The sequence below is a fragment of the Dietzia sp. UCD-THP genome, assembly GCF_000349585.1.
In the GTDB taxonomy this organism is placed as follows: Bacteria; Actinomycetota; Actinomycetes; order Mycobacteriales; family Mycobacteriaceae; genus Dietzia; species Dietzia natronolimnaea_A.
On record NZ_AOSR01000053.1, the window covers coordinates 1 to 56,824 of the forward strand.

Here is a 56,824-nt window from a genome sequence, read left to right on the forward strand (position 1 = left end):
GTACTGACCACGGAGGTTGTGTCTCCGGTCGGCATGGCGAGATGAAATGAGGAAGACCTCCGTGTGAGGTGTGAAAGCGACCAAGCAACCACACCCACAACGGAGGTCTTCGTGTCCCACGCTAACGCGACCTTGACGCCGACCGGAAGACTGCGCCTGGCTCGGTGTGTCGTCGAGGGCGGCTGGACGCCCGCCCGAGCCGCCGAACGGTTCGGCGTTTCGGTCACCACGGCCCGCCGCTGGGCCGGTCGGTACCGCGAAAACGGCAGGGCGGGCATGATTGACCGCTCCAGCCGGCCCCACTCCTGCCCCCATCGCACGCCCCGACGCCGCGAACGGCGGGTGGTGGGCCTGCGGGTCTCACGCCGGTGGGGGCCGGCCCGGATCGCCTACCACCTGGGCATGCACCCCTCGACGGTCCACAAGATCCTGTCCCGCTACGGGTGCGTGCGCCTGGCGTTCACCGACCCGGCCACCGGAGCCCCGATCCGCGCCACAAGACGCCGCCCGACCCGGTACGAACATCCTGCTCCGGGCGACCTGGTGCACGTGGACATCAAGAAGCTCGGCCGCATCCCCGACGGCGGCGGGCACAAGGTCCTCGGCCGAGCGAAGGGTAGGCGCAACAGCAAACGCGGGACCGGCTACTGGTACGTCCACAATGCCGTCGACGACCATTCCCGCCTGGCCTACAGCGAGCTGCTCAGCGATGAGCGCAAGGAGACCGCCGCGGCGTTCTGGCGCCGGGCCTACGCCTTCTTCGCCGATGCTGGGATCACCGTGCGTCGGGTGCTGACCGACAACGGTTCCTGCTACCGCTCCCGCGCCTTCGCCGACGCCCTCGGCCCCGACATCAAGCACAAACGCACGCGGCCGTACCGGCCGCAGACCAACGGCAAAGTCGAACGCTACAACCGGATCCTGCTCGAGGAATGGGCCTACGCCCGCCCCTATACCAGCGAGCGGGAGCGCCAGGCCCTGCTACCGCAGTTCCTGCACTACTACAATCACCACCGCGGCCACACCGCACTCGAAGGTGCCTCACCCGCCGACCGCGTACCTAACCTGCGTGGACAGAACACCTAGACTGGCTCGCTGTGAACCCGGCCCCGTCCGAACTAGGTCGTTATCGACAAAGCGCCCGACAGTTCCTCATGTTCGGGATCGTGGGCGGATCCGGGATGGTCGTCAACATGATCGTCACGGTCCTGATGAACAGGGCCAACGGCGGGACCCAGAACGCACAGGACATCCTGTTCCCGTTCGCGGGGACGGACTACAATTTCCGCTTCACGACCCTGGTGTGGATCGTGGCGTTCCTCGTGGCCAACGTCTACAACTTCCTGCTCAACCGGCACTGGACGTTCGGTAAGGGGCACAAGGCCCCGGTCATGCAGGAGTTCTGGCCGTTCCTGTTGGTCGGTTCGGTCGCCGCGGCGGCGGGGATCTTCATCAAGCTGGCCTTCACCAACCCCACCTCGCCGCTCTACCTGCCGGAGCCGTGGTTCCACGAGGACGCGGGCATCCACTCCCGGGAGTACTGGGGTCAGCTGCTGACGATCCTCATCACGATGCCGATCAACTTCGTCGTCAACAAGCTCTGGACGTTCCGTTCCGTCCGGCGGCGGCACCACGCGCGCACCACCGCGGACGCGGTGGTCTAGGGGCCCGGTCGTGGAGTCCTCGACGCTGCTGCTGTGGTTCGACCTGATGGGCGTGTTCTTCTTCGCGTTGTCCGGCAACCTGTTGGCGGCGCGGAAGGACATCGACATCACCGGTGGTCTGGTGCTGGGGTTGCTCGCCGGCCTGGGCGGCGGCATCATCCGCGACGTCCTGCTGGGCGTCACGCCGCTCGCGCTGTCGCAGCCGGTCTACCTGGTCCCCCCGGTGGTCGCAGCGATCGTGGTGTACCTGCTCGGCTCGCTCATCCACCGGGTGCGGACGCTGATCGTGACGTTCGACGCCGCCGGTCTCGGGCTGTTCTGCACCTTCGGCACGGCCCGGGCGCTGGACCACGGGATGCCGATCGCGTCGGCGCTGCTGCTCGGCGTGGTCACCGCAGTGGGCGGCGGTCTCCTGCGCGACGTGGTGGCCAACGAGATCCCGGCGGTGTTCAGCGGCTCGAACCTGTACGTCATCCCGGCGGCGACGGGGGCCGCCCTGACGGCCGTCGCGGTGGGGACCGACACCTGGGGGCCGGTCGCCGCGACCGTCCTGTCGGCGCTGGTGTTCGCCTTCCGGATGGTGGCATGGCGCCGCGAGTGGCGCGTCCCGGCGCCGGTGCGAAGCTGGACCGTGCGGGACCTGGACGTGCGGCGGCGGCGGGAGCGGTCGGTGTTCGGCCGACCGGGGCGGGAGGAGGACGACGCCGAGGGCGACAACGACGACGGGCGCGACCCCGGCGACGACGGCGCTCCCCACGACAGCCGAGGTCCGCGTCCGGACAGGCGCCGGTAGGGTATCGGCGGTGCAGTACTACCTCAGCCTGCTGGGATTCGCGGCGATCGATTCGGTCAACCTTCTGGCTTTCGCTGTGATCGCGGGGCTGTGGCTGACCTCGGCCGGGCGTGGCGTGCCCTTCGCGCCCCGGGCCGCGCGGTTCACCGGCGGTGCGTTCTGCGGCATCGTGCTCCTCTCGCTGGTGTCGGTGTGGGTGATCGGAAACAACCAGGAGTTCGTCCGCAGTCTGTTCCACAACCTCTGGGCGATGGTGGCCCTGGGTCTCATCGGTCTGGTGATCACCGTCATGGGGTTGCGCAAGCCCGCGGAGGCCAAGGAGGAGAGCGTCGAGGCGCCGCTCACCCAGAACGTTCTGCAGAAGTTCGGGATCATGGTCACCGGCGTCGTGCTGGGCATCATCCAGTCGGCCACGTCGGCGCCGTTCGCGGCCGGGATGGTCCTCATCTCGTTCGCCGAGTCCCCGTGGTGGTCCAAACTGCTGCAGATCCTGTTCTTCGCGATCATCGCGATCCTGCCGAGCACGGCGTTGATCATCGCGCTGGCACGAGTTCGTTCGGGCGGGATCGGTGCGGCCACCCGCCGCATCGACCGGTTCCTGTCCTACGGCCGCGTGGCCGGGCGCGCGCTCACCCTGGTGGTGGGCCTGGCGCTGCTCATTCTGGCGGCGGTGCGGATCACCCAGCTCACCGGGGTGCTGTCGTAGCCGGATCCTATGGTGACGGTGATCACCACACGGGTGCTCGGATGAACTCGGGAGACCACATGCAGACCCAGGATTCCACCGCCGCTACGACCGGCACCGCCGCTACGACCGGCACCGCCGCAGTGACCACCGGTGCCGGGACCGTGCTGTGCGAGGACGGGCTGAGGCGCCCGCCCTGGGCTGCACGGGACCCGCTGCTGCGGGAGTACTACGACACCGAATGGGGGATGCCCGTCCGCGACGAGGCGGGGCTCTTCGAGCGGCTCGTCCTGGAGGGCTTCCAGTCCGGACTGAGCTGGGTGACGATCCTCCGCAAGCGTCCGGCGTTCCGGGAGGCGTTCGCCGGGTTCTCGCCCGATGCGGTCGCGGGCTTCGGGGACGCCGACGTCGCCCGGCTCATGGCCGACGAGCGGATCGTGCGCAATCGACGCAAGATCGACGCGGCGGTCACCAATGCCCGGGCCGTGATCGCGCTGAGGACCGAGGGCGGTCTCGGGGAACTGATCTGGTCGTACCGGCCGGAACAGACTCCGCAGCCCCGGACCATGGATGAGGTGCCCAGCCGATCCCCGGAGTCGGAGGCGCTGGCCAAGGATCTCAAGCGGCGGGGGTTCAGCTTCGTGGGGCCGGTGACGGTGTTCGCGTTGATGGAGGCCATCGGGGTGGTCGACACGCACCTGACGGACTCTCACCGGCGTGGCAGCTCCGGAGTCTGGACGCGCGAGACGGTGACCTGACCTTCCGGGCCCGGGGCGACCCCGGCGGACTGAGTGGGCCCTGCGATTCCGGCTATCCGGGCAGAACGGGTAGGCCGGGCGGAGCACCACGGTGCGGGAGGTCGGGGACGGGGGCGGCGAGCGACCCCGCCTGCGCCACCTGCCCGGTGGCCGGCCAGCTCAGGCAGCCGGGGATCCCGCGGAGGGCGGCCATCCGGGCCAGGGAGCGGTGGAGGTCGTTCCTGGTCAGTGCGCCCTCGGCGATGGCGCGTTCAACGGAGTCGAGAGCCTCGGGGATCCCGGCGGTGGTGATCCACAGCGGGGAGTCGGCCCCGGCGATGAGCGACTCGGTCACGGCTCGGGGAAGTGGGAAGTCGTTCGTGACGGCGCGCATCCCTGACAGGTCGTCCGTGAAGATCGCGCCGTCGAAGGGCGGGGCCCCGTATCCGTGGCCCTCGCGCAACAGCCGGTAGGCGGCCGGGGAGAGCGAGGCGGGCCGGTCGATCCCCGTGAGGCCGGGTACCTGCTGGTGCCCGAGCATCATCCCGGCGCCGGGGGTCCTGGCGAGTTCGGAGAACGGCCGGAGGTCGTGGGGGAGGAGCTGGTCCAGCGGTGGGACGGTCACCGATTCGTAGTGGCTGTCCCCCGACGAACGGCCGTGGCCGGGGAAGTGCTTGAACACCGGCGTCACCCCGGCATCCGCGAGGCCGGCGGCGAAGGCGCGCGCGTAGCTGACCACGCGGGCCGGGTCCGGAGAGAAGGACCGGTCGCCGATCACGGCCCCGTCCGGCTGGTCGGATACATCGACGGAGGGGGCGAAGTCGACGGTGACGCCCATCCCGCGGAGGAACTCTCCGCGGTCCCGAGCAGCCGCGCGGACCTCCTCCGGGCTCATCGTGGCGGCCATGACCCGGGCGGACGGCATCGGCCCGGCGTAGGGGGCGATGCGGGACACCCGCCCGCCCTCCTCGTCGATCGCCACCAACAGCGGGAGCTCCGTGTCCTGCTGCAGTCGGGCGAGGCCGTCGCCGGAGACCACCTCCCCGACGACGTCACCGCCGAGGAAGATTCCGCCGACGCCGTGGTGCTCCACCGCGTGGCGGGCGTCGGCCATCGAGCTCACGCCCACGGTGAACAGCTGCGCGATCCGCTGGCGTGGGGTCAGCGAGTCCAGCGGCGACTCACACCGGGGCGCGGGCGGCGGGGTCCGCTCGGCACGGGCGGGGGGTGCGGCGGAGAAGTCGGCGGCGGGGGCGGCGGCGGGTTCCGCGGACTCGTCGGCGCCGCACCCGGCCAGCATCAGCCCCACGACCGATGCGGCGACCGTCAGACGGAGCCGGCGGGAGAAGGACACGACCTCCAATGTATCCGGTACGCACCGGGCGGCAGCGCGCCGAATACCCAGGGCGGCAGCGCGCCGAATGCACAGCGCGGGCGGGCGCGAGTCCACCCGACGTCGCCCCACGTCTGCGATGGTGCTCCGGCAGTCGGTGGTCGGCGGTGTGGTCTACTCGGCCACCCGCAGCCGGGCGGTGAACCCGGGCGTAGCGTCGCAGGCATGACCGAGCACCAGACCCGGACCCCCCACCCACGGTCCCGCCGGGGCCTGCCCCGGTTGATGCCGTCCGACCTCCGTCGATCCGTGATCGGTGCGCCGATGGCCGGCGGGCCCACGACCCCCGAGCTCATCGCGGCGGTCGGTGAGGCGGGCGGACTCGGGATGATCGGCTCGGGCTATCTCGACGCCGTGGGCACCCGGGCGGCGATCGCGCGGGTGCGTGAGATCACCGACGCCCCGTTCGGGGTGAACGTCTTCCTGGTGGATCGTGCCGATTCCGATGCGGCCCTGGCCGAGGTCGGGGGGCCGGAGGCCGTCGACCGCTACGCGGCCGCGATCGGGCCGGTCGCCGACCGGCTGGGGATCACGCTGGTAGAGGGGCCGGGCTTCACCGACTTCGACCAGGCCGCCACCCTCGAGGCGCTCGTCGTCGATCCCGTCGCGGTGGTCTCGTTCACCTTCGGAATCCCCGGCCGTGACGTGGTCGAGGCGTTGCAAGAGGTGGGCACTGCGGTCGTCGTCACCGTCGCAGGGGTTCGGGACGCCCACCGCGCGGTCGAGGCGGGTGCCGACTGGCTCTCCGTGCAGTCCTCGGAGGCCGGTGGCCACCGGTCCACCACCACGATCGGCGAGGCGCCGGACGAGATCACCACCGTGGAGCTCGTGCGGGCGGTCCGTGACGCGCTGCCGGAAGCGCAGTTCGTGGCCGCCGGCGGGATCAGTACGCCGGAGGACGTCGCTGCGGCTCTCGAGGCCGGGGCGGACGGCGTCCAGCTGGGCACCGTGCTGCTCCGCACCCCGGAGGCGGGCACGGGCGCGCTGCACCGGGCGGCGCTCGCCGATCCGCGGTTCATCGAGTCGCGGCCGACCCGCTGCTACACCGGACGCTACGCTCGTGCGCTGGTCAACGGGTTCGTGGCCGGGTTCGATCAGGTCGCACCGCCGGCGTACCCGTACCTGCACGTGCTGACCGGGCCTTTGCGCAGTGCAGCGGCTGAGGCCGGGGACGACGACGTCCCACCGCTGTGGGCGGGATCACGCTGGCGGGCCGCCGATGCCTATGCCAACCGTTCGGCCGTGGAGGTGGTGGCCGAGCTGTGGGACCGGGCCGCGAAGCCGCTACCGCGCTGAAGCGTATTAGCGGCGGCCGGGATCACCCGACGCGGCGCTCGGCCTCGGCGGCGATATCGGCGAGGTCCTGTTCCATGGCTCGGCGGGTCGACCTCTCGGCGAACCGGCCCATCACCATCATCGCTACGCGGGAGGCCGCGGGGGCGTGGGCGGTGTGGGCACCGAAGCGCATGCGAAGGGTCGAACCGCCGTCGGCGTCCGGGGTGATGGTAAAGACGGTCTTGTACTCGGTGCCGCCGCTCTCGGCGACGATCGTGGTGGCGTTCGGCGGCTCGGCCGCGAGCACCATCATCTCCTCGGTGGACTTCATGCCGAACATCTTCCGCGTCTCACGCCATCGCAACCCGGGCTCGTACGGGCCGTCGGTGAGGATCTCGACCGCGAGCACCCCGCTGAGGGTGAGGTGGGCGGAGGGGATGTCGGTGAGCACGGCCCAGACGGTGGCGGGGTCGGCGGCGACGTGGCGGGACAGGTCCAGCTGCATGGGGACGAGGCTACCGGCACCGGCGGGCGACGCGGGCGCCGGAAATGCGGACACCGGCCCCCGCCGAAGCGGAAGCCGGTGTCGCGGGCGGCTCGGGTCGGCCGGAGCCGAGCCCGGGCGTCGCGCCGTCAGGCGCGCCAGCTCAGGAGCCGAGGTTGCCGAGGAGGTCGGTGAAGAAGCCGAGGACCTCGGCGAACAGGTCGGTGCCGCCGTCGACCACGTCGGAGCCAGTGTTGACAGCGGAGGAGCCGGTCGCGATGCCGTCGATGAACTCGGAAACGGAACCCATGTGATGGTCCTTTCGTCAGGGGGGCGGCGCCGGAACGCCGCTCGGTCTGTGAAGCTCTCGCGAACTCGATCGGTTCATCGAGAACTCACTTCCGGACCGTACGTAGTCCGTCGGCCGGATTCACGCGGTGGGGCGTCTTTCCGGGGCTTTACCGGACGGAGTTCTTTTACTCGTGCAGGAAGTCCGCCCGAATCGCTTTAATGTGATCTGTGTCTCAATAGCCGAATGTCGGCGAATGTGTTGAGGGGGCCGGGCGGGAAGAGGTGGGGAAATGCACGACGCCGGCATCCGTCCGAAGGCGGATGCCGGCGTCGAGGAGGTGAGGACGGGCTCGGGGCCCGACGTCAACCGTCGATCAGGAAGCGCTGTTGAAGATCCCGAACACGAAGTCCAGGAACGACTCCGGGAGGCCCAGGAACCCGTTGGCCGCGGACGAACCGGCGGCCAGGAGGCCGTTGGCGGCGGCGGAGCCGGTGCCGATGACCTCACCGGCGAGGCCGAGCGAACCGTAAGCGATGTTTTCGATGGAACCCATGAGGGACCCCTTTCGTCAGTGCGCGGCGCCGGGTGGGCCGCGCTCGTAGTGCAGTCCTTGGTTCGGACTCGCGATGTACATCCCGAATCGCCGGGGAAGCGTTACGGCCGTGACCGCAGGTCTTTCCGGGAAGGGGCCTATCGGCGGAATTGACGCGCAAGAAAGCGCTCATATTTGCTGCGTAACGATCCGTCGGCATTTCTCACGTAATTCAACTCACAATTCGGAGGTCGACCGTGGAGGGGCGCCGCGCGCGGACCCGTCGAGTGGCGGGATGGGGCGTCGCGAGGTGCCGGGCGATCCCGTGGGAGACAATGGGCGGCATGACACCGCACGCCGCTGACACGCCCGCATCGATCCCCCTGCCCGCCGGTTTCCGCGCCCACGCGGGGGCCGCGGGTCTGCGCGAGCACGGCGACGACGTCTTCGTCGTCGTCGCCGACGGTCCCGCCGTGACCTCCTCGGCGGTCTTCACCCGCTCGCTCTTCGCCGGGCCCTCCGTGGTGCTCAGCCGCGAGAACGCTGTCGGCGGCCGGGCGCGCGGCGTCGTGGTGGTGGCCAAGAACGCCAACGTCGCCACCGGCCGGCAGGGCATGGCGGACGCACGCGAGGTCCTCGAGCGGGCGGCCGGAGCCGTGGGGGTCGCGCCGGAAGAACTGCTCATCGCCTCGACCGGCGTGATCGGCCGGCGGTACCCCATGCCGATCCTGCGATCCCATCTCGACGGGTTGGCCGGTGCCGACTTCGACGCCGACGCTGTCGCCCTGGCCAGCGCGATGATGACGACGGACACCCACCCCAAGACAGCGCAGGTGGAGGTGACGACGACGACGGGCGCGACCGCCCGGGTGGTGGGCATCGCCAAGGGGGTCGGGATGATCGAACCCGACATGGCCACGATGATCGCCGTGATCTTCACCGACGCCGCCGTGGAGCCCGGTGTGCTAGACACCGTGTTCAGGGGTGCGGTGGACGACACGTTCAACTGCCTGTCCGTCGACACCGACACCTCCACCTCCGACACCGCGATCGCGCTGGCGAGCGGCGCGGCCGGGCCGGTGGACGAGGCGGAGCTGCGGCGGGCCCTCGAGGCCGTGTGTCTGGACCTGACCCGTCAGCTGGCCCGCGACGGAGAGGGCGCCACCACGTTGCTCACCGTCGAGGTCACCGGCGGCCGGGACCGCGACCAGGCCAAGCGTGTGGCCAAGGCCATCCTCAACTCGCCCTTGGTCAAGACCGCCGTCCACGGGGCGGACCCCAACTGGGGTCGGGTGGCCATGGCGATCGGCAAGTGCCACGAGGACACGGACATCGACCCGGAGCGGGTCCGCATCGTCTTCGGCGACCTCGAGACCTACCCCGCCTTCCCGGGCGAGGCCGAACTCGAGCGGCTCACCGAGATCATGCGGGCCGAGGAGGTCACGATCTCGGTCGACCTGGGTGTCGAGGGGGGCTCCGCCGACGGTGCCTGCACGGTCTACGGGTGCGACCTCTCGCGCGAGTACATCTCGATCAACGCCGATTACACTACGTGAGCGCACCAGATCCGGTCGCCGCCCCGACCGCCGCGAAGGACCTCGAGGCGATCCGCGCGGTCTTCGCCCGCCGGCTGTACGTCATGGACACCAAACAGTGGGACGCCTACGGGCCATGTCACACCGAGGACGTGGTCAGCGAGTCCTGGGCGGCCGGCGGCGGGGCGCCCGAGGTGCGCGGTCGCGAGGCCCTCACCGCCGCGATCCGCGCGACCCTCGACGGCCGCGTCACGGTGACGAGCGTGCACCACGGGCACACTCCGCTGCTGGAGCTGACGGGTCCGGACCCGGTGACCGGCGACCCCGCGGCCACCGGCATCTGGGCGATGGAGGACCGGTTGTGGTGGTCGGTCGACGGCCGCGAGCACTGGCTCCACGGTTGGGGGCACTACCACGAGCGGTACCGCAGGGTGGACGGTCGGTGGTTGATCGCCTACCGGCGGCTCGAGCGGATCCGGGTGGACACCGGCCACACCGACGCCTGACCCCACACGTGCGTCAGCCGGCGGGGCCCGGGGGCCGGCGAGCCATCGCGAGCATCGTGTCGCGGGTGTCGTGCCAGACCCGACCGGTGATGTCGCCCCACGGATCGTGCCCACCGGGGACCAGGGACACGCGGGCGGGGTCGCCCACCCGACGGGCTTCGCGCACGTAGGTCTCGGACTGCTCGGGCGACACCACCTCATCGTCGCGACCGTGGACGCACACCACCGGGACCCCGGTGGGCAGGTGGGACACAGGCGAGGCGTCCCGATAGCGCTGACGGCGGGTGTCGGAGGGCCCGCCGAGGAGTCCGGCGACGTACCTGTCCCCGGCCTGCTCCGCGCGGAGGAGATCCGCCACCCCGGCCAGGGACACGCACCCCGAGACCGGGACCACGGGACGGGATCCGGGCAGCGAGGACGGCAGGCGCGCCCGCCCGGCGACCCACAATGCGAGGTGGCCGCCGGCGGAGTGCCCGGCGACCACCACCCGGCGCAGGTCCAGCCGGCCGCCCACTTGTGCGGACACCTCCGCCAGGTGATCCACGGCCGTGCACACGTCCGCGACCGTGGTGGGCCACCCGCCGCCCGAGCCGACGCGGCGATACTCGATGTTCCACACCGCCACGTCGAAGGAGGCCAGGTCCCGAGCCTGGTTCTCCATGTACGCCAGGCCCATCGAGTCCCTCCACCCGCCGCCGTGGATCGACACCACCACCGGCAGCGCCGGATTGGCCGACTCGGGCAGGTAGAGATCACCGAAGGTCTGGCCGTCGGAATCGCCGGGTTCGCCGTAGAAGTAGCGGCGGGGTTCGGACACGCCGACCGCACCCTCGGGCGGGACGTAGGGGCGGGCGGCTACGGAGTCAACACCGGGGCCAGCCGTGGGGTCGGACGTGCGCCCGGCGTCGTCCCCGGCCCCGAGGGCCGAGGTCAGCGCCCATCCCGCCGCGCCGCCCGCCCCCACTGACAGGCCGATCAACAGGGCGCGCCGCGACAGGTCGGTCCCGCCGCGGCGCGAGCGTCGGACGACACGACCGCGGTCGGACACGCGGCGTTCAGGCATGCGGGGAGACGGCATGCGGCGGCGGGACCTCCTTCGGGGTGCCCCCGGCCTCAGGCCTTGCCGGCGACGACGTCGTTCTCCGCTCCATCGTAGAACGGGACGTACCCCTTGTCGGACGACAGCACGTAGAGCGGGTCGTCGAACCTTGAGGTGTCGAAGGCCTGCTCGCGCAGTTCGGTCTTGCGGCTCTTGTAGGTGGAGGTCACCTCGAGCTCCTTAGAGAGCCGGATGAACAGCGGGACGGCGTACGACGGCAACGAACTACGCAGGTGCTCGGCGAGCGCGGCGCCGTCGAAGTCGGACTTGTCGTGCAGGCGGACCGCGGCCATGCCCGCCTTGCCGTCCGCTCCCGGCACCGACACACCGTAGACCACGGCCTGATCGACCTCGGGCCGGGCGCTGACGGCAGCCTCCACCTCGGTGGTGGCGACGTTCTCACCCTTCCACCGGAAGGTGTCGCCCAGCCGGTCGACGAACGAGGCGTGCTTGAGTCCCTGGTCCATCATGAGGTCCCCCGAGACGAACCAGGCGTCACCGTCGCTGAAGGCGTCGCGGATGATCTTCTTCTCCGTGGCCTCCTTATCGGTGTAACCGTCGAAGGGCTGGGAGTCGGAGATGCCGCTGATCAGCAACCCGGTGCCGCCCTTGCCCACCTTGGTCAGTCGGCCGTCCGCGCCGCGGCGGGGCTCTCCGGTGTCCGGGTCGTAGTCCACGATCGCGAAGTCCATCGGGCAGTAGCCGGTGGTCTTGGCGACGTTGAAGGCGTTGACGAAGGCGATGTTGCACTCGCTGGCCGCGTAGAACTCACAGATCCGGTCCACGCCGAAGCGCTGCTGGAACTCATCCCAGATCTCGGGGCGCAATCCGTTGCCCGTCATCACCCGGATGGAGTGGTCGCGGTCGCCGGGGCCGGGATCCTGGTTGAGCAGGTAGCGGCAGATCTCACCGATATAGATGGCGGCTGTGGCCCCGGCCGCGCGGGCCTGGTCCCAGAACTTCGAGGCGGAGAAGTGCTCCTCGATGGCCAGACACGCGCCGGCGGCGAGCACGCAACCGAGGCCCACCGTGAGCGCGTTGTTGTGGTACATCGGCAGCGGGCACAGCAGGACGTCGTCCTTCTTGAGCCGGACGCCGGAGAGGCCGAAGCCGGCCAGGGCCCGGTTCCAGCGGTAGTGGGACATGGTCGAGGCCTTGGGCAGGCCCGTGGTGCCCGAGGTGAACACGTAGTACGCGGTCTCGTTGCCCAGCGTCTCGGCGGCCTCGGGCGGGTTGGTGGCGCCGGCGTCCGCGTCCAGCTTCTCCAGCTCGTCCTCGAGCCAGATCAGATCGGAGAGCTCGTCCGGGCGGTGGCCGGCGGTGAAGTCCCGGAAGGGGAGGTCGACCTCGGACCCTACGGCGATCAACTCGCCGAGCCACTTCTCCCGGGGGATGGACGCGGCGGCGTCGGCGCACTCCGCGCCCATCAGGATCACCTTCGAATCGATGATCTTCTGCGAGTGCTCCAGGACCTCACCTCGCTGGTGGTGGTTGAGCAGACCCACCGAGGCGCCCACCTTGACGGCACCGAGGATGGCGAGCATGACCTCGGGCCGGTTGACCATGCAGATCCCCACGGTGTCGCCACGCCGGACCCCACGGGCCTTGAGCACCTCGGCGACGCGGTTGGCGCGTCGGTTCGTCTCCCCGTAGGAGATCTCGGAGCCGAGGAACCGCATGAAGGGGGCGTCCGGCTGCGAGGCCGCCAGTTCCTGGAACCTGCGACCGATCGAGAGCTTGTCGGTCCCCCGGGAGGTGCGGACGATCCGGAGGCCACGCAGAACTGTCGGCAGATCCGAGATGAGAAAGGGCAGTCCACCCGCCAGGTCCAACGGGGTGAGGGTCTTGGCCCCCTGCGATGCGCTGCGGGTGGTCTCAGTGGACGTGGTGGTCACGGCTTCTCCTCTTTCGGGGTGGTGGGTGACGTGGTGGTGAGTGACCTGGCGGGATCCCCGGACAGGCCCCGCCACGCGAGCTCGACGACCACTCCTGCGGCCACCGACTTGGGTGTGGACCGGTGCGCGACGCGATCGGCGACCGCCTCGCCGGCCCCGACGAGCGCTGTGGCGACCACTTCGAGCACCTCGCGACTGCGCCCGTCCACCGAGTTCTGCGCCAGCAGGTCGGTGGTGAGATCCACCAGGACCGAACGGGTCTTCTCGACCTCCTCGCTGAACGCGGGTTCGGCGACGGCCTGGCGGTACACGACGTTCCACGAATCCGTGTGGTCATCGACGTAGTCGAGGAACGCCTCCACGACGTTCTCCAGACTGTGGCGTGCGCCGGTGCCGCTGGTCGCCGCGGAGGTGAGGTGCTCGATGAGCCGCCCGGACTCACGGGTGACGCACGCGGAGAACAGTTCCTCTTTGGAGCCGTAGTAGAGGTACAGCATCGGCTTGGAGATCTTGGCGTCCTTGGCGATGGTGTCCATCGACGCCGATCGGTAGCCGAGATCGGAGAACACGCGAATGGCCGAGTCCAGCATCTGCTGTTCGCGGATCGCGCGTGGGATCCGTTTCGTCCCCGTCGTCACGAGACTCCTTCCGGCGGGACGTGGTGTCGTGTCCCACACCAACTTACCGGCCAGTAAGTAGTTGTGGGCGACACTCCACACGATCCGTGGTGTGCCGGGTGATACCCTTTCGGCATCGGCATGCCTCGCGGCACCCGCCAGTGCACACCATTCTCGTGACCCGCAGGGAGAACTCGATGAGCTTCGGTACCGGAGCGCTCGCCAGCGCAGTCGGCGGAATCGTCCTCGGCGGCATCGTCGCCTTCGGCGCCAGCTCCGCGATGGCCGAGAACTCCATCCCGGAGGTCTCCCAGCCGCCTGCGGACCAGGCCCTGCTGGGCCAGGTCGAGTACGGCGCCCGCTAGCCCCTCCCCGCGCCGGCCGAGGTGACCCGCGGGATCCGTCTCGGTGCGGGCGCGCGCGACGCGGTCGTCGCCTTCCTCGCCTTTCTCCTCCTGGCCTGTCTGCAGGCCCCGGGTCTGGTCGTCCCCGACACCAAGTACGACCTCGTCGTCGACCCGGGTCGTTTCCTCGCGCAGGCCACCCACCTGTGGACCGGGCTGTCGTTCGGCGGCCAGGTCCAGAACCAGGCGTACGGGTACCTCTTTCCCCAGGGGCCGTTCTTCGTGCTGTTCGACCTGGTCGGGATGCCCGCCTGGCTGACCCAGCGTCTGTGGTGGGCTGTCCTGTTGACGGTCGCCTACGTCGGTGTGGTCCGGGTGGCGGCCGCACTGCGGATCGGCACGCGCCCGACCCGGGCGGTCGCGGGGATCCTCTACGCCCTCGCCCCGCGGATGCTCGGCGACCTCGGGTCGATCTCCTCCGAGATCTGGCCGGTCGCACTGGCCCCGTGGGTGCTGCTCCCGGTGGTGCGGGTACTGCAGGGACGCATGTCCCCGCGACGGGGCGGGGCCGGCGCCGCGTTGGCCCTGGCGATGATGGGGGCGGTCAACGCGGCCGCGACCGCCATCGCCTGCCTCCCGGCGATCCTCTGGTGGCTGATGTTCCGACCCGGACGGACATGGGCGCGGCTCGCGGCGTGGTGGCTGCCCCTGTCGCTCGCGGCGTGCGTGTGGTGGGCGGTCCCCCTGGTCCTCCTGGGCCGGGTCTCCCCCCCGTTCCTGGACTACATCGAGTCGGCTGAGGTCACCACGCGGTGGTCGTCGGCGGCCGAGGTGTTACGCGGGGCCGCGACATGGGTGCCGTTCGTGTCGACGGACCGGGTGGCCGGCGCAGCTCTCACCAGCGAACCGGTGTTCGTCCTGGCCACCGGGGTGATGGCGGCGGTCGGCGTGGTGGGTCTGGTCCACCGGGGGATGCCGGCCAGGGGCCGGCTCCTGACCATCGCCGCGGTCGGACTGGTGGCGATGGCGGCGCCGTGGGTCGGGCCTGCCGGCGGTGGACTCGCCGAGGCCCTCCGCGCGTTCCTCGACGGCGCCGGCGCGCCACTGCGCAACCTCCACAAGTTCGACCCCCTGCTCCGCCTGCCGTTGGTGCTGGGCATCGCCCATCTGCTGTCGGTCCTCCTCTCCGGCCTACGCGGGGAGCCCGGGCCCTCGCGGCGGGTGCAGCCGTCCGCCGGCGGCTGGGCCGCGCTGGCGCACCCCGAGCGGAACCGCCAGGTCGCCGTGGCCATGGTCGTCGTGCTCGCGGGCACTGTCACAGTGGCTCCGGCGTTGCTCGGCCGGCTTGCGCCGGTGGGCGCCCATGCCGCGGTCCCCGACCACTGGGCCGAGGCCGCCGGCTGGCTCTCGGAGAACGCGCCGGTGGCCCGGCCGGGGGCCACCGACGCCGACGATGTCGGTCACGGGTCGGACCCCGCCGCGACGACGCGGGCCCTGGTGGTCCCGGGGTCGTCCTTCGGCCGACAGGTCTGGGGCGTCACCCGGGACGAACCACTGCAACCGCTGGCCACCACGCCGTGGGCGGTCCGGGACTCGGTGCCGCTGCAGCCCGCGCCGGCGATCCGCGCTCTCGACGCCGTCCAGCGCCGCCTGGCGGACGGCAACCCCGCCCCGGGAATGGCGGCCACGCTCGCCTCCCTCGGCATCGGCTACCTGGTGGTGCGCAACGACCTCGCCGTCGACTCCGGTGCGCCCCGGCCGATCCTGGTGCACCAGGCGATCGACGGTTCCCCGGGACTGGTCAAGGTCGCGGAGTTCGGGGAACCGGTCGGGGGAGCGGACGTCGCTGACGAGGCGGGCGGGGTCGCCACGGTCGACGACGAGGCCGCGGTCGTGATGGTCGACGACGAGGTGACCGTGGTGCCCGACTCGGGCCTCCGCCCGGCCTATCCCGCGATCGAGATCTACCGGGTCGACTCCCGGCTGGGCTCGGACGCCGCGTCACCGGGGCCACCACGATCGGCCACCGCCCCGTACACCGTGGAGGTGCGCGACCTGCCCGTGGTGGCCGGCGGGCCGGAGTCCCTGTCGCGGCTCGACGACCTGCTGGCCGCGCGGGACACGGTCGGGTCCCCGGCCCGGGTGACGAGACTGCTCGAGGTCGACGCCCGGGAGGCGGGCGTGGAGCCCGCCGCCGATCCCTTCCCGAGGCCACGACCGGTCGCGGCCTCAGGCCCCGTGCTCACGGATTCACCGACGGACCGCGAGACCGACTTCGGACGCCTGGACCACCACTCGTCGGCGGTCCGGGCCGAGGGCGATCCGCGTCGCAGCCGTGGCGCGGTCCCGGACTACGCGGCCACGGTCTCCGACACCGAGCCGGCGCGGGCGCAGGCCCGCTGGTGGGACGCGCGGGTGCGGGTCTCCTCCTCGGCATCCGACTCCGCCCAGATCGGCCCGGTGCGGCCCTCCCGTTCGGTGGCGGCGGCGGTCGACGGAGACCCGGACACCGCCTGGCGTTCCGGCGGGTACGGCACGGCGTTCGGCCAGTGGATCGAGATCGCGCTGCCCGAACCCGTCGACCGGGGCCTGCTCCGGATCACCGTGCCGGTCCCCGAGGCCGGCCCCGAGGCCACCAGCCTGCAGATCCGGACGGATTCGGGAACCACCACCGCGTTCCCGGCAGGTGGCGGCGAGCTCGTCGTGGGGCTCCCTCCGGGCCCCACGGAGACCGTGAGGGTCACGGCGACGGGCTTCGCCGACGGGGGCCGGGGAACCTACTTCGAGGTCTCGGACATCGGCCTGACCTCGGCCGGCGAGGAGATCCCTCTACTGCGGGTGGTGGCGCTGCCGGACAGGCCCGCCGATTCCGCGGCGCCGTCCGGATGGCTGCTGCGCCAGGAACTGGGTGGCCGGTCGGACTGCGTCCACGGCGGCACCCCGGTCGAAGGGTTGGCCGGAGCGGAGGAGGAGACCGGCGCGGTGCGGTGTGCCCCGGAACTCGCCATCGAGCCCGAGGAACCGGGCCGCTTCGCCCGCCTGCTCGACGTTCCAGCAGGGACCTCGGTACGCCCCCAGCTCCTCGTACGACCGAGGGTCGGGGAGGCACTGGAGGACGTGCTGCGTGGCGACCCCACCACCCGCGCGCGTCAGGTCCGGGCGGCGGGGGAGTCCCTGGTGACCGACCCCGCCGGCGGGCCCTCCGCGGCCGTCGACGGGGACCGGTCGACCAGCTGGTACGCCCCCGACGTCCCCTCGCCGACGGTGGAGCTGGGGTTGCCCGGCCGCCACCTGGTCGGCTCACTCAGGCTGTGGTCACCGCGCTCTGACGCACCGGCGGCTCCCAGGGTCATCGCGGTGGACACCGGGCTCCAGACCACGCGCGTCGACCTCGACGAGCTCCCGACCGAGGAGGACGGCTCCGTCGTCGTCCCGCTCCCTGCCGACCACACCGATACCGTCACGGTCCGGATCGACGCCGCGGACGACGTACGGGCCCCGGATGGGACGCAGGTCCCGGCGGGGATCGCCGAGGTGTGGGTTCAGGACGCCGCCGGCGCCCGGATCGGAGCCCTCCCGGCGGCGGGTGGCGAACCGGTCACCCTGTCCTGTCAGGACGGACCCCGGGTGGTCATCGGCGACCGGACGGTCCCCACCCGCCTGTCGACCACACGGCGCGAACTGCTCGAGGGCCGCGCGATCGCCGTCCAACCGTGCGACGACGACCCCGTCGCGATACCCGCCGGCCCGGTGGAGGTCTCGGTGGATCCCGGGGAGGCGTTCTCGGTGGACACGGTGGGCCTCGTCGTCGTCGACCCGGAGGCCGCCCCGGGCGCGCCCGTCCTGGGCGGGGAGCTGCAGCCGACCCGGGCGGTCACGACCGCCCGGTGGGAGGCCTCCCGACGCGAGCTGCAGGTGCCCGCCGCCCCGCGGGAGCGCGTCCTGGTGGTGCCCGAGTCGGTGACCCCCGCGTGGCGGGCCCGGTTGGTCGCCGACGACGGCACCGAGGTGCCCGACCCCCGCCCGGTGACGGTGGACGGGTGGAAGCAGGGCTGGGTGCTGCCCGCCTCCGCGACCGGCTCCACCCTCGTGCTGACCGTCCCGCTCGACGGTCCGTACCGGGCAGCGCCGTCGACCGGGCCGTTCGTACTGGCGCTCGTGGTGCTCCTCTTCCTTCTCCGCGGCCGAGACCGAGCCGGGGCGCCCGCGCAGGTGCGCCGCGGCGGCGGGGTCGTCACCTCGGTCGCGACGGTGGCCGTGGCCTACGCGGTGGCCGGCCCGGTCGGGCTGGGGATGGCGGCGGTGGTGCTCGCAGGGGCGCTGGTGGCCAGCCGTCACCTGGGCGCGCGGCGGGCGCGGGACCTGTTGGTCGCGGGCGCGGGGGTGGGGATCGTCGCCGGGGCTGCGGTGCTGTCCCGCGCACCCTGGCCGGACCCGCTGGGGTACGCCGGTGACGGGTGGCTCCCTCAGGTCGCGACCGTGGCGGGGCTCGTCTGCGCCGGGGTGGCCGCGGCCTGGCCGTCGGTCTCCGGCGTCCCGCGGGGGGTGCGTCGCGGGGCCGACCAGCGCCCCGACGGCACCTCCACGAGCGCGTAGCTCGCCGCCGCGAGAACGGTGGAGACCACCACGGTGATCAGCCAGATCTCGAGCATGTGCCCGGAGAACATGGGCACGAACGCGATCTGGAACGCGAAGTGCAGGACCAGCACGTGCCACAGGAACACCCCGTAGGACCACCGGCCGAGCGCGCCCATCACTGCGGAGTCCAGCACCAGGAACCGCTGCCCCGGCGGGGCCAGCGCCACCGGAGCCAACAGGCAGAACGCCACCACGGCTCCGAGTGCGGTCCGGGCCGCGAACTCGGGGCCGGACGGGTGCACGAAGCCCTCGGTGAACCACTGCGGGACGGTGCTGACCCCGAGCGCCAGCGCGACGACGGCCCACCAGCCCCATCGTGCGTGCCGGTGTCGGGCCAGCGCCGCCAGCCGACCGGGCGGGGCGGCGGCGAGCTCGGCGAGGATCATGCCCGCCGCGAACCAGGAGGCGAACGCAGGGGGCAGGATCTGGTCGTTGACCCGTTCGGGTAGCCCGAGCCCGTACCAGGGGACCAGAGCCCACGCCAGGCTCAGTACCCCCACGGCGGCGATCACCGGGATCCGCCACCGCGCCGCGCGGCCCCGGAGCCCGGCCAGGGCCCACCACAGCAGCGGCAGGACGAGGTAGAAGGACATCTCCACGGACAGCGACCACGCGTGGGTCAGGCCCTCGACCAGCGAGTCGGGGACGTACACCTGCGTCAGGGTCAGGTTGGCGATCCAGGTCGAGGCCGAGGTGCGAGCGTTCTGGGGGATGAGGAGGAACGCCGCGGCCACCACGACGAGATAGGCGGGCATGATGCGGATGAGCCGTGAACGCAGGTAGGACCAGGGCGACCGGGCGGTGCCGGGTCCGCCCCGGCGGGCGTGCAGGGCGTGGGCCCGCCACAGCAGGAAGCCGGAGAGGGCGAAGAACACGGCCACGGACAGGTCGAACCTGCCCCAGAGTCGGTTGACCGCCGAGCCCGTGGAGGACCCGGTCTGGAACGCGACGTGCGTGGTGAGGACGGCGATCGCGGCGACCGCGCGGAAGCCCTCCAACGCCGGCACGAACCCGGTCGCGGACGGGAGAGTTCCGACTTGTCGGTCGGGGGTGGCGAATGCGTTCTTCATCACTGTTAATCTTCTCCTGATGATGATCCGGTCCGGCGACCGACCCGGAAGCTACCCGGGGGTAACCGGTGGATCCAGGGCGACTCCAGGAGGACAACCGATGGCACGACAGAGCAGTTCCGCGGGACGGAGGTCGTCAGTGCCCGCACTGGTCCTCGTCGGGCTCGGCGCGTTCCTCATCACTATCGCACTGGCGCTGGTCTTCTTCGTGGTGCCGGCGCAGAAGAAGACCCCGCTGGACATCAACACCACCACGGTCACCAACACCACGCAGGGTGCGGTACTGGTCGGCGCGGCGCTGGCCGGCAACTCGCCGACCGAGCTCAACGCCGACCGCCCCGAGTGCCGCGCCGGGGGCGCGAACGACGACGAGGACGCGGCCGGCGGTTCGCCCGACGAAGGCGCGACCGACGACGAGCAGGTCGTCGAGACCCCGGGCGGTCCGGCGGCCGATGACTCGGATGTCCAGTTCCCGGTCACCTGCTTCATCGACAACGACATCCCGCTCTACTCGCAGCGCCGCGTCCAGGCGGTCGAGCCGTCGGACGCCGAGATCATCACGTTCCAGGCCGCGCAGTCGCTGCTCCGTGAGGACAAGAGCGGATCGGACGGGGTCGAAGGCCTGGTCAACGCGTCGATCGACCGGGTCACCGTGGACCGGGTGGCCGCCGAGCCGACCGACGAGGCCGTGAGCACCCTGCAGCTGGTCGCCACCGGTGCCGGCGACGAGACCGCACCGGCCGGGTTCGTCCGACGGGGTCTGCAGTACAAGTTCCCGTTCGACACCGAGCAGCGGGACTACGACTACTTCGACGCCAGCACCTTCACCACCAATCCGATCTCCTTCGTCGGTGAGACCACCGTCGGCGGCATCGACGCGTACGAGTTCCGTCAGGAGCTCGGACCGATCGACATGTGGTCCTCGATCCGCGATCATTTCGCCTCGATCAGCGACGGGTACGACCCCGCCGTGGAGGCCGTCCTGGCCAGCTATCGGCGCGAGGGCATGACCGCGGGACAGTGGGGTCTGGCGGGTGATCCGGAGCGCGAGGTCGACATGCGTCGCTTCTACACCAACACCCGCACGGTGTACGTGAACCCCGAGACCGGTCAGGTCATCAACGGCAGCGAGAACATCTACCAGTTCTTCGCCGAGGACCAGGACGAGGCAGAGGCCTTCGTCAACGATGCGGCGGGCATGGAGGAAGAGCGGGCCGAGCCCACTCGGACGGCCGTCCGGTTCGAGTCCGGGTGGAACGAGGAGACCCAGGAACGGACCCTGTCCGCCGCCCAGGAGACGGCCGACACCCTCAACACGTTCGGTCGCATCCTGCCGGCGGTGCTGGGCGTGCTCGGCGTCCTGGCCGTGCTCGGCGGGATCCTGCTGGGCGTGCGCGGCGCCGCCGGTGGTCGCACCGGACGGGGGACGCGCGCCACCCGTGGCGCCCGCGGGGACGGGGTAGCCGGGCCGGCGCCGCGCGCCTGATGTCCCGCCGACCCGGTCGCCCGCCGACCCGGTCCAACGGTAAGAGCGTTCCGCACACATCGCCCGAGAGGCGGGTGTGCGGGACGCTCTTCTCGTTGGCTGGCCTGGGGTGGCCTGCCAGCTCGGACGCTCAGGCGGGACGGACCCTCAGGGCCCGCCAGCCGGCGACGAGGGTGGTGAGGACGACGACGACGAGGGTCGCCCCGAGAACCGAGGACAACTCCCGGGGCACCGCCCACACGGCCGCGGCGGTGAGCAGCAGGCCGATCCACGCGATCCCCGCCTCCACGGTCCGGTTGGCGGCGATGGTCGACAGGAGGAACGCCTGCAGGACGCTCAGGGTGACGCCGAGGCTCGCGAAGGCCCACAGCACCCCGGTGACCGGCCGGTAGCCCTCGCCCACCATGGCCGGCACGAGCGGCGCCGCCACCACGGCGGCGAGCACCACCACCGCGCCGATCCCGAGCAGTACGCCCACGGCCGAGCGGACCGCACCGCGGTGGCCGGCGGGGTCGGCCATCCTCGGGTAGAGCACGGTGCCGACCGCCTGGGGCAGCCAGAACGCGGCCTTGGCGGCCACCGCGCCGAGCGCGTAGCGGCCGGCGTCCTCGGGCGAGAGCAGAGCGCGGGCCAGGAGAAGGTCGACCGAGGTCAGCGCCATCATCACCAGTTGGACCTGGCCGGCGGCCAGCACGGCCGTCACACCGGGGGACGACACCACGGCGCCGCCGGCCCGGGTGCGGGAACCCCTCGTCGTCGTCGACCTGCCCACCCCGGCGGCCACCAGACGGGCCACGAGCCAGGCACCCGCCACACCGACCGCTCCCGCCGCGAGCGCCGTCCCGACCCCGCCACCCGCGGCCAGCACCGCGACCGCCGGGATGACCTTGCCGGCTCCCGCCAGCGCGAGCACCATCGCGAGGGCGCGGAACCGCTCGGCGCCCTGCAGCAACCCCTGTTCGGCGGCCAGCAGGCACAACACCGGCCCGGGGGACAGCGCGGCGGCGGTGGCGAGGACAGGGGTGTCGAGCAGGTGGGACACCGGGGCCACGGCGAGCGCCGCGATGAGCGCCACGAGTAGCGCGACCCGCGCGCCCAGGGAGCGCAGTGCCTCGTGCGGGACCCCTCTGACGAGCTCCCGTGCCACGACGGCCTGGAGCGCCAGCGACGGCACCGCGACCAGCAGTTGCGCGGAGAGCAGGGCGGCGAACGCGCCGTACCCCTCGGGCCCGAGCCAGCGGGAGGCCGGCAGGTGGAGCAGGTACGCGGCGATGTTGGCCACCAGGGACCCGAGCGTCACCGCCCCGGCACCGGTCAGGAAACGCCTGGTCGCGGAGCCGGGTGCCGCCGCGCGTGCCTGAGGGTCCACACCGGTGATCGTAGGGTGTCGCCCGCGACCTCGGCGCGTCGGACGGCATGGTGGAATGTGCCCATGTCAGCCACCGGGACCGGTCCGCGCCACGGACCCGCGGGTCCGGGCCCGGTTCCGGTTCCGGTGCCGGATTCGCGGGTGGCCGTCGCGGTGGATGCCGCGGTCGGGGTGGTGATCACGGCGCTGTTGCTGGCCGGCCTGGCCCGCCCGGGGTTCCCGTTGCTCCGGGACTGGGTGGCCACGCCGACTCCGCCGCTGTCGGACGCCGCTCTGGGCCTCGGCGAGTCGGCGGCGCGGGCGGTGCCGCAGGACGTGGCGGTGGCCTGGGCGACCCGCGCTCTGGAGGGCATCGGACTGCCGCTGTGGCCGCTGACGGGGCTGCTCACGGCGGCGTTCTGCGTGTGGATAGCGGTCGCCGCGGGCGCTCTGGTCCGGCAGGTGGTCCGCGGGGTGACCAGTGCGGGCGTCGACACCCCGGGGTGGTCGGGCCACCTGGTGAGGCTGCCGGCCGTCGTGGTGGCGGTGTGGAATCCGCTGGTCGTGGAGCGTCTCCTCCAGGGCCACTGGTCCCTGCTGGCCGGGGTGGCCGCGGTCGTGACGTTGCCGGCGCTGCTGGCCGGCCCGAGGCCCCGCCTCGCGGGGGCGTGCGCGGCGGTGGCCGTGGCGGGGCTCACCCCGACCGGCTGGGTGCTGGCGGTGGTGGCCGCAGCGGTGTCGTTGGCCTGCGGGGCGCGCCGACGGGCGAGGTCGGCCGCGGTGCTCGCGGCGGTGGCCGCGGTGACCGCGCTGCCCTGGGTGCTGGCCACTGTGCTCGCGGGCGGCGGGGCGGGCGGCGTCGGCGAGGGCGGCGGGTTCGCGGTCGGAGGGACCCCTGGGGTCGCTGCGTTCGCGGCCCGCGCCGAGACCGGAATCGGCACCCTGGGCTCGGTGGTGGCGCTGGGCGGGATCTGGAACTCCGCGGCCGTCCCGCCCTCCCGCACGAGCTGGTGGGCGGCCGCGGCACTGGTGCTCCTCCTGGCGGTCTGGGCCGTGGCGGCCCCCGGAATCTGGCGGGCCCGGCGTGACCCGACGGTCCGCGCCACGGTCCCCCTCGCGCTGGTCACCTGGCTGGTCGTGGCCCTGTCGGCGACGGCCCCTGGGATCGCCGCGCTCGCGGCGGTGGTCGACGCGATCCCGGCGGCGGGCCTGCTGCGCGACACCCAGAAGTTCGTGGCGTTCGCCCTGCCGGCCACCGTGCTCGCCTGGGGCCTGGCGGCTCGGGCGCTGGCCCCCCGGCTACGACCCGTCGGGGCGGCGGTGCTGCTCACGGCCGTGGCCGTCGCCGCCGTACCCGACGCCCCGCGCGTGCTGTGGGACTCGCTCCATCCGGTCACGTACGGCGAGGGGTGGGCCCGGGTGGCCGAAATCGTCGACGGCCGGCCCGGCGACATGCTGGTCCTGCCGGCCGGGTCGTTCCGTTCCACCCCGCTGTGGGCTGGCGGGGCCGCCGTGCTCGACCCCGCACCCCGGATGCTCGACACCCGGGTCCTGGTCCCCGGTGATCTGGTGGTGGGCGGTGCCGGCACGGTGACGGGGGAGGGTGACCGCGCCCGCGAGGCCACCGAGGCGCTGCTACGCGGCGACCACCCCCGCGCGCTGACCGCACTGGGGGTGCGGTGGGTGCTCGACGAGCGCACCTCCGCCGGCCCCCGGGGGGAGTCCGACCGGACCCTGTCGGCGACGACGACGAGGTTCGCCGACCCCGAACTCGTCCTCTACGAGCTGGGTGGGACGGACGGTCAGGAGCTCGCCGTGCCGCCGCCCGCCCCGCCGCCCGCGTCCCAGGCCTCCCGGGCTGCGGTCCTCGTGGCGCACGTGGCGTGGCTGGTCACCGGTCTGGCGGCGATGATCCTCGCCGCGGTGGGCCGCCGATCACCCCGGTGACCCGTCGTCCTTCGGTGACGGCGGTGAGGACCTCCGCCATCGCCGACGCGGTCGCGGGCCACGAGAGCGCGGCGGCCTTGCGTCGCGCGGCCTCGCCCATCCGGTCACGGAGTTCGGAATCGGCCAGCAGGCGTTCGGTGGCGGTCGTCATGGCCGCGACGTCATCCACGAGCAGGCCGGTCTCGCCGTCGTCGATCGAGTCCCGCAGCCCGGCCGCGCGGTGGTATCCGATGGTGGGGACACCGTGCTGCGCGGCTTCGGAGACGGCCAGACCCCACCCTTCTTTCCTCGAGGGCATGAGGTGGAGCGTCGCGGCGGCGAGGATCCGGTGCTTGGTGGCCTCGTCCACGTGACCGTGGAACACGACCGCACCCGCGGGGTGACGGGGCCCGGCGCCGTCCTGACCCCTGTCTCGGGCTCGGTCCTGGCCTCGGTCCTGGTCTCGGTCCAGACCCCGTTCGGCCGCGTACTCGCGGAGGCGGTCGGACCACCAGCCACTGCCGATGACGTCCAGCACCAGGCCGGGGTGGGTCCCACGGAGCGCCGCCACGACGTCCAGAGCGTCCTCGACATGCTTGTGCGGCACGAGTCGGGACAACACCGCCAGGTGCGGGCCGTCGGCGCGGGTCCCGGGCCCGCCCGGGCGCACGCCGTCAGGCAGCGGGTCCAGACCGTTGCGGACCACCGCGATCCGCTCCGGAGCCACTCCCAGCTCGACGAGCTCCTCCGCCGACGGAAGTGACACGGTGACGTACTGGCTGCCCGAGTGCACTCGCGGCGAGAGGCGCGACTCGATCCACCAGCCGATCCTCGAGAACAGCCACCCGGCGACGGGCCACTGCTCGCGGTGGATGTGGTGGACCAGCACCACCACGGGCGCGGTGGTGGCGAAGCGGGAGAAGAACGGGACGCCGTTCTGGGTGTCGACCACGACGTCGGGTCGTCGCAACCGACCGAGCGGGCCCACCCCGAACCGACCGAGGAGAATCGCCCCGAGTGCCCGCGGGTACACGGTGAAGCGGCCGCCGCCACGGCTGATCGTGACCCCTGCCCCTGCCCCTGCCCCTGCCCCTGCCGCTGCCGCGGAACCTGGCCCGGCCCCGGCGAGACCTCGTCTCACGTCCGAACGGGGCGCTCCACGGGGACGGGAGGTCCGGTAGACGACGGTGTGCCCGGCGGCCGCCAGGCCGTCCGCGACGTGCTCCAGGTAGCGCTCACTGCCGCCGCCCTGTGGATGGGTGCTGTCTCGCCAGCACAGCAGCAGGATTCGAGCCACGGCGCACACTGTACGCAGCGCGGATCGGCCGCGGGCCCGCCGGTATCGTCTCCGCTGTGACCCCACCTGCAGATCATCGGTCCGGCGCGCTCCGTTCGGTGGCCCGCCGGGCGAGTCTCGGACGCTCGCTCGGTCTCCTGCGGTCGTTCCCTCTCGAGCAGTCCGACCCGGATGCCTTCTACTCCGGCTTGGCGCGCGACACGGTCGAACTGGTGGCGGACCTGTGGGCGGACGCCGGGGACCTGGCGCCGGCCGGGCCGGGGGCGAGGCTCCCGGGCCTCACGGTGCTCGACGTGGGGGGCGGGCCCGGGTACTTCTCGGACGCTTACGCCGCCGAGGGGGCGCGCTACGTCTCCGTCGAACCCGATGTGGGGGAGATGTCGGCGGCCGGACTGGACCAGGCGGGGTCGGTCCGGGGGAGCGGGATGTCGCTGCCCATCCGGTCGGGCTCGGTGGACGTGTGCATCTCCTCCAACGTGGCCGAGCACGTGCCCGAGCCCTGGACGATGGCCGAGGAGATGTGCAGGGTGACGAGGCCCGGCGGCCTCGTCGTGGTCTCCTACACCCTGTGGTACGGCCCGTTCGGTGGCCACGAGATGGGAGTGACGCACTACCTCGGTGGGCATCGCGCGCGGCGACTGTACGAACGTCGCCACGGCCGCCCGCCGAAGAACGTGTACGGCGAATCGTTGTTCCGGGTGGGGTGCGCCGAGGGTCTCGAGTGGGCGCGTGGGACGGGATCGGGTGACCTGCTCGCCGCCTTCCCGAGGTATCACCCACGGTGGGCGTGGTGGCTGGTGCGGGTGCCGGTGGTGCGCGAGGTCCTGGTGTCGAATCTCGTGGTGGTGCTGCGGGCGCGCTAGCCGCCGCGCGAAGTCGGACACTCGTCTACCATGAGTGGAACGTGTTCTCGTTTTCTACCTCGCGGAGGTCCCCGTGGTCGTCGTCCATGACAAACTCTTCTCCGGCACCCGCTGGACCGATCCCATCACCACGGGTGTTCTCGAGGTGACGTCCCCGGCCACGAACGCCGTCGTCGGCAGGGTGGCCGAGACCACCACCGAGGACGTCGACGAGATGGTCAACCAGGCCCGCGACTCCTTCGAGTCGGGCGTGTGGCGGCGCACCCCGCCCGCGGAGCGTGGCGCACTGATCGGCCGGGTCGCCGACATGCTCGAGGAGCGACAGGGAGAGGTCTGCCGGATCCTCTCCGACGAGATGGGCACTCCCACGGGCACGGCTGCGATGATCCAGGTGACGCCCACCCTCGCAGTGCTGCGCTACTACTCGGGGCTGGCCACCGACTTCCCGTGGTCCGAGGTGCGGCAGGGTGACTTCGGCGCCTCCGTGGTGACCCGCCAGCCCGTCGGGGTGGTCGCCGCCGTCACCGCGTGGAACGTCCCGCTCTACCTCAACTCGGCAAAGCTCGGCCCGGCCCTGCTCTCGGGCAGCTCGGTGATCCTCAAGCCGTCCTCCGCGACCCCGCTCTCCGCCCTGTGGCTGGCGGACCTGTTCCGCGAGGCCGGGCTGCCGGAGGGGGTGCTGTCGGTCGTCACCGGCCCCAGTTCCGTGGGCGACCACCTGGTCTCCCACCCGGAGGTCGACAAGATCTCGTTCACGGGATCCACCGATGTCGGAAAGCACATCGCCGGCATCGCCGCCCGGAACCTCACCCGGTGTTCGCTCGAGCTCGGCGGGAAGAGCGCCGCGATCATCCTCGAGGACGCGGACATCGCCGCCCACGCGGGCACCATGGTGTTCTCCGCGCTGATGAACTCCGGACAGGCGTGCGTGTCCCAGAACCGCATCCTCGCACCCCGGTCGCGCTACGCCGAGGTGGTCGACGCGCTGGTGGAGAACGTCAAGGCCATGCCGGTCGGAGACCCGTCCGACGAGGGCACCGCGTTCGGGCCGCTGGCCAACCACAAGCAGAAGGACAGCGTCGAAGGGTACATCCGCACGGGTGTCGAGGAGGGCGCGACCCTCGCCTACGGGGGCGGCCGGGTCGAGGGGCTGCCCGCCGGCGTCGCCGAGGGCGCCTTCGTCCAGCCGACGGTGTTCACCGACGTCGACAACTCCATGACCATCGCCCAGGAGGAGATCTTCGGGCCCGTGCTCCAGGTCATCGCGTACGACACCGTCGACGAGGCCGTGCAGATCGCCAACGACTCCGAGTTCGGCCTCGCCGGCGCCGTCTACTCGGCCGACCCGGACGCCGCGCTCGCCGTAGCGCAGCGGGTGCGCACCGGCACGATGGGCATCAACTGGTACGCCTTCGATCCGAGCGCGCCGTTCGGCGGCTTCAAGAACTCCGGACTCGGACGCGAGAACGGGCCCGAGGGGCTGGACGCCTACTGCGAACTGCAGAGCGTGCTCATGCCGTTCGGGTGGGAACCGCCCACGCAGTGAGCGGCTGACCGCGCCACGCCACCGGCGGGCCGGGACCCCACCGGGTTACCGGCCCGCCACCGGGGCCGACGCGGTCACCCGCGAGCTCACTCCACGCGGTAGCCGACGCCCCGCACGGTGTGGACCTTGTTCTCGCCGATCTTGCGTCGCAACGACCGGATGTAGACGTTGACGATGTTCGAACCGGGGTCGAAGTCCATGCCCCACACGCTCTCGAGCAACTGCTCACGGCTGATGGTCTCGCCCTTGTTGCGCAGCAGCATCTCCAGCAGGGAGTACTCACGGTTGGTCAGTTCCTGGATGCGACCGTCGACCTCGACCCGGCGGGTGCGGATGTCCAGCCGCATCCCGGCGTGCTCGAGGATCCCCGGATCCTCCGACGCCTCGTGCTCGCGCAGACGGAGCCGGATGCGGGCCAGCAGCTCCGGCACCCGGAACGGCTTGACCATGTAGTCATTGGCACCGGAGTCCAGTCCCTCCACGGTGTTCGCGACGGTGTCGCGGGCCGTGAGGATGATGACGGGTGCGGCGAAGCCGCGGTCGCGCGCCTCACGGAGCAGCGTCAGGCCGTCGACGTCCGGCAGCCCGATGTCGAGCAACATCAGGTCGATGTCGGAGATGGTCGACAGGATGGACCGCGCGCTCTCCCCGTCCACCGCCTCGAGTGCGGTGTACTCGGCGCCGCCGAGTGCCTTGACCAGTACCGAGCGGATGAGATCGTCATCCTCCACGACGAGAACATTCGTCATGCAACCCTCCTTCTCCGACAATGGAGTATCCCACGGGGAACCCGTTCGAGCGTCACATCAGTCCGTGTCGTGCCCTGGGTCGTTGCTCGCGGGGACACAGGGGACGACGATGCAGAAGGCGGCCCCCCCGCCCTTGGCGTTGAAGGCGAACGCACGCCCACCGTGTGCCCGGGCGATCGTCGCGACGATGGCCAGTCCCAGCCCGGTACCCCCGCGCCCGTCGCGGAGCTGCCCGCGGGCGGTGTGGAACCGCTCGAAGATGCTCTCCTCCTCGCCGGGTGGGACACCGGGCCCCGTGTCCCGTACCCACCACAACAGGCGTCGGCGGTAGGTCTCGCGTTCCGGCGGATCGGGCAGCGGGCCCGCCGCCATGTCGTCGGTGACCGTCGGGTCCCCGGCGGCGATGGCGCGGCACCCGATCTCGATGACGTCGCCCGGGCCCGTGAACCGGACGGCGTTGGAGCAGAACTGGATGAGAGCCTGGGTGATCCGATGCTGGTCCAGCAGGGCGATGTCCTCCGCGTACGGGAGCACCGTCCACTCCCGGTCCGCGATCACGTCGATCTTGGCCTCGACGTCCAACACCAGTTCCGCCACGTCCGTGGGGGCGGTCCGGAGGAAGTCCGGCCGATCGGACCGCGCGAGGGTGAGCAGGTCCTCGACGATCCGGGTCATCCGCGACAACTCGTCCTGCATGATCCGGGTCGTCTCCGCCCGGGCATCGGGGTCCTCGGGCATGAGGTCGAGGTTGCCCTGCACCACGGTGAGGGGGGTGCGCAGCTCGTGGCCGGCATCGTCGAGGAACTCCCTCTGGGTCCGGTAGGCCTCCTCCACGCGCTCGAGCATCGCGTTGACCGTGTCGGCCAGTGAGACGATCTCGTCGGGCCCGTCGACCGGGACCCGACGGGAGAGGTCCGCGGCCGAGATCGTTTCCGCGGCCTCGCGGATCCGACGGACCGGGACGATCATCCGGCCGGCCAGGAGCCAGGCCACGAGCGCGCTGAGGACGATGCCACCGGCGCCGGTGCTCAGCAGCAGGTCGGCGACGCGGTCGGTGTCCTCCCGGGTGGGGGCGTCGCTGATCGCGACCACGATGTTGGCCGGGCCCGCGGGGCCGTCGACCTCGGCCTTGCGCCAGCGCACGGTGCCGTCGATGACTCCCGACCCCTCGTCTGACACCAGGCCGATCCGTTGGATCTGGGACCGCATGGACGGGGGGAAGAGTGTGTCGTCCTCCGCGCTGAACCTCGAGAGCGTGAACTGCGTGCCCGACGTGGTGGCGGTCCCCACGAGGAGCAGTTCGGACGACGGGTACTGCTGGGCCAGATAGGCACGGATGAGTTGCTCGGTGGTGGGGTCCTCCGTCTCGGACGACGGCAGCACCCCGGCGTCGATGAAGGTCGTGAAGTCGGCGGCCTCCCGATTGAGTCGCAGGTCCGTCGTCCGCTCAGCCGTGAGGTAGAGCACCTGCAGGGTGAACAGGACCATCGCGGTGAACACGGCCGCCGAGGTGAGCGTGATGCCGAGCGTGATGCGCAGGCGTGCCGAGTACCACCACCGGGCCGAGCGAGCGCTACCGAGCCGCGGGGTCACCCCGGTGTGGGCCGGGCGTCGGTCCGCGAGGAGTCGCGGGGTGGACCGTCGCCGCGCGGGGTGACGGTGGCGTGTGCCGGAGGCCCGGTGGTCGCCGCGTGGTCGGGGCGACCGGTGCCCGCGGCGTGTGGCGGTGGTGGGCGGTCCATCGGGGGCGCTCCGACCGCGGGTGGGACCGCCACGGGCGCCACCTCGACGTCTGTCGAGAGGATGGCCGGGCCCCCGACGACCGGGGGGCGGGGAGCCGCCGCCGACGGGGCGGAGGTGGCGCCGCCAGCGGGGGCGGGGGTCCGGGCGGTAGAGGTCGGGCTCCCGACCGCCGGAGTGACGGCGGACGTACCCGCTCGACGAGCGGGGAGGGGAGTGTCCGGCCCGCCGGTCGCGTCCGAGAACGGCGCGAGGGTGGGCAGCGTGCTCGCCGAGGCGGGCAGGAGTGCGAGGAACCCCGGGATCGTGCCGGCGAGCATGACCGAGGGCATACCGGAACGCACCGTCAGGTGCGGTCTCGATCCCTCGATGAGGGTGCCACCGCTGTCGACCGGGGGGTCCGATCGCGGTGCGGCGGCTTGGTCGACGACCTCATCGACGGGGGGTGCCGGGGTGTCCACTGGGCCGAGCACCACGGCTGCCGCCGCGACCCCCACTCCTCCGGCGAGGACGGCGATGAGACCGACAACGGCGAGTCTCATCCCACTTCTCCACTCATGCGCCCAGTGTATTGATGACGCGACCACTGTCTCACTGATCGGGGATCTTGGAAAGGGGGTCGGTCACACGGATCGCGGGCGGGCCGCACCCTCGCAGGGTGCGGCCCGCCCGCCCGACCCGCCAGCCCGACCCGTCAGCCCAGGCGCTCCTTGAGTGCGGCGAACTGCTCGTGCACCTCGGACGGGACCTTGGGCCCGCAGAAGTCCAACCACTCGGTGATGAGCGGGAGCTCGCGGCGCCACTCCTCGGGGTCGATCGCCAGCGCCTCCTCGACGTCCTTGACCGGGGTGTCGAGTCCGGTGAGGTCGATGTCCGCGGCGCGGGCGGTGAACCCCGCAACGGTCTCGTCCGCCTCGACTCGGCCCTCGATGCGGTCCACGACCCACTTCAGGACGCGGCTGTTCTCACCGAAACCGGGCCAGAGGAAGCGGCCGTCCGCGCCCTTGCGGAACCAGTTGACCAGGAAGACCTTGGGCATCTTGTCGCCACCGCGCTCGCCCATGTCCACCCAGTGCTGGAAGTAGTCACCGACGTTGTATCCGATGAAGGGCAGCATCGCCATCGGGTCCCGGCGGACCGCACCGACCTTGCCCTCCGCGGCCGCGGTCTGGCCGGAGGAGAGGGTGGCCCCGATGTAGACGCCGTGGTTCCACGAGTGTGCCTCGCTCACCAGAGGCACGGTGTCCGCCCGGCGCCCGCCGAACAGGATGGCCGAGATCGGCACGCCCTCCGGGGAGTTGAACTCCTCGGCCGTGACCGGGCACTGGTTGATCGGCACGCAGTAGCGGGAGTTGGGGTGGGCGGCGTTGCCCGCCCCGCCGTCGCCCACGGGTGTCCAGTCGTTGCCGAGCCAGTCGATCAGGTGGTCCGGGGTTCCCTCCAGATCCTCCCACCACACGTCACCGTCGTCCGTGAGGGCGACGTTGGTGTAAATCGAGTTGCCCGCCTCCAGCGTCTTCATCGCGTTGGGGTTCGACGAGTAGTTGGTGCCGGGGGCGACACCGAAGAAGCCGTACTCGGGGTTGACCGCGAAGAGTCGGCCGTCCTCGCCGAAGCGCATCCAGGCGATGTCGTCCCCCACGACCTCGGCGCGCCACCCCTCGATCGTCGGCTGCAGCATGGCGAGGTTGGTCTTGCCGCACGCGGACGGGAACGCCGCGGCGATGAAGTAGACCTTGTCCTCCGGGGAGATGAGCTTGAGGATGAGCATGTGCTCGGCCATCCAGCCCTCGTCACGGGCCATCGCGGAGGCGATCCGCAGGGCGAAACACTTCTTGCCCAGCAGCGCGTTGCCGCCGTACCCGGATCCGAACGACCAGATCTCTCGGGTCTCCGGGAAATGGGTGATGTACTTCTCCTCGTTGCACGGCCACGGGACGTCGTGTTGGCCGGGCTCGAGGGGCGCACCCACGGTGTGCAGGCCCTTGACGTACTCGCCGTCGGACCCGATCTTCTCCAGGGCGGCGGTGCCCATGCGGGTCATGATCTTCATGGACACGACGACATAGGCGGAGTCGGTGAGCTCGATGCCCAGCTTGGGATCCTCGGCGTCGAGGGGGCCCATGCAGTAGGGCACCACGTACATCGTGCGGCCACGCATGCTGCCGCTGAACAACTCGGTCATGTGGCCGCGCATCTCGGCCGGGTCCCGCCAATTGTTGGTGGGGCCTGCGCCATCCTCGGTGGCCGAACAGATGAACGTCCGCGACTCGACGCGCGCCACGTCCTTGGGGTCGGACTGGGCGAGGAACGAGTTGGGCTTCTTCGACTCATCGAGTCGGACGAAGGTGCCGTGCTCCACCAGTTCGGTCGTGAGGCGGTCCCACTCCTCGTCCGAGCCGTCCGCGAAGACGACCCGCTCCGGCTGGGTCAGTTCGGCGACCTCGGCGACCCACGCGAGCATCTCCGCGTGATCGGTTGGCGCCTGACCCTCGAGGCCGGGAATGGTGGTGGTGGTCATCACAGCTCCTCGTACACGGTGCATGGTATCGGTCACAGACTATCGTCAACCCGATCACACCGCCGCCGTCCGGGCCTCGTTCGCGGCCTCGAGGTGAGCAATCCCTCAACTTTTCAGATGTGGCCGTGGTCTATCCGCTCCCACCTGGCGTGGGACGGGGCCGACTCGGGGGACCCCGCCGGGGTCTCATTGGTGAAGCCGCCGAACGGCACCCCCTCGGCGGGATTGGCCAGTCGCCAGGAGTCGTAGCTGCCGTCGAAACGGACCGTCGAGACGTGGTCGACGGTGCCGTCGCCGTCGACGTCCGTGTAGACGGTGAGCCCCCGGCCGTCGCCCCGGGTGACGGCCTCCATGAATCCGTCCCCGTCCAGGTCCGCCTCGGGTGACCCGAGATCGAGAACGCCGTCACCCACCGGGACGTGGAGGCCGAGGGACGAGGCCTCGGCGAGCGGGGCCCCGTCGAGGCCGCACACGTCGGGTCGGGTGCTGAAGTCGGACGGGTCGGATCCGGGGAAGGAGTCGGTCATGGCGAGGGGCTCTCCGGGGTGGCGAGGGCGGGCGTGGGAGTGCCAACGGTATCCGGGGAGACTGTGGCCGGCGTGGTTCCGGGGGCTCTCCCGGCGAGCCGTGACCGGCGGATACGGCGTTCGAGGTCGGCGACCCGTGGGCCCGGGTCGTGAGCGAAGCCGTCGGTGATGGTGGACTCCGCGGCCAGGATCCTGGCGCCGAGGGACTGCTCCACCTCCGCGCGCAGGGCGGCGAGTCGTTCCGTCACGACGGCGGCCGTGTGTGTCCGGAGCGACTGGGTCCGGCGGACCGTGACCGTCGTCCACCCGAGCGCGACGCCGCAGATCAGTGCCAACGGGATCACCACCACCGACAGTCCGGGGACCTCGGCGAGTGGTGCCAGGAGCATGCGACCCACGCCGGTCCCGCCGGCGGCACCCATGATCATCACGATCGACTCCTCCGCGGTGTTCCGGGGCGGACGACCCGGCGTGATGCCGCCCGTCGGTGCGGGGATCCGCGGCGTCGTGGGTGCGGAGGCGCCGAGGTGTCGGGCCACGAGAGCGTCCGCACGACGGTCCGCCCGGACGATGGTCCCCGCGATCGCGCGATCGGCGTCGGAGGCCAGTTCCCGGACTATCCCGTCGACTCGTGATCTGGGCGCGGCCGCGAGCTCCTCCCGCACGCGCGAGCCGAGGTCGCGCATCGACCGGTGCAGGTCCTGCACGACCTCCATCCGCAGTGCCTGGACGTCCTGTCGCAGCGCCTGTGACCGCGAGGTGATCGCCTCGGTGCGGCGCGCGAGGAGCCAGTCGACGGTGTCGGGGCCCGGGTCCGGTGCGGTCGCCCGATCGGCTCCGCCGCGGAGGCTGCCCCGACCCGCGCGCGACCCGGCCGTGCCCGCGGCGGCGGGCCCCGGGGCAGGGGCGTCGAGCACCACCCGGAGCAGGTCGGCCGCGGCGGAGGGGTCGGAGTCCACCACCCGCACGGGTGCCGTCACCCCCGCCTCGGCCAGTCGTCGGGTGGTGACGTCGAGGGTCTGAGCTAGGGCGTCGGGGTGGCATGAGCCGACTCCCCCGGCGAGGGCCACCGCCAGTGGGACGCGGGAGGCCACGCCACGGGCGACCTCGAGGTCGTCGGGACGGATCGGGCAGACGGCGTCGACGACGAGGACCGCCGCGTCCGGCCGCTCGTCGGGTCCGGCGTCGACGAGGACACGGATGTGCCGGCCGCTGTCGGCACCGGGCTGGCCCGCGACCGCCCCGAGGGCTTCGGCGACCGCCGGCGCGGCGGAGTCCCGCGCGCCGAGCACGGCCACGGTCAGGGCGCCCCGTCCGCGCGGGTCCGCCGGGTTCCCGCTCATGTCCTGCCCTTCGGGCCCAGTGCACACAACGCCGCCTCGGCGAGGTCGCCGACGCGGTCGTGGACCGCGAGAGTCTCCAGTTCCGACTCCAGGCGGGCCAGACGCACGGCCGCGAGGCTCTCCAGGGCCCGGTCGAGGAAGGCCACGACAGCGTCGAGAGACGTATCGGACGGCTGCCGGGCGTCCACCGCGGGGAACTCACGGGCCCACCGGGGCGGGTCGGCACCGTCGACGCCGGTGGCCACCACCAGCAGGGAGTGCGCGCGAGGCCGCCGCATCCAGGCCTCCTCGTGGCGGCAGGGCGCCGTGCGCAGGCAGATGATCTCGGCGTCGGGTGCAGGACCCACCGGTCGCCCGGGTGCGGCCACCACGTCCAGGTCCTCGACCGTGGGCCGCCACCCCCGTCGCGTCCGCAGGGCCGCGGCGAGGGTGCGTCGACCCGACCCGAGTCCGCCGCGTACGCGGATGTCCACCGGCGCGTCGACGCGGTCGAGGGCCCGTTCGAGCTCGCGGAGGCCGTCTCCGGCCGCGTGGCCGACACCGTGCTCCCGGGCGGAACCGACCATCCGTCGGACCCGCGAGACGGGGTCGGCGCCAGGGGGCCGCACCCTGGTTCGGGTGGCGGCGTCCTGGGTCACGATCGGCACGAGGTCATGGTGTCCCGGCCGGGCTCCCGCGGCAAGACCTTCCCCTGGATTCGGACCCGGGCCCCCGACTACGCGATGATGACCGGGTGAACCAGAGCGAAAGCCCCCGATCGGCGGACGGATCGACCCCTGATCACGACCCGCGTCTGTTCCCCCGGGTCACGGCCTACCGGTTCCGGCGCGGCACCCTGCGCCCGGGCCAGCAACGCAACTGGGAGGAGCACTGGCCCACCTACGGCCGCAACGTCGCGGACGAGGTGATCGATCCGCAGGTCATGTTCGGCCGGGTCGCGCCACTGATCGTGGAGATCGGCTCCGGGACGGGGACGTCCACGGCGGCGATGGCGGCCGAGGAGCCGGAGGTCGACGTGATCGCTGTCGAGGTCTACCAACCCGGCCTGGCCCAGCTCCTGGGGATGATCCTCCGTGAGGGACTCGAGAACGTCCGGATGATCCGCGGCGACGGGGTGGACGTGCTCACCAACATGATCACGCCGGCGAGCCTGACCGGAGTCCGTGTGTTCTTCCCGGATCCGTGGCCCAAGGCGCGCCACCACAAGCGCCGGCTCCTGCAGTCGGGGACGTTCGCCCTGATCTCCTCGCGCCTGCGTCCCGGCGGTGTGCTCCACGTGGCCACCGACCACGCCGACTACGCCGACTGGATCGCCGAGACCGGCGATGCCGAACCGTCTCTCGAGCGGCTCGACGCCACGCCGGGGGACGGACACGTACCGTTCAGTCTGAAACGACCCGTGACGAAGTTCGAGGGCAAGGGTCTTCAAGAGGAACGAGCGATCAACGAGTTCCTCTGGCGCCGCAGAGACTGACACACCCGTATCTCCGAGAAGGCCGAGGCTGTAGAAAATGACCCCACCTGACGGACCGGACGACCACGAGATCACCGGTGTGGTGCCGCCCGACGACCCGGGCCTGGTGCTGCTCGTCTGGGATGCGCCCAATGTCGACATGGGGCTGGGGTCGATTCTCGGTGGACGCCCGACGGCCCTCTACCGGCCGCGCTTCGACGCGCTGGGGCGGTGGCTGCTCGGGTACGCGGGCGACCTGTCGGTGAGTTCGGGCGACACCCTCGAGGCCGAGGCGACCGTCTTCACCAACATCGTCCCGGGTACCTCGGACAATGTCCGCCCCTGGGTCGAGGCCCTGCGCAACGTCGGCTTCGCGGTCTTTGCCAAGCCCAAGACCAGCGAGGACTCGGATGTCGACGACGACATGCTCGAGCACATCGACCGGCGCGACGAGTCCGGTCGACTCGCGGGCGTGGTGGTGGCCTCCGCCGACGGGCAGGCGTTCCGCGAACCGCTGGAGGACCTCGCCGACGAGATCCCCGTCACCGTCATCGGTTTCCGGGAGCACGCCACCTGGGCAGTCCAGCACGACACGATCCGATTCCTCGACCTGGAGGACATCCCGGGTGTGTTCCGGGAGCCCCTGCCCCGGGTCAGCCTCGAGAACCTGCCCGACGAGGGGGCCTGGTTGCAGCCGCTCCGGCCACTCACCGCCCTGCTCACCTCGCGTTAGGAGCGCGCAGCCGTGTTCAACTCACTCGGGCGTCTCGTCGCCCGCCGCCGCATCCTCGTCACGGTCTTCATGGTCGTGGTCATGGCCGCGCTCAGCGTAGCGGGCAGCATGTTCGGAAACGCCTTCGGTCAGGGCGGCTTCGAGGACCCGGAGAGCGGGTGGGCAACGGCCGAGCGGCTCGAGCAGGAGGCGTACGGCCGTGACGCGCTGGGCGACGTCGTCGTCACCTATCACGCCCCCGAGGGCACCACGGTCGACGATCCGGCGTTCCAGGAGCCCATCCGGGCCTCGCTCGACTCGATCCGCACGGAGTTCCCGGATGAGGTCACCGGCGTGACCAGCTTCGTGTTCAACCAGTCCCCCGCCCTGGTCAACCGGGACGAGGGCATCGCCGTGGCCTCCATCCAGATCGCCGGAGAAGAGGAGGAGATCCTCCAGAACTTCCGGGTGATCGAGGACCGGATCGACGTCGACGGGATCCAGACGGACGTCGCGGGTGTGCAGGCCGTCGCCGGGGCGTTGCAGGACGGCATGGACGCCGACCTCGTGCGCGCGGAGCTGATCGCGCTCCCACTGGTGTTCCTGCTGCTCATCGTGGTCTTCGGCGGGGTCGTCGCCGCGTTCCTGCCCGTCGCGGTGGGTGTGCTGACGATCGTGGGCTCGCTCGGTGCCCTGCACCTGCTCTCCCTGGTCACGCCGGTGAACTCCTTCGCCCAGAACGTGGTGACCCTGATCGGTCTGGGCCTGGCCATCGACTACGGGTTGTTCGTGGTGAGCCGGTTCAGGGAGGAGATGGCCGAGGGGTATCCGCCGGACGCGGCGGTGCGTCGCGCGGTGGCCACCGCCGGTCGGACGGTGGTGTTCTCCGCGGTCATGGTGGGCGTGACCCTGTCCGGTCTGCTCATCTTCCCGCAGGACTTCCTCAAATCGGTGGCCTATGGCGCGATCGCCGCGGTGATCCTCGCCGCCGTTCTGTCGGTGACACTGCTGCCGGCCGTTCTGATGATGCTCGGCCACCGCGTCGACATGCTCGGCATCAAACGCCTGCAGCGCCACCGCTCACGGGAAGAGGTCGAGAACGGACTGTTCGGTCGCATCGCGGACTTCTCCATGAAGCGCCCGGTGGCCGTGGCGGTCCCGGTCGTGGTGGTCCTGGTCGCACTGATCATCCCGTTCTCCGGGGTCAAGTTCGGCGGCATCAACGAGACCTACCTCCCGCCGGACAACCCGACCCGCGTGGCGCAGGAACAATACGACCAGAACTTCCCCGGAACCCGCACGGACCCGGTGAAACTCGTCGTGATCGGGTCGGACGGCACCACTCTGTCGCAGATCCGCTCGGCGGCGAACGAGGCGCCGGGCCTGACCGGGCCGTTCCAGTTCGCCAGGTCCGGCCAGCAGGACGCGCAGGGCCGCGACGTGGTGGTCCTGCAGACCGGCGTCGTCGACCGCAACGCGGCCACCGACACCGTCGAGTACCTGCAGGCGTTCCCGATCCCCGCCGGGACCGAGGTCTACGTGGGCGGTAACCCGGCCATGGAGCGCGATTCGGTGGAGGCGCTGGTCGACGGGCTGCCGTGGTTCGTGCTCTACGTCCTCGTCGCCACCACCATCCTCATGTTCCTGGCATTCGGCTCGCTGGTGCTGCCGATCAAGGCCGCGATCATGAACCTGCTGGGGCTGGGGGCCACGCTCGGGATCCTCACGTGGATCTTCGTCGACGGTCACCTCGCCGACCTGCTCGGCTTCACCCCGGGGCCGCTGACCTCGCCCGTGGTCGTGCTTCTCATGGCGATCATCTACGGCCTGTCCACGGACTACGAGGTGTTCCTGGTGTCTCGGATGGTGGAGGCGCGTTCGCGCGGGGCCCGCACCGCGGAGGCCATTCGCAACGGGGTGGCCCACACCGGCCGGATCATCACCTCGGCGGCGCTCATCCTCATCGTGGTGACCGGCGCGTTCGCGTTCTCGGACATCGTGATGATGAAGTACATCGCCTTCGGCATGATCGCCGCGCTCATCATCGACGCCACTGTCATCCGTATGCTGCTCGTGCCGTCGGTGATGCAGATGCTCGGCACCGACAACTGGTGGGCGCCGAAGTGGATGAAGCGCGTCCAGGAGCGCGTCGGCCTGGGCGAGGCCGAGATCGACGACGAGCCCGAGCTCCTGGTCGCAGGCCCGGGACGGGTCGGGTCGGCGGGCGCCGGTGCGCCGGTCACCGCCCCGGACGGGCCCGTGGACGGACGGTCGACCTCCGCGACCTCCGACGCGGTGGAGGCGCAGGGCTCGGCGACCGCGGTGGGGGTCCTCGAGCCCGAGCCCGCACCGCAGCCCGAGCCCGCACCGGAGCCCGAGCCCGCACCGGAGCCCGAGCCCGCACCGGAGCCCGAGCCCGCACCCCGATCCGAGCCCGCACCGCAGCCGAAGCCCGCACCCCGATCCGAACCCCGTCGCCGGGACGACGGCGGCGCGGGGGAGAAGATCCCCGCGGCAGAGCTGATCGCCCGGCTCCGGCGGGAACGGGAGCGGGAGAGGGAACGCGATCACGACGCGTGAGGCCCGGCCCGGCCCCCGGAGTGTGAACCTGGGTCCCGGCCGTCCCACGGGTTATGGTGGCGTGATGAAGGGGACGCGGGGCACTACGCTGCGCCGTGGTGCCCGGATGGTCCTGGCCAACCCCTGGTTCAAGGCGATCGCCACTCTGACCGTCCTGGGTTTCGTCCTCTACTGGCTCCGCGGACAGATGCCGTTCTTCGCCGAGGGGTTCTCGGCGGTGGTCAATCCGCACTGGGGATGGGTCGCGGTCGCGTTGGTGTTCTCGTACCTCTCCATGTCCAGCTACGGCTCCGTGCAGAAGGTGCTCCTCCAGTCGGCCGGGGTCAGGGTGGGGTACTGGGGGAGCGTCGGCCTGGTCTTCTCCGCCAACGCGTTCTCGACGTGCATTCCCGGCGGTCAGGTATTCGGGACCACCTTGACCTACCGCAAGACCCGGCAGTGGGGTGCGACCCGCGTCGTGGCGTCGTGGCAGCTGGTGATCTCCGGGGTGCTGTCGGCGGTGGGGATCGTGCTGCTCGCGCTGGCGGGCTTCTTCCTGGTGGGCCGCGTGTCCAACCCGTTCCTGCTCATGCTGTCGGCCGTCGGTCTCGTGGCGATCGTGGTGGTGGTGCAGTGGGCCGCGCGGAACCCGGACAGGATCGAGGAGGCCCTGCTGACCCTCCTGGCCTGGGTCAACGCGCGGCGACGCAAGTCCGCCGATCACGGCGCCGCCGGTGTGCGCAAGATCGTGGAGCAGGCCGAGGCGGTCGAGATGACCAAGACCCAGTTCTCCAAGGCCTTCGCGTTCTCGCTGCTCAACTGGGTGGCCGATGTCGGCTGCCTGTGGGCGGCCGCCCACGCGGTCGGCGCGCAGCCCAGCATCGGAGGTCTGTGCATCGCTTATGTGACCGGCAAGATCGTGGCCTCCGCGCCGATCACTCCGGGCGGGCTCGGGACGGTCGAGTTCGCGCTCATCACCGCACTTACCGCGGGCGGACTCGGTGCGCATCAGGCGTTCGCGGCGGTGTTCCTCTACCGCATCGTCAGCTTTGTCCTGGTGGCGCTGGCCGGGTGGGTGGTCTTCTTCCTCTTCTACCGTGGAGCAGTGGAGGTCGACCCCGATGTCGCCCACGAGGACGGCTCTCCCCCTCCGGAGCGCCCGTCGTCGTCGACTACTGGCCACCCTGACCGGTCCGCGGTCGTCGCCGCCCCGCCGGCCGGAATCGCCGCGATGTGGCCGCTGCACGGCACGCCGTGGCGCCCGACCGTCCACGGCCATTCCGGTCCGATCCCCCTCCTGCGGGTCCGCGATGACGGGACGCGGACGGGCGAGCCCGGCGAGCCGGGCGAGGGTGACGGGAGCGGCCGCGGGGCCCGCGATGAGACCCATGTCGAGGCCGACGAGGACTCCTGTGCGGTGAGTGGCCCGACGCGACGAGACGAGAAGGAGTCGTGACGACGGTGGCGCTTCCGTTGGTATTCCTGTTAGACGCGGTGTCGGTGGTCGTGTTCGCGACCTTCGGGCGCGGCGCCCATTCCGAGGGCCTCGGTATCGGCCAGGTATGGGGTACGGCGTGGCCTTTCCTGGTGGGCCTGCTGGTGGGGTGGATCGCGGTGCTGATCGCACGCCGCGACCCCGCGAGGGTCCGAGCCGGTGTCGTGGTGTGGGCCTGCACGCTCGTCGTCGGGATGGTGATCCGCGGTCTGGGTGACGGGCGGGTGCCACACTGGAGTTTCATGGTGGTGGCCGCGCTCGCCACCGGTGTGTTCCTCGTGGGCTGGCGGGCGCTGCGGGCGGCGGTGTCCCGGCGCCGGGCGGTCTAGCGGAACTCTGGCGGGATCTGGTCGAGCATGTGGGCCGGGACGGTGACGGTCTCGGGCAGCCTGACGCCGTCGGGCGCGGGGAGACCTTCGGGGACCACGATGGTGACCGGTTCCGCGCGTCCCCCGGCGACAGGGGCGGGAGCGGGATCGAGCACCGGTGCGGGATCCGGAACGCGCGCGATCGCCGGTGCCGGTTCGGGCGCCGGCGCCGGAGCTGGCGCGGCCTCGGGTGCGGGCGCCGGCGCCTCGCCCGGCGTGACAGGCCCCATCCACGCCCCGAGATCCTCGCGTGTCCCGGCGAAGATGTTGAGGTCCACGGGACCGGTGAAGCCCGGCACCTCGCCTGTCTCCGAGTTCTGCCAGAACAGCCATTCGTTCCACCCGCCGATCACGGGGAGCGTCGGCTCCGGGACCCCGTACTCGGCCAGCCACAGCGGGTACTCGGAGAACTGGGTGGTGTTGGCCATCCGGTCGATCCAGAAGAACCGGTACGTGTAGACGATCGGCGTCCGACCGGTGAGGTGCTGCAGTTCCGTGAGGAAGACCCGCGTCCACTCGATCAGCTCCTGCGGGTTCTTGCCCTCGTCGGTCTCGATGTCGAGCACCGGCGGCAACTGTTCGCCGCCCACCGACTGCACCCGGGTGGCGAAGGCGCGCGCCTGGATCGCGGGATCCATCGCGGGCCGCGCCTTGTGGTAGCTGCCCACGGCCATCCCCGCGGCGCGGGCGGCTTCCACGTCGGCCTCGTAGTAGCGGTTCGCGGGGCCGGTGCCCTCGGTGGCCTTGACGAAGGCGAACGACTGGCCTGATGCGGCGGCCGCGTGCCAGTCGACGTGTGCGCCGTGCGGATGCTGCCAACTCGAGGAGTCGACGCCGCGGGCCAGGCCGTCGAACGCGGGGGAGAGGGGGACGACGGCGTCGGCGCGGGGGGAGATGACGACGACGAGGAGGCCGAGGGCCAGAGCGACCGCGGAGGCCAGGGCCACGATGAGGCGGGGGAGGAGGGCATGGCGCGATGGCTGACCGGCTGGTGTCATGGGGGAAGTATCAATTAGTAACAACAATCACACAAGCAACTCGCGCAACTTTCCTCACAATTCATCGGTGTGTGGCGACCGGGCGGTGGTGGTGTGGGTCACGGATCCGTCACAACCGGTAACACGCTGTCCCACTGGTGCGATCACCTCTCCCGCCGCCCCTATGGTGGAAGAAATCCCTCCGTTCCCAGTCGGGAGTTCCCCTCGTGACCGATGCAGTAGATTTCTCGACCCCCCGCTACAGGCATGACCTCGTCGCCGAAGTCGACGGGCCGGCCGATGACGCGGTTCTCGAGGTGACCGTCACGGAGACGGTGGTGCTCGACGAGAACGGCGCAGGCCGCGGGACGCCCGAACTCGTGCTGAGGACCGGGGTCGACGGGGTCACCCTGACGGATCGCGACCAGGTGCTCCGCCTCCAGGCGATGATCAACCGGGCCGTCAACCAGTGGCGCGACGCGGCCACCCACCTACCCTGAGCGTTCGTCCCATCCCGCTCACTCGGCCCGTCTGCTCAGGAGAGGTCATTCGACCCTGATGTCCGCCTCGGCGATCAGCGCCAGGCCGACCCCTAGGACCTGTTCCGGCGAGATGAGCGATCCCCGGAGGGCGGACGCTCCCCTCAGGTCCTCCAGGTCGGCCCCGCGGAGGTCCGCCGCCGCGAACGACGCCTTGTCGAGGGTCGCCCCGCGCAGGTCCGCGCCGTCGGTCGACAGGTCCGCCACCCGCGCCTCCATGAGGTCGGCCTGCCTGCAGCGGGTCGAGGACAGCCGCACCCGGTGCAACCGGGCCATGCGCAGGTTGATCATGTCGGCGTGACAGTCGTCGAAGGACACGTCGGTGAGTCTGCTGTCGGACAGGACCACGCCGGTGAGGCGGCATCCCACAAATCTGACCCGCGTCAACGTGGCCCCGTCGGCGACCATGCCGGACAGGTCGCACCCGCGCACCTCGACGTCGGTGAGTCGCAGTGAGTCGGCCCTGGCACTGCTCAGCCGGATGTTCTGGAGGATCGACTCACGGATCTCCGCACCGCCCATCTGGACCGCGCCCTCGGCGGGCGCGGGGGCGTCCTCGGCGCTGGCCCACACGCCATCCCACAGACCGTCCGGTTCGAGATCGGACCTCGGGGTCTGCAGTTGCTCCCGACGCGGCAAGGACGGTGCGGCGGGCGGTCGGGGCGAGCCGGAACGGCGGCGGAGCGGTGGGGGCACGGGCGCCAGCCTAGGTGTGGGGCACGGGCGCCAGCCTAGGAGCGGGGTGCGGGTGCCCCGGGGTCGGCTGGTCCCGTGACGACCGGACTGGGACTTCGGCCGGTTCAGGCGTACCCTCGGAGGTATTGACAGACAGATCTGTCTACCTAAGTGCCGGTACGGAACCTACGGAGAGGTCGAGGAGGTCGGGCATGAGCCTGCGAGAGGTGTTCGCGTTCCCAGAGGTCGTCAATGACTACGCCGCCCGGTGCACCGCCGGTCTGGTGGTGGCGCTCGCGGTGGGGACGATGCTGGCACCGCCGCCCGCGCAGACCTGGCTCGCCGCGGCGCTGGTCGTCGGCTTCGCCCTCCGGGTGGCCGGAGGCCCGCGGTACTCACCGTTCGGGAGGCTCTCGGTGCACGTGCTCGCCCCGAGGGTCAGCTCCGAGCCCAAGCTGGTCGCTGGTGCGCCCAAGCGGTTCGCCCAGACGATCGGCCTGGTCATGTCCTCGGTCGCGCTCGGACTGTTCCTGGGCGGGCTCACGACGGCGGGGGTCGTGGTGCTGGGTGTGTTGGTGGCCGCAGCTCTCGCCGAGGCAGCCCTGGGGTTCTGCCTCGGGTGCTGGATGTACGGGCAACTGCAGCGCGTCGGGGTCGTGTCAGAGGACGCCTGCGTCGACTGCGCCGACATCTGGGCTCGTCCAGGGATGACCGCGCGCAACTGATACCGGCTCGCAACCGGCATGTCGCTGCGCCGCGTTACTGTGGGGGGCATGACTACCCCGTCGGAGAATCACGAGCCCCACGGCCGCGACCGCGACGACTTCGGGTCCGCGTACGGGGACCTCGGGGGCGCGTACGGGACTGAACGATTCGGGACCGACCCCTCCGGTTCGGCGCCGTTCGGGTCGACGTATGGCACGGAGCCCTATGGGTCGACCGACTTCGGCGGTCAGGGGTACACGTCCCCCCGGTACGGCCAGCAGCCGTTCGCCGACCAGCCGTTCCACGATCAGCCCTACGGCGCCCAGCAATTCGGGGCTCAGCAGTTCGGGGCTCAACCTTACGGAATGCCGAGTTACGGGGCCCAGCACTTCGGTGTCCAGCCCTACGGGGCCCCTGGTGCCGGCGCTGTGCACCCGTACGCGACGAACTACGGTGCGTCGCGCAAGGAGCCGGCGCTCTCGCTGGTGCTGTCCTTCTTCCTGCCGGGGCTCGGCACGATCATCAACGGCCAGGCGGGCAAGGGGATCGGCATCATGGCCGGGTACTTCCTCGGGATCCTGCTGTCCGTGGTCCTGATCGGGATCCCGATCATGCTCGGGTTCTGGGTCTGGGGGATGGTCGACGCCTACTCGGGGGCCAAGCAGCACAACCTCGAGAACGGCTTCTACTGAGGGACTGCTCGTCGCCCCTTTCAGTAACCTGGTCGCATGACAGCGACCGAGATCCCCACCGCCGACGCCCCGCGCCCCTCGGGCCTGGACCTCCAGTACATCGATCCCGACGTGCGGTCGCAGGATGACCTGTACCAGCACGTCAACGGTACCTGGCTGCGGGACCATGTGATCCCCGCCGATCGGCCTATCGACGGCGCGTTTCTCGCCTTGCGCGACCTGTCGGAGGAGCGGGTGCGCGACATCATCACCGACGCCCCGGTCGACTCGAAGATCGGGGCGTTCTATGCCTCGTTCATGGACACCGACGCGGTCGAGGCCGCCGGGGTGGCCGCCCTCGCACCCGACCTGGCCGAGATCGACGGCGCCGCCGACTCCGACGCGCTCGCTCGTGCCATGGCCCGCTTGGAGAAGGTGGGCGTCGGTGGCCTGATCGGCGCGTACGTCAACAACGACGCCAAGAACTCCAGCGAGTACATCCTCTACCTGGTGCAGTACGGTATCGGGCTGCCGGACGAGTCGTACTACCGCGAGGACCAGTACGCGAAGCTGCGCGACCAGTACACCGACCACATCGCGCGGATGTTCGAGCTCGCCGGGCTTGTCGAGAGCGCGGAAGGCGAGGGCGCGGCCCGCCGCACCGCGGAGCAGATCGTCGACCTGGAGACCCGCATCGCCGCCGCCCACTGGGACGTCGTGGCCCGCCGGGATGCGGACAAGACCTACAACCCCGTCACGTGGGAGGAACTGCCGGAGCTGGCACCGGGTTTCCCGTGGCACGACTGGGCCCGCGAGGTCGGCGGCACGGAGGAGACCTTCGGGCGGCTCGTCGCGATGCAGCCCGACTACCTCACCGCCGTGGCCGAGCTGTGGGACACCGAGCCGTTGGAGACCTGGAAGCAGTGGCTGCGCTGGCGGACCGTCTCCTCCCGCGCGCCCTACCTGGCCGCCGAGCTGGTGGACGAGAACTTCCGCTTCTACGGCACCGTGATGTCCGGCACCGAGGAGAACAAGGCCCGCTGGAAGCGCGGCGTCGGCGCGGTCGAGGCGGCCCTCGGCGAGGAGGTCGGCAAGGAGTACGTGGCGCGGCACTTCCCGCCCGGCCACAAGGCCCGGATGGTCGAGCTGGTCGAGAACCTCACCGCGGCTTACCGCTATTCCATCGGCCGGTTGCCGTGGATGACCCCGGCCACGCGCGAGCGCGCGCTGGCCAAGCTCGAGGCGTTCGTGCCCAAGATCGGCTACCCCGACACATGGCGCGATTACTCGGCGCTGGAGGTGCGCTCCGACGACCTGCTCGGCAACGTGCGCCGCTCCGCCGAGTTCGAGCACAACTACGAACTGGATAAGCTCGGCGGCCCCGTCGACCGCGGCGAGTGGCACATGACGCCGCAGACGGTCAACGCCTACTACAACCCGGTGATGAACGAGATCGTCTTCCCGGCCGCGATCCTGCAGCCGCCGTTCTTCGACGCCGACGCCGACGACGCCGCGAACTATGGGGCGATCGGCGCCGTGATCGGGCACGAGATCGGCCACGGGTTCGACGACCAGGGGTCCAAGTACGACGGCGAGGGGAACCTCGTGGACTGGTGGACCGACGAGGACCGCAGCGCGTTCGGAACACGGGTGGAGGCGCTGATCGCTCAGTACCAGGGCCTCACCCCCGACGGTCTGGATCCGGCCAAGGACCACGTCAACGGCGCCTTCACGGTGGGGGAGAACATCGGCGACCTGGGCGGACTGACGATCGCGATCCTCGCCTACCGCCTGGCGAACGGGCAGGACGGCGAGCCCGCAGTGGGAACCGGGGTGGGGCCGGAGATCGACGGTCTCACCGGACTGCAGCGGCTGATCGCCTCGTGGGCGATCGTGTGGCGCACGAAGACCCGCGCCGAGGAGGCCGCCCGTCGTCTGGCTGTGGATCCGCACTCGCCGCCGGAGTTCCGCTGCAACCAGGTGGTCAAGAACCTCGACGACTTCCACGAGGCGTTCGGTGTGACCGAGGCCGACGGCATGTGGCTCGCCCCGGAGGAGCGCGTCAGCATCTGGTGAGCCCGGCCCGGCGCGGGCTCGATACGGTTATCGTCCGATCATGTCGAAGCGGGATGTGCCGATCAGGGTCGTGGAGTGGTCGACGGGCTACCTGGGCAGGATGGCGGTCGAGGCGATCGACGCCCGGCCTGAACTGGAGCTCGTCGGCGTCTTTGTCTCCGACCCCGCCAAGGTGGGCCTCGACGCCGGCCGGCTCGCCGGTCTGGACCGCGATCTGGGAGTGGACGCGACCGACGACCGGGCGGAGCTGATCGCGCTCGCACCCGACGCCGTGGTCTACACCGCGGAGACCGAGTCCCGGTTCATGGAGGCGATCGAGGACTTCACCGCGTTCCTGCGGGCGGGTGTCAACGTGGTGGCCTCCGGGCCCGTGCTGCTGCAGTACCCGCACGGCATCCTGCCGGCGGAGATGATCTCCGCCCTGGACGAGGCCGGGCGGGGCGGCGGTGCGACCCTGCACGTCAACGGGATCGACCCGGGATTCGCCAACGACGTACTGCCGATGGTCATGACGAGCCTGTCCCGGCGGATCGACCTGATCCGGGTTGGCGAGATCGCCGATTACTCGGTGTACCACCAGGGCGAGACCATGCGGCGGCTGTTCGGATTCGGACAGACCATGGAGTCGCTCCCCCCTCTCCTCAGGCCGGGCATGCTCGCCGCCGGCTGGGGGTCGGTGGTCCGGCAGCTCGCCGCCGCGGTCGGGGTGGCCCTCGACGAACCCCTGGTCGAACGCCACGAGCGACTGCCCGCCGAGCGCGACCTGTCCCTGCTGGCGTGCGAGGTCCCCGCCGGCACGCAGGCGGCACTACGGTTCGAGGTCGCGGGTCAGGTCGACGGTGAGGACCGCATCGTCCTGGAGCACGTCACCCGCACGGCCGCGGACCAGGCGCCGGATTGGCCGAGGCCCGATCACGGTGACGGGTGCTACCGCATCGAGATCCATGGTCAGCCGTCCATGCGGGTGGAGTTCACCCACCACGCCGAACACGGCGACCACAACGAATCCGGAATGCTCGTCACCGCGATGCGGCTGGTCAACGCCGTCGAGGCCGTGGTCGAAGCCGAGCCCGGGCTTGTATACGCAAAGGACCTGCCGATGATCACAGGGCGTGGCTTAATGAGAAGATGAACATAATCGGTGCCGCCCGCGCTGCAGTGGCCGCCGTGGCCGCGGCCGCCCTCGTCGTGACGGGCACGGGCGCCGCCCACGCCACGGATCCGACCTCGCGGGCCCCGATCCCGGTGCCCTACAGCTTCCTGAACGGCGCCGGCATGGCGCTCACCCAACCCGGGGCGGAACTCCCCGGGGCGAACGACTGGACCTGCCGGCCCTCGGCCGCCAAGCCACGTCCGGTGGTGCTGGTGCACGGCACCTCGGGTGGCGCCGTGACCAACTGGCCCACGTACGGTCCGCTGTTGCACAACGAGGGTTACTGCGTGTTTACGCTGACCTACGGCGCCCTGCCTGATGTCCCGTGGCCGGTGAGTGTGCTGGGCGGGCTCTCGGACATCACGGCGGTCTCGGTGCCGCAGGTCGGGGAGTTCGTCGATCGGGTCCTGGCCGCCACCGGCGCCCAGCAGGTCGACCTCGTGGGCCACTCGCAGGGCACCCTGGTCTCCGGCCTCGTGGCCAAGGTCGGCCGCCCCGGCAAGGTGCACACCGTGGCCTCGATCGCCCCGCTGTGGGAGGGCTCCGGAGGGGGCATGCGCAGGTCGTTGGACGGCGTCCCGGGAGTGTCGGAGCAGCTGGGGCAGATCCCCGCCCTGTCCCAGATGTCCCCCGGCTCCGAGGTGCTACAGCTGTTGTGGGGCGGGGGCTCGCCCTACGCCCCCGGGGTGCGCTACCTGAACGTCGTCACCCGGTACGACCAGTTGGTCACGCCCTACACCTCCGGGCTGGTGCCCGGGCCGATGACGACCAACGTGGTGATCCAGGACGGGTGCGAGCAGGACCACGCCGAACACCTGGCGATCGCCTCAGACCCGCGGGCGGCGGACTTCGTGCTCAACGCGCTCGATCCCGCCAATCCCCGGGCGCCCCGGTGTGAGGCCATCGCCCCCTACCTGGGTCCGATCCCGGCCCCACCGGGCTCGTGAGCGCGCGCCGGGCGGTCACAGGGGTCGCGGGCCTGGTCGCGGCTGCTGCCCTCGTCGTCGTCGCTTCCGGGCCAGCCACGGCGTCTCCCGCCACCGAGCAGGTCCCGTGGCGCTGGTGGGACGGCGCGGCACACCAGCTCACCAATGGCCTGGCGGACCCGCCCGGGATCAACCGTGACGACTGCCGGCCGAGCGCCCGCCATCCGGTTCCGGTGATCCTCGTCCACGGCACCGGGCTCAACGGCGGCAACTCGTGGGCCACGTATGGTGCGGCACTGGCCGCGGAGGGCTACTGCGTATGGGCACCGACGGTCGGGGCCCCGCCAGGCCTCGGCTCGACGGGAGGATTCGACTCGCTGACCGGTGCCTCGGCGCCGCAGCTCGCCGCCGAGATCGACCGGGTCCGCGCCCTGACCGGGGCCCACGAGGTCGACCTGGTGGGGCACTCCCAGGGAGCGATCATCGCCTCCTACGTCACCGCCACCACGCGGGCCCACGCGGTGCGCACCGTCGTCACGCTGGGGGTCGACCCCGCCCGGTCGGGCGAGGGTCCGCCGGAGTTCGTCACCGAGTTCCTCGAGGTGATCTCTCCCGGCACCGCGCGGCGGGACGCCGAGGCCACCCTCGCGTGGCTCGGGGACGAGGGCGTGCCGTTCGCGCGCGGGGTCCGGTACGTCGCGGTGGTCTCGGACTACGACGAACTCACCGGCCCCGTTACCGCGCCCGTGGTCCCGGACTTCGTGGATCTGCGGGTCGTCAGGCTCCAGGACGGCTGTGAGGCCGACCGCTCGGGGCATCTGACCGTGCTGGCCTCGCCCCGGGCGGTGGACTTGGTCACGGACGCCCTGGGTGGCACGGCAGCCGAGGCCGGAGGCGCGCGGCCGCCGCGGTGCGTGCCGGCGGATCAGCTTCTGGGCGTGCTCGCGCCCGTGCCGCCGCGGTAGTCCCCGCCGCTCAGTAGGTCCAGTCGCTCAGTAGTTCCGGTCGCTCAGTAGTTCCAGTCGCCCTGGCCGTCGAAGGCGCCGAACTGCCGACCGGGTCCGTTCTTGACGATGAACGGGTCGCCGTTGCGCGAGTTCTCGTAGTACCAGCGCGCGTCCTCGGGGCTGACGTTGATGCAGCCGTGGGAGACGTTGCGGACGCCCTGGTCGGCGATCGACCACGGGGCGGAGTGGATGTAGATGCCGTCGTAGCTCAGGCGGACGGCGTCGTTGATGATCGAGTCGTACCCGCCGTCCTCGATCCGCAGCCCGAAGGCCTCGGAGTTCATCCGCACGTTCCGGCCGCGCTGACCCGTGTAGTAGACGCCGTTGTAGGTCTCCCAGCCGCGCATCCCCGCCGACGCCCGCATGGTGCGCACGTGCTGGCCGTTCCGTGTCACGGTGATGTGCTTGGTGCGGTCGTCGTACTCCGCGATCAGTGCGTCACCCGTGCGGAAGGCCTGCTGCCGCTTGCCGCCGGCCCAGACGGTGACCGAGGTGTTGACCGGCCAGAAGGAGTGCGGGCGCCATCGCACCTCGGAGTTGTTGACCCAGTAGAACTTCCCCGCAACCGGGGGCTCGGTGCGGATCCCGAGCGTGGCCTCTGCGCGGGCCCGGTCCGCGATGGGCCGGTCGAAGAAGAACATGACCGGCTGGGCCACGCCGACGATCTCGTTCTGCGTGGGGAAGACGTTGACGTCGCCGTACTCGGGCGCGGGTCGGTCGGGACCGATCACCGGATAGGTGAGGACCGGCATCGCCCCGACCCCCGGGATGAGCGGGGTGGGCAACGGCGCGTTCTCCAGCTGGGGGATGCCGGGCGGGCTCGGGGGCATCACCGACTGCGCGTTGGCCGCCGTGGCGAGCCCCAGGACGAGCGCAGCCGCGGCGAGGATCGAGGCGAGGACCGTGATCCGGGGTGAACGGGTCATTGCTACTCCTGGGGACGACGGAGACGAGGGGTACCTCTCAGCCTAGGCGGAGGACTCTCTTAGGGTGTCGTGCGCCATATCGATTGTGTTTCACCCCGACCCGCGGGGGTGGGCCTGGGGCCGGTCCCGTGGCCGCCTCAGTAGTTCCAGTCGCCCTGGCCGTCGAACTCGCCGAACTGCCGGCCCGGTCCGCCCACCACGATGAACGGGTCGCCGTTGCGGGTGTTGTCGTAGTACCAGGCCGCGTCCTCGGGACTGAGGTTGATGCAGCCGTGGGAGACGTTGCGGACCCCCTGGTCGGCGATCGACCACGGCGCGGAGTGGACGAAGATGCCGTCGTAGCTCAACCGCACCCCGTTCTCGACGGTGGTGTCGTAGCCGCCCGCCGTCCTGGACAGTCCCCAGGTGGAGGAGTCCATCCGGACCTCGCGCGCACGCCAGCCGTTGTAATAGATGCCGTTGTGGGTGGGGTAGGAGTCCCGCCCGGCGGAGGCCCTCATCGTGCGGACGATCTGGCCGTTGCGGGTGACGGTGACCAGGTGGGTGGCGTCGTCGTAGGTCGAGACGACCGCGTCGCCGGTGCGGAAGGTGTTCTCCTGCCCGCCGGCCCACACGGTGACCGCCGTGCCGGCGGGCCAGAACTCGTGGGGCCGCCATCGCAACTCGGAGTCGCCGACCCAGTAGAACCTCCCCTGGACGGACGGTGCCGTTCGGATCCCGACGGAGGCCTCCGCCCGGGCGCGGTCGGCGACGGGCCGGTCGAACCGGATCATGACGGGTTGCGCCACCCCCACGGTCTCGTCGCGGGTGGGGTACACCGACGCCACCGGTTCCACCGCGGGGCGCGGCGGTGCCGGCACGGGGATCGTGAGGACCGGTTGCGCGGCCACCCCGGGTACCTGGGGAAGGGGCGCCGATTCCAGGCCGGGAAAGGCGACGGACTGCGCTGACGCGGCGGGGGCCAGTCCGGCGGTGAGGCCGGTGGCGAGGCCGGTCGTGACCAGGAGGGACGCGAGGAAGCGGGTTCGGCGGGTCATCGTTCTCCTTCGGGCCGCGGTCAGCCGGGCACTGGTGACGTTTCGGGCAGTGACGGGGGTGAGCCACAGGTGCGGTGAGTGAATCCGCAGGACTCAGCTTAGCCACAATTGTCACACAGGAAACATACGTAACAGAACCCCGTGGGCGCGGTGAGTGCGGCAGTGGATGTGTGGGCGCCGGGCTGGGGCGCTCCTGCGGACCGGATCGGAGGGGGCCCGATCGGAGAGGGTTGGTTGCATCGTTCGTTGGTAACGGTATTCACAAAAGTGCAGGTGAGCCAACCGGCTCCCCGTACTGACCATAAGTCAACAGAAGAACTGCTGTTCATGGGCTTGCCAGCGGAACGAGTGCAACATAGAGTTCAACCAGTCACCGGCCGGGGGGTGCGGTGGCGAGGTGAAGAACGGATGAGGGGCTGTTACTTCACGATGAGGGGCCGGTTTCATTACCGGGGCACCTGGGGGGGGGTGTCGGCCCGCCGCCTTTCGGGGCGCGCGTGGAAACCGGAAGGCGCGATGCGCAGTCCGTTGAAAGGGAACGGCGTCGGATGCTGAGGGGCTCCGGCGCCGTTTCTGATTTCCAGTGGAACGTCAGTCGAGGATGTGCTCGGCGACCCTGTGCAGACCCGCGAGCGCTCGCGCCTCGGCGTCGGGGGACCGGGGCGTCTCCGGGCTGATCAGCGTGATGTGCCACAGATCGTTGTCCGCGATGAGGATCGTGTGGACCTCGACACCGCCGCCGGTCGGGGCCGCCGCGCAGTCGATGTACGCGGTGCTGAGCTCGGGGAGCACCGGCGCGGGAGCCTCGGGGGCGCCCGGCGGCGCATCCGCGATCGAGGCCGACTCATCGCCGCGGACCTCCGAGCAGGCGTATCGCACCCCCAGCAGCGCGGGCTGTCCACGGAGTGCGGCCTGGGGGCCACCCCGCGGCTTGACGACCCCGGCGGCAAAAGTATCGGGAATCTCGTTCCGGTCCGCGGCGGCGGTCCGGGGGGAGGTGGGCGAGGTCGTGGGCATGGGCTTGACCTCGGTGGACGTGGTGGCGGTGTCGGCTGCGTCGTCGTCGGCGGTGTCGGACCCGTCGGCGTCCTCTGCTTCTTCGGTGGTCGCCTCCGACTGCTGCATCTCGTACAGCTCCGGCGATCCCGGGCCGCCGTAGGTGCAGATCAGGCCCAGATCACCGGAGCCGATGGGCTCGATCTCGGGCATGTCGGCACCGGTGAACTCGATCAGCTCATCGGTCGGCAGATCGAGGAGCTCGCAGGCGTTCAACCGGTCATCGGGGGCGGGGCGTCCCTCGATCATCGCGGCGGCGATGTCGGGCTGTGGCGCCGGCGAGATCCGGGGTGGACCCGTCTCCCCGTTACCCGCGACGCCGGACGCCGAGCACCCCGCGATCGCCAGGACCGCCGCAGACGCCGCCAATCCCAGGGCGACTCGTCCCCCCGGGGCGGTGCGGGGTCGCTGCGATCGCATGGACCGATCCTACGATGTCGTGGCTCGATGCAGGCTCCCGGCCGGTCCGCGAGCACCTGTCCGCGCGGGTTCAGGGCTCGCCGGGCACGATCTCGGTCGCCCGGATGACGGCGTCGAACGACTCCCGGATCCGATCCTCCAGCAGAGTCGGCGATTCGTCGGTGCGCCACTGCTCGACCGCCACCCGGACGATCGCGATCGAGGCCGCCGCGACGGTGGCGGCCTCCACGGACCCGGGCTCGCTGCCCTCTCGGCGGGCCACCAGCGCGGCGAGTTCCTCCTCGGTCCGCGACAGGATCGCGTACACCTCGGTGCGGATTCCCGGCTCTTGCCGCCACATGTCATGGAACCGGTTGAACAGAGGGGTCTCCTGCCGGGCCATGGAGACCTGCAGCCACAACAGGCGGGTGAGCGCGGTCAGCGTGGATACGGACCGGTCGGTGAGGAACAGGTGCACCGCGTCGCGGTCCGGGGGGAAGGTATCCGGGATGCACGCGGCGGCCTTGGACGGGAAGTAGTTGAAGAACGTGCGGCGGGACACGTTGGCGGCCTTGGCGATCTGGTCCACCGTCACCGCGTCGAGTCCCCGTTCGAGGGCGAGGTCCAGTGCGACGGAGGAGATGGTCTCGCGCAGCTCGCGGCGGCGCCTCCCGACGCGGTCGGCGCCTTCTCCGTGCGTGGATGGGCCGGGCATGTGGCGCCTCCCCGTCGGTCGTCGGTGCGGGTGGGTGGTCTCCGCTCGGTGGTGATGACCCTACCCAGGTATTTGGGTCCTATCCTGGGCATCATGCGTATCGCCACCACGACTTTCCTCGCCCCCATGGCCGTCGTCCTGCTCGGTGTGTTGGCGGGGTGCGGCGGTGGCGACGGCGAGCCGGCACCGGAGATGGGGACCATCCGGACCGCGCCGCCGGAGACCAGCGAGCCTGAGATCCCCCAGGTCGAGCCCGTGACTCGTGAGCAGTGCCCGTACCTGTCCGTCGACGAGGCGTCGAGGCTCAACGGCGAGCTGGCCACCGACGTGCGGATCGATGACCGTGTCGACCCCGCCGCCTGCTTCTTCTACGGCGCGGACGGGGCGGTCCAGCTCACGACGACCGTCTACTCGGTCGCGTCCGAGGAGCGGGCCACCGAGCTGGTGGACGACTCGGCCCCCGTCGGTGAGTCCGAGCGCTCGGACGTCGAGGGAGGATGGACCGGCGGACGCACCGGTGGTCCGGGAGGCGCCCTGGTGGTCCTGGCCCGAGGCACTCAGGTCCTGGCGGTGCAGTCCACGCAGGAGCAGTCGGTCAAGGTGCAGCGGGTGGCCGAACTCGTCGCGCCCCGCATAGCCGACTGACTCAGTCTGCAGGGTCGACGGCGACGTGCGAGTACGGCATGAGTGACTCGACCGCGGGGAACACCACTTCCATGAGTAGCAGCACCACCGCCGCGAGAAGCGCGACGAGCAGCACGATCCGGACCGGCGTCGGTCCGGGCAGGCTGCGGTAGAGCCGGGCGTACATCACCGGCCCCCCAACTCGACGGGGGCCTCGCCGGCCACCCGCGGCTCACTGCGTTCGAGCACGGCGTGCACGACGAGCCGCTCCGCGGCCGAGAACTGCGGATGGCACGTGGTGAGCGTCGTCAGCGGCAGCAGCTCGGGGGAGGGTGGCTCGGCGCGTCCGGGCACCGCGTCGATCACCCACACGTCCTCCGGTCGGACCACCGACATCCCGGACAGCCCCTCGTATGGCCCCGACGTCGCGCGGTCGGCGAGCTCTGCGGGCAGACATTCGGCGGCCTGCTCGCGCGCCGAGTCGGGATCGGGGGCGTCGACGGGCAGCACGCGGTAGACCAGCCACCGGTCCGCGGTGGCGTACACCAGGGCGTCGCAGGAGCGCAGGGCGTCGAGATCGTTGAACGGCGAGCCACGGCCCACCCGGTGGCCGGCGACGGCGAAGTTGCCGGGCTGCCCCGGGCCCTGTGTCCCGGTGTAGTGCCCGGGCCCGGTCTCCAGAGCCGCGTCGCTGGTCCCGGAGACCACGGCGAACCGGTAGTCCGAACCGAACGCCGGGATGTACAGGCGGGCAAACGCGGTCCCGTCCGCGAGGCCGGACAATGCCGGGTCCCTTTCCTCCGCGTCCTCTGCGTCCTCCGGGACCCCGCCGCGCATCCGTGGGTTGTCCGCCGTGTCCCACTGCCGGTCCAGGTCGGCGTCGGCGGCGGACTGGGCGCGTGCCGCGTCCAGATCCGTCCACCACACCTGGTAGACCACGAAGAGTGCCAGCACGACGCCGAGCGTCACCAGCACCTCTCCCAGCACACCCGCCGCGCGCCTCACGACGGTTCCGAGACCATCCCCAGGATCAGCTCGGCCATGCTGCGTGCTGTCATCGCCGAGGTCTCCACCTCGCCGAGCATGGCCGCGGTGACAGAGCCGTCGTGGAGGATCGCCAACCGGTCGGCCAGGTCGGCGATGTTGTCGGGGTCCTCGAGCCCCATGCCGGCGAGCTCGGAGCGGAGCGTGGAGGCGATCCACGCGCGCTGATCGGTCACCGCCTCCCGGATGGCGCGCTCGCCGTCGGTGCAGGGGCTGGGGAACTCGATGGCGGCGGCGAGGTGACACGACCCGGGGGTCGCGGGCTCCACGCGTTCGCGGACGAGGTCGAACAGGGCGAGGATGCGCCCCCGCGAATCGGGCGCGGCGTCCGCCCGTCGCTGCCACAGGGCGCGGTCCCGCTCGGCCATGGCTCTCAGATACGCCACGACCAGCTCGTCCTTGGAGCCAAAAGTGTTGTAGAGGCTGGCCTTGGCGACCTTGGCCTCTTTCAGGATCCGGTCGATGCCCACCGCCCGGATCCCGTCGGTGGAGAACAGACGAGTCGACGTGGCCAGGAGCCGCTCCCGCGGTCCGGGTTTGGTCGACCGTGCGCTCGTCACAGGTGACAGACTATCGGCTGGCACCGCGGTCTCGGCGGGACCGGTGCCGTGTCAGGCGACACCGGACCCGATGGCCCGGCTCACGCCGGGGGCTGTCCCCCGGCGGGAGGGCGGTCGCCCCTCACGGTGTCGTCAGGCTGCACGTCGGCCGGGTCGTGGGCCGGGCTGCTGTCCGGGCCGTCGGCCCCGCTGTCCTGTTGCCTTCTGTTCGCGCCGCCGGCTTTGTCGTTCAGGTAGTCCCC

52 protein-coding genes and 1 pseudogene are annotated in these 56,824 nt (G+C 71.3%); 27 read left to right on the plus strand and 26 right to left on the minus strand.

Going from position 1 to position 56,824, the window contains the following annotated elements; translation table 11 throughout:
* The first annotated feature begins 111 nt into the window (after positions 1-111).
* From H483_RS25575 to H483_RS25595, 5 genes are all read left to right on the plus strand, one after another.
* Entirely contained in the window at positions 112-1,086 is a 975-nt protein-coding gene (locus H483_RS25575; RefSeq protein WP_031264648.1) for an IS481 family transposase, read from the plus strand.
* A 68-nt stretch (positions 1,087-1,154) separates the two neighbouring features.
* Positions 1,155-1,664 (plus strand): GtrA family protein, encoded by a 510-nt coding sequence (locus H483_RS25580; protein ID WP_017836131.1) that lies wholly within the window; start codon positions 1,155-1,157, stop codon positions 1,662-1,664.
* A gap of 10 nt (positions 1,665-1,674) precedes the next feature.
* The gene (locus H483_RS25585; protein ID WP_017836132.1) at positions 1,675-2,457 is read left to right on the plus strand and encodes a trimeric intracellular cation channel family protein; all 783 of its coding nucleotides are present in this window, start codon (positions 1,675-1,677) and stop codon (positions 2,455-2,457) included.
* Positions 2,458-2,467: 10 nt separating this feature from the next.
* The gene (locus H483_RS25590) at positions 2,468-3,163 is read left to right on the plus strand and encodes a hypothetical protein (RefSeq protein ID WP_017836133.1); all 696 of its coding nucleotides are present in this window, start codon (positions 2,468-2,470) and stop codon (positions 3,161-3,163) included.
* Between the two features lie 59 nt (positions 3,164-3,222).
* A complete protein-coding gene (locus H483_RS25595) occupies positions 3,223-3,900 on the plus strand; it encodes a DNA-3-methyladenine glycosylase I (protein WP_042329195.1) in 678 nt (225 codons plus the stop codon).
* A 52-nt stretch (positions 3,901-3,952) separates the two neighbouring features.
* Here the strand turns inward: H483_RS25595 and H483_RS25600 are convergent, their stop codons facing one another.
* The gene (locus tag H483_RS25600; protein WP_017836135.1) at positions 3,953-5,233 is read right to left on the minus strand and encodes a glycoside hydrolase family 3 N-terminal domain-containing protein; all 1,281 of its coding nucleotides are present in this window, start codon (positions 5,231-5,233) and stop codon (positions 3,953-3,955) included.
* A gap of 204 nt (positions 5,234-5,437) precedes the next feature.
* Here H483_RS25600 and H483_RS25605 point away from each other — a divergent pair, with 204 nt between their 5' ends.
* The gene (locus tag H483_RS25605; RefSeq protein WP_017836136.1) at positions 5,438-6,568 is read left to right on the plus strand and encodes a nitronate monooxygenase family protein; all 1,131 of its coding nucleotides are present in this window, start codon (positions 5,438-5,440) and stop codon (positions 6,566-6,568) included.
* Positions 6,569-6,590: 22 nt separating this feature from the next.
* Here the strand turns inward: H483_RS25605 and H483_RS25610 are convergent, their stop codons facing one another.
* The 3 genes from H483_RS25610 to H483_RS25615 all read right to left on the minus strand — a co-directional run bounded on the left by H483_RS25610 (position 6,591) and on the right by H483_RS25615 (position 7,876).
* Positions 6,591-7,052, minus strand: a complete 462-nt coding sequence (locus H483_RS25610; protein ID WP_017836137.1) for an SRPBCC family protein — start codon at positions 7,050-7,052, stop codon at positions 6,591-6,593.
* A 142-nt stretch (positions 7,053-7,194) separates the two neighbouring features.
* Positions 7,195-7,341 carry a hypothetical protein gene (locus H483_RS39535; protein WP_017836138.1) on the minus strand — a complete coding sequence of 49 codons (147 nt, stop codon included), beginning with the start codon at positions 7,339-7,341 and terminating at the stop codon, positions 7,195-7,197.
* 355 nt (positions 7,342-7,696) lie between these two features.
* The gene (locus H483_RS25615; protein WP_017836139.1) at positions 7,697-7,876 is read right to left on the minus strand and encodes a hypothetical protein; all 180 of its coding nucleotides are present in this window, start codon (positions 7,874-7,876) and stop codon (positions 7,697-7,699) included.
* Positions 7,877-8,199: 323 nt separating this feature from the next.
* Between H483_RS25615 and argJ the strand changes: the two genes are divergently transcribed.
* Both argJ and H483_RS25625 read left to right on the plus strand, forming a co-directional pair.
* Positions 8,200-9,411, plus strand: coding sequence for a bifunctional glutamate N-acetyltransferase/amino-acid acetyltransferase ArgJ (gene argJ, locus H483_RS25620; RefSeq protein ID WP_017836140.1), 1,212 nt, complete (start codon positions 8,200-8,202; stop codon positions 9,409-9,411).
* Positions 9,408-9,896 carry a nuclear transport factor 2 family protein gene (locus H483_RS25625; protein WP_017836141.1) on the plus strand — a complete coding sequence of 163 codons (489 nt, stop codon included), beginning with the start codon at positions 9,408-9,410 and terminating at the stop codon, positions 9,894-9,896. The genes argJ and H483_RS25625 overlap by 4 nt, the downstream gene beginning before the upstream one ends.
* Positions 9,897-9,909: 13 nt before the next feature.
* On the opposite strand, the gene H483_RS25630 is transcribed toward H483_RS25625, so the two are convergent.
* The 3 genes from H483_RS25630 to H483_RS25640 are packed head-to-tail and all read right to left on the minus strand — an operon-like array spanning position 9,910 to position 13,528.
* Positions 9,910-10,974, minus strand: coding sequence for an alpha/beta hydrolase (locus H483_RS25630; protein WP_152427890.1), 1,065 nt, complete (start codon positions 10,972-10,974; stop codon positions 9,910-9,912).
* 35 nt (positions 10,975-11,009) lie between these two features.
* Positions 11,010-12,890, minus strand: a complete 1,881-nt coding sequence (locus tag H483_RS25635) for a long-chain-acyl-CoA synthetase (protein WP_017836143.1) — start codon at positions 12,888-12,890, stop codon at positions 11,010-11,012.
* A complete protein-coding gene (locus H483_RS25640) occupies positions 12,887-13,528 on the minus strand; it encodes a TetR/AcrR family transcriptional regulator (RefSeq protein ID WP_017836144.1) in 642 nt (213 codons plus the stop codon). The genes H483_RS25635 and H483_RS25640 overlap by 4 nt, the downstream gene beginning before the upstream one ends.
* A gap of 155 nt (positions 13,529-13,683) precedes the next feature.
* On the opposite strand from H483_RS25640, the gene H483_RS38485 reads away from it, so the two are divergent.
* Together H483_RS38485 and H483_RS40015 are read left to right on the plus strand one after the other, a co-directional pair.
* Positions 13,684-13,872 (plus strand): DUF2613 domain-containing protein, encoded by a 189-nt coding sequence (locus H483_RS38485; RefSeq protein ID WP_238556240.1) that lies wholly within the window; start codon positions 13,684-13,686, stop codon positions 13,870-13,872.
* A gap of 21 nt (positions 13,873-13,893) precedes the next feature.
* Positions 13,894-16,182 (plus strand): annotated as a pseudogene (locus H483_RS40015) (DUF3367 domain-containing protein); the annotation flags it as partial.
* Positions 16,183-18,317: 2,135 nt separating this feature from the next.
* Here the strand turns inward: H483_RS40015 and H483_RS38490 are convergent.
* Positions 18,318-19,559, minus strand: a complete 1,242-nt coding sequence (locus H483_RS38490; protein ID WP_152427891.1) for an acyltransferase — start codon at positions 19,557-19,559, stop codon at positions 18,318-18,320.
* 100 nt (positions 19,560-19,659) lie between these two features.
* Here H483_RS38490 and H483_RS25650 point away from each other — a divergent pair, with 100 nt between their 5' ends.
* A complete protein-coding gene (locus H483_RS25650) occupies positions 19,660-21,045 on the plus strand; it encodes a DUF3068 domain-containing protein (protein WP_152427892.1) in 1,386 nt (461 codons plus the stop codon).
* Positions 21,046-21,175: 130 nt separating this feature from the next.
* Here the strand turns inward: H483_RS25650 and H483_RS25655 are convergent, their stop codons facing one another.
* Positions 21,176-22,414, minus strand: coding sequence for an oligosaccharide flippase family protein (locus H483_RS25655; protein WP_017836149.1), 1,239 nt, complete (start codon positions 22,412-22,414; stop codon positions 21,176-21,178).
* A 63-nt stretch (positions 22,415-22,477) separates the two neighbouring features.
* Between H483_RS25655 and H483_RS25660 the strand changes: the two genes are divergently transcribed.
* Complete coding sequence (locus H483_RS25660; RefSeq protein WP_017836150.1) at positions 22,478-24,340, plus strand: hypothetical protein; 1,863 nt, start codon at positions 22,478-22,480, stop codon at positions 24,338-24,340.
* Here H483_RS25660 and H483_RS0119220 read toward each other — a convergent pair.
* Positions 24,285-25,616 carry a glycosyltransferase family 4 protein gene (locus H483_RS0119220; RefSeq protein ID WP_031264658.1) on the minus strand — a complete coding sequence of 444 codons (1,332 nt, stop codon included), beginning with the start codon at positions 25,614-25,616 and terminating at the stop codon, positions 24,285-24,287. The genes H483_RS25660 and H483_RS0119220 overlap by 56 nt on opposite strands.
* Positions 25,617-25,672: 56 nt before the next feature.
* Between H483_RS0119220 and H483_RS25665 the strand changes: the two genes are divergently transcribed.
* Together H483_RS25665 and H483_RS25670 are read left to right on the plus strand one after the other, a co-directional pair.
* Complete coding sequence (locus H483_RS25665) at positions 25,673-26,479, plus strand: bifunctional 2-polyprenyl-6-hydroxyphenol methylase/3-demethylubiquinol 3-O-methyltransferase UbiG (RefSeq protein WP_042329186.1); 807 nt, start codon at positions 25,673-25,675, stop codon at positions 26,477-26,479.
* A gap of 34 nt (positions 26,480-26,513) precedes the next feature.
* Positions 26,514-28,025 (plus strand): aldehyde dehydrogenase family protein, encoded by a 1,512-nt coding sequence (locus H483_RS25670; RefSeq protein WP_017836153.1) that lies wholly within the window; start codon positions 26,514-26,516, stop codon positions 28,023-28,025.
* Positions 28,026-28,111: 86 nt separating this feature from the next.
* On the opposite strand, the gene H483_RS25675 is transcribed toward H483_RS25670, so the two are convergent.
* The 7 genes from H483_RS25675 to H483_RS25705 form a co-directional block, all read right to left on the minus strand.
* A complete protein-coding gene (locus tag H483_RS25675) occupies positions 28,112-28,774 on the minus strand; it encodes a response regulator transcription factor (protein WP_017836154.1) in 663 nt (220 codons plus the stop codon).
* 57 nt (positions 28,775-28,831) lie between these two features.
* Positions 28,832-30,367, minus strand: a complete 1,536-nt coding sequence (locus H483_RS25680) for a HAMP domain-containing sensor histidine kinase (protein ID WP_017836155.1) — start codon at positions 30,365-30,367, stop codon at positions 28,832-28,834.
* Complete coding sequence (locus tag H483_RS25685) at positions 30,364-31,056, minus strand: hypothetical protein (protein ID WP_031264660.1); 693 nt, start codon at positions 31,054-31,056, stop codon at positions 30,364-30,366. The genes H483_RS25680 and H483_RS25685 overlap by 4 nt, the downstream gene beginning before the upstream one ends.
* Before the next feature lie 152 nt (positions 31,057-31,208).
* Positions 31,209-33,035: a phosphoenolpyruvate carboxykinase (GTP) gene (locus H483_RS25690; protein WP_017836156.1), complete on the minus strand. Its 1,827-nt coding sequence runs from the start codon at positions 33,033-33,035 to the stop codon at positions 31,209-31,211.
* A 113-nt stretch (positions 33,036-33,148) separates the two neighbouring features.
* Positions 33,149-33,562 (minus strand): DUF6802 family protein, encoded by a 414-nt coding sequence (locus H483_RS25695; RefSeq protein WP_017836157.1) that lies wholly within the window; start codon positions 33,560-33,562, stop codon positions 33,149-33,151.
* A complete protein-coding gene (locus H483_RS25700; RefSeq protein WP_017836158.1) occupies positions 33,559-34,905 on the minus strand; it encodes a hypothetical protein in 1,347 nt (448 codons plus the stop codon). The genes H483_RS25695 and H483_RS25700 overlap by 4 nt, the downstream gene beginning before the upstream one ends.
* A complete protein-coding gene (locus H483_RS25705; protein ID WP_017836159.1) occupies positions 34,902-35,552 on the minus strand; it encodes a hypothetical protein in 651 nt (216 codons plus the stop codon). The genes H483_RS25700 and H483_RS25705 overlap by 4 nt, the downstream gene beginning before the upstream one ends.
* Before the next feature lie 86 nt (positions 35,553-35,638).
* On the opposite strand from H483_RS25705, the gene trmB reads away from it, so the two are divergent.
* The 5 genes from trmB (at position 35,639) to H483_RS25730 (ending at position 41,453) form a co-directional block, all read left to right on the plus strand.
* Complete coding sequence (gene trmB / locus H483_RS25710) at positions 35,639-36,379, plus strand: tRNA (guanosine(46)-N7)-methyltransferase TrmB (protein WP_017836160.1); 741 nt, start codon at positions 35,639-35,641, stop codon at positions 36,377-36,379.
* A 37-nt stretch (positions 36,380-36,416) separates the two neighbouring features.
* The gene (locus tag H483_RS25715) at positions 36,417-37,091 is read left to right on the plus strand and encodes an NYN domain-containing protein (RefSeq protein WP_017836161.1); all 675 of its coding nucleotides are present in this window, start codon (positions 36,417-36,419) and stop codon (positions 37,089-37,091) included.
* A gap of 12 nt (positions 37,092-37,103) precedes the next feature.
* Positions 37,104-39,650: an MMPL family transporter gene (locus tag H483_RS25720; RefSeq protein WP_017836162.1), complete on the plus strand. Its 2,547-nt coding sequence runs from the start codon at positions 37,104-37,106 to the stop codon at positions 39,648-39,650.
* Positions 39,651-39,714: 64 nt separating this feature from the next.
* The gene (locus H483_RS25725; RefSeq protein ID WP_152427893.1) at positions 39,715-41,085 is read left to right on the plus strand and encodes a YbhN family protein; all 1,371 of its coding nucleotides are present in this window, start codon (positions 39,715-39,717) and stop codon (positions 41,083-41,085) included.
* A complete protein-coding gene (locus tag H483_RS25730; RefSeq protein ID WP_017836164.1) occupies positions 41,082-41,453 on the plus strand; it encodes a DUF3054 domain-containing protein in 372 nt (123 codons plus the stop codon). The genes H483_RS25725 and H483_RS25730 overlap by 4 nt, the downstream gene beginning before the upstream one ends.
* On the opposite strand, the gene H483_RS25735 is transcribed toward H483_RS25730, so the two are convergent.
* Entirely contained in the window at positions 41,450-42,490 is a 1,041-nt protein-coding gene (locus tag H483_RS25735) for a glycoside hydrolase family 25 protein (RefSeq protein WP_042329189.1), read from the minus strand. The genes H483_RS25730 and H483_RS25735 overlap by 4 nt on opposite strands.
* 206 nt (positions 42,491-42,696) lie before the next feature.
* Between H483_RS25735 and H483_RS25740 the strand changes: the two genes are divergently transcribed.
* Positions 42,697-42,969 carry a hypothetical protein gene (locus H483_RS25740; protein WP_017836166.1) on the plus strand — a complete coding sequence of 91 codons (273 nt, stop codon included), beginning with the start codon at positions 42,697-42,699 and terminating at the stop codon, positions 42,967-42,969.
* Between the two features lie 45 nt (positions 42,970-43,014).
* Here H483_RS25740 and H483_RS25745 read toward each other — a convergent pair whose 3' ends face one another.
* Positions 43,015-43,704: a pentapeptide repeat-containing protein gene (locus H483_RS25745; protein WP_081615117.1), complete on the minus strand. Its 690-nt coding sequence runs from the start codon at positions 43,702-43,704 to the stop codon at positions 43,015-43,017.
* 191 nt (positions 43,705-43,895) lie between these two features.
* Between H483_RS25745 and H483_RS25750 the strand changes: the two genes are divergently transcribed.
* From H483_RS25750 to H483_RS25780, 6 genes are read left to right on the plus strand one after another with little or no spacing between them, the layout of a single operon-like run.
* Positions 43,896-44,408: a DUF4395 domain-containing protein gene (locus tag H483_RS25750; RefSeq protein ID WP_017836168.1), complete on the plus strand. Its 513-nt coding sequence runs from the start codon at positions 43,896-43,898 to the stop codon at positions 44,406-44,408.
* Positions 44,409-44,456: 48 nt separating this feature from the next.
* The gene (locus tag H483_RS39865; RefSeq protein WP_017836169.1) at positions 44,457-45,080 is read left to right on the plus strand and encodes a hypothetical protein; all 624 of its coding nucleotides are present in this window, start codon (positions 44,457-44,459) and stop codon (positions 45,078-45,080) included.
* A gap of 36 nt (positions 45,081-45,116) precedes the next feature.
* Positions 45,117-47,135, plus strand: a complete 2,019-nt coding sequence (locus tag H483_RS25765; RefSeq protein ID WP_017836170.1) for a M13 family metallopeptidase — start codon at positions 45,117-45,119, stop codon at positions 47,133-47,135.
* Between the two features lie 40 nt (positions 47,136-47,175).
* A complete protein-coding gene (locus H483_RS25770; protein ID WP_017836171.1) occupies positions 47,176-48,267 on the plus strand; it encodes a diacylglycerol kinase in 1,092 nt (363 codons plus the stop codon).
* The gene (locus H483_RS25775; RefSeq protein ID WP_031264666.1) at positions 48,264-49,235 is read left to right on the plus strand and encodes a triacylglycerol lipase; all 972 of its coding nucleotides are present in this window, start codon (positions 48,264-48,266) and stop codon (positions 49,233-49,235) included. Before H483_RS25770 ends, H483_RS25775 begins: the two co-directional genes overlap by 4 nt.
* Entirely contained in the window at positions 49,232-50,179 is a 948-nt protein-coding gene (locus H483_RS25780; protein ID WP_017836173.1) for a triacylglycerol lipase, read from the plus strand. Before H483_RS25775 ends, H483_RS25780 begins: the two co-directional genes overlap by 4 nt.
* 44 nt (positions 50,180-50,223) lie before the next feature.
* On the opposite strand, the gene H483_RS25785 is transcribed toward H483_RS25780, so the two are convergent.
* The 4 genes from H483_RS25785 to H483_RS25800 all read right to left on the minus strand — a co-directional run bounded on the left by H483_RS25785 (position 50,224) and on the right by H483_RS25800 (position 54,354).
* Positions 50,224-51,147 carry an Ig-like domain-containing protein gene (locus H483_RS25785; RefSeq protein ID WP_017836174.1) on the minus strand — a complete coding sequence of 308 codons (924 nt, stop codon included), beginning with the start codon at positions 51,145-51,147 and terminating at the stop codon, positions 50,224-50,226.
* Between the two features lie 137 nt (positions 51,148-51,284).
* Positions 51,285-52,184, minus strand: coding sequence for an Ig-like domain-containing protein (locus H483_RS25790; RefSeq protein ID WP_017836175.1), 900 nt, complete (start codon positions 52,182-52,184; stop codon positions 51,285-51,287).
* 591 nt (positions 52,185-52,775) lie between these two features.
* Positions 52,776-53,660 carry a hypothetical protein gene (locus tag H483_RS25795; RefSeq protein ID WP_017836176.1) on the minus strand — a complete coding sequence of 295 codons (885 nt, stop codon included), beginning with the start codon at positions 53,658-53,660 and terminating at the stop codon, positions 52,776-52,778.
* A gap of 70 nt (positions 53,661-53,730) precedes the next feature.
* A complete protein-coding gene (locus H483_RS25800; protein ID WP_017836177.1) occupies positions 53,731-54,354 on the minus strand; it encodes a TetR family transcriptional regulator in 624 nt (207 codons plus the stop codon).
* A 93-nt stretch (positions 54,355-54,447) separates the two neighbouring features.
* Between H483_RS25800 and H483_RS25805 the strand changes: the two genes are divergently transcribed.
* A complete protein-coding gene (locus tag H483_RS25805; RefSeq protein ID WP_152427894.1) occupies positions 54,448-54,999 on the plus strand; it encodes a DUF2020 domain-containing protein in 552 nt (183 codons plus the stop codon).
* Between the two features lies 1 nt (position 55,000).
* Here the strand turns inward: H483_RS25805 and H483_RS39540 are convergent, their stop codons facing one another.
* The 3 genes from H483_RS39540 to H483_RS25820 are packed head-to-tail and all read right to left on the minus strand — an operon-like array spanning position 55,001 to position 56,582.
* A complete protein-coding gene (locus H483_RS39540) occupies positions 55,001-55,165 on the minus strand; it encodes a hypothetical protein (RefSeq protein WP_017836179.1) in 165 nt (54 codons plus the stop codon).
* Positions 55,165-55,983, minus strand: a complete 819-nt coding sequence (locus H483_RS25815; protein ID WP_042329191.1) for a class E sortase — start codon at positions 55,981-55,983, stop codon at positions 55,165-55,167. The genes H483_RS39540 and H483_RS25815 overlap by 1 nt, the downstream gene beginning before the upstream one ends.
* The gene (locus H483_RS25820; RefSeq protein WP_017836181.1) at positions 55,980-56,582 is read right to left on the minus strand and encodes a TetR/AcrR family transcriptional regulator; all 603 of its coding nucleotides are present in this window, start codon (positions 56,580-56,582) and stop codon (positions 55,980-55,982) included. The genes H483_RS25815 and H483_RS25820 overlap by 4 nt, the downstream gene beginning before the upstream one ends.
* Positions 56,583-56,824 lie beyond the last annotated feature (242 nt).

Excerpts from the sequence above, each read along its gene's own strand:
- H483_RS25615 (WP_017836139.1), bottom strand. The coding sequence starts at position 7,876 with ATGGGTTCCATCGAAAACATCGCTTACGGTTCGCTCGGCCTCGCCGGT.
- H483_RS25805 (WP_152427894.1), top strand. The coding sequence starts at position 54,448 with ATGCGTATCGCCACCACGACTTTCCTCGCCCCCATGGCCGTCGTCCTG.
- H483_RS25595 (WP_042329195.1), top strand. The coding sequence starts at position 3,223 with ATGCAGACCCAGGATTCCACCGCCGCTACGACCGGCACCGCCGCTACG.
- H483_RS25700 (WP_017836158.1), bottom strand. The coding sequence starts at position 34,905 with ATGAGCGGGAACCCGGCGGACCCGCGCGGACGGGGCGCCCTGACCGTG.
- H483_RS25715 (WP_017836161.1), top strand. The coding sequence starts at position 36,417 with ATGACCCCACCTGACGGACCGGACGACCACGAGATCACCGGTGTGGTG.
- H483_RS25690 (WP_017836156.1), bottom strand. The coding sequence starts at position 33,035 with ATGACCACCACCACCATTCCCGGCCTCGAGGGTCAGGCGCCAACCGAT.
- H483_RS25660 (WP_017836150.1), top strand. The coding sequence starts at position 22,478 with ATGTCAGCCACCGGGACCGGTCCGCGCCACGGACCCGCGGGTCCGGGC.
- H483_RS25800 (WP_017836177.1), bottom strand. The coding sequence starts at position 54,354 with ATGCCCGGCCCATCCACGCACGGAGAAGGCGCCGACCGCGTCGGGAGG.
- H483_RS39540 (WP_017836179.1), bottom strand. The coding sequence starts at position 55,165 with ATGTACGCCCGGCTCTACCGCAGCCTGCCCGGACCGACGCCGGTCCGG.
- H483_RS25785 (WP_017836174.1), bottom strand. The coding sequence starts at position 51,147 with ATGACCCGTTCACCCCGGATCACGGTCCTCGCCTCGATCCTCGCCGCG.
- H483_RS25580 (WP_017836131.1), top strand. The coding sequence starts at position 1,155 with ATGTTCGGGATCGTGGGCGGATCCGGGATGGTCGTCAACATGATCGTC.
- H483_RS38490 (WP_152427891.1), bottom strand. The coding sequence starts at position 19,559 with ATGAAGAACGCATTCGCCACCCCCGACCGACAAGTCGGAACTCTCCCG.
- H483_RS39535 (WP_017836138.1), bottom strand. The coding sequence starts at position 7,341 with ATGGGTTCCGTTTCCGAGTTCATCGACGGCATCGCGACCGGCTCCTCC.
- H483_RS25735 (WP_042329189.1), bottom strand. The coding sequence starts at position 42,490 with ATGACACCAGCCGGTCAGCCATCGCGCCATGCCCTCCTCCCCCGCCTC.
- H483_RS25765 (WP_017836170.1), top strand. The coding sequence starts at position 45,117 with ATGACAGCGACCGAGATCCCCACCGCCGACGCCCCGCGCCCCTCGGGC.
- H483_RS25685 (WP_031264660.1), bottom strand. The coding sequence starts at position 31,056 with ATGAGACTCGCCGTTGTCGGTCTCATCGCCGTCCTCGCCGGAGGAGTG.
- H483_RS25725 (WP_152427893.1), top strand. The coding sequence starts at position 39,715 with ATGAAGGGGACGCGGGGCACTACGCTGCGCCGTGGTGCCCGGATGGTC.
- argJ (WP_017836140.1), top strand. The coding sequence starts at position 8,200 with ATGACACCGCACGCCGCTGACACGCCCGCATCGATCCCCCTGCCCGCC.
- H483_RS25650 (WP_152427892.1), top strand. The coding sequence starts at position 19,660 with ATGGCACGACAGAGCAGTTCCGCGGGACGGAGGTCGTCAGTGCCCGCA.
- H483_RS25750 (WP_017836168.1), top strand. The coding sequence starts at position 43,896 with ATGAGCCTGCGAGAGGTGTTCGCGTTCCCAGAGGTCGTCAATGACTAC.
- H483_RS25675 (WP_017836154.1), bottom strand. The coding sequence starts at position 28,774 with ATGACGAATGTTCTCGTCGTGGAGGATGACGATCTCATCCGCTCGGTA.
- H483_RS39865 (WP_017836169.1), top strand. The coding sequence starts at position 44,457 with ATGACTACCCCGTCGGAGAATCACGAGCCCCACGGCCGCGACCGCGAC.
- H483_RS25610 (WP_017836137.1), bottom strand. The coding sequence starts at position 7,052 with ATGCAGCTGGACCTGTCCCGCCACGTCGCCGCCGACCCCGCCACCGTC.
- H483_RS25695 (WP_017836157.1), bottom strand. The coding sequence starts at position 33,562 with ATGACCGACTCCTTCCCCGGATCCGACCCGTCCGACTTCAGCACCCGA.
- H483_RS25775 (WP_031264666.1), top strand. The coding sequence starts at position 48,264 with ATGAACATAATCGGTGCCGCCCGCGCTGCAGTGGCCGCCGTGGCCGCG.
- H483_RS25795 (WP_017836176.1), bottom strand. The coding sequence starts at position 53,660 with ATGCGATCGCAGCGACCCCGCACCGCCCCGGGGGGACGAGTCGCCCTG.
- H483_RS25605 (WP_017836136.1), top strand. The coding sequence starts at position 5,438 with ATGACCGAGCACCAGACCCGGACCCCCCACCCACGGTCCCGCCGGGGC.
- H483_RS25770 (WP_017836171.1), top strand. The coding sequence starts at position 47,176 with ATGTCGAAGCGGGATGTGCCGATCAGGGTCGTGGAGTGGTCGACGGGC.
- H483_RS25630 (WP_152427890.1), bottom strand. The coding sequence starts at position 10,974 with ATGCCGTCTCCCCGCATGCCTGAACGCCGCGTGTCCGACCGCGGTCGT.
- H483_RS25790 (WP_017836175.1), bottom strand. The coding sequence starts at position 52,184 with ATGACCCGCCGAACCCGCTTCCTCGCGTCCCTCCTGGTCACGACCGGC.